The 49,480-nt window shown below is 75.3% G+C and carries 44 protein-coding genes and 1 pseudogene (1 of these 45 running past the window's edge); 22 read left to right on the top strand and 23 right to left on the bottom strand.

Going from position 1 to position 49,480, the window contains the following annotated elements:
- The first annotated feature begins 177 nt into the window (after positions 1-177).
- The 6 genes from ssb (at position 178) to HOP40_RS34630 (ending at position 12,644) form a co-directional block, all read left to right on the top strand.
- Positions 178-714, top strand: a complete 537-nt coding sequence (gene ssb / locus HOP40_RS34655) for a single-stranded DNA-binding protein (protein WP_172167573.1) — start codon at positions 178-180, stop codon at positions 712-714.
- Positions 715-739: 25 nt separating this feature from the next.
- Positions 740-2,416: an energy-dependent translational throttle protein EttA gene (ettA, locus tag HOP40_RS34650; RefSeq protein WP_172167571.1), complete on the top strand. Its 1,677-nt coding sequence runs from the start codon at positions 740-742 to the stop codon at positions 2,414-2,416.
- 100 nt (positions 2,417-2,516) lie between these two features.
- Positions 2,517-6,701 carry a hypothetical protein gene (locus tag HOP40_RS34645; RefSeq protein WP_172167569.1) on the top strand — a complete coding sequence of 1,395 codons (4,185 nt, stop codon included), beginning with the start codon at positions 2,517-2,519 and terminating at the stop codon, positions 6,699-6,701.
- Positions 6,702-6,781: 80 nt separating this feature from the next.
- A complete protein-coding gene (locus HOP40_RS34640; protein WP_172167567.1) occupies positions 6,782-11,500 on the top strand; it encodes an NAD-glutamate dehydrogenase in 4,719 nt (1,572 codons plus the stop codon).
- Positions 11,501-11,530: 30 nt separating this feature from the next.
- A complete protein-coding gene (locus HOP40_RS34635; protein WP_172167565.1) occupies positions 11,531-11,944 on the top strand; it encodes an acyl-CoA thioesterase in 414 nt (137 codons plus the stop codon).
- Positions 11,945-12,017: 73 nt separating this feature from the next.
- The gene (locus HOP40_RS34630; RefSeq protein ID WP_172167562.1) at positions 12,018-12,644 is read left to right on the top strand and encodes a DUF8185 domain-containing protein; all 627 of its coding nucleotides are present in this window, start codon (positions 12,018-12,020) and stop codon (positions 12,642-12,644) included.
- A 51-nt stretch (positions 12,645-12,695) separates the two neighbouring features.
- Here the strand turns inward: HOP40_RS34630 and HOP40_RS34625 are convergent, their stop codons facing one another.
- On the bottom strand, positions 12,696-14,204 hold the full coding sequence (locus HOP40_RS34625) for a glycoside hydrolase family 13 protein (RefSeq protein WP_172167560.1): 1,509 nt from the start codon (positions 14,202-14,204) through the stop codon (positions 12,696-12,698).
- A 143-nt stretch (positions 14,205-14,347) separates the two neighbouring features.
- On the opposite strand from HOP40_RS34625, the gene HOP40_RS34620 reads away from it, so the two are divergent.
- Positions 14,348-15,325 carry a DUF6925 family protein gene (locus HOP40_RS34620; protein ID WP_172167558.1) on the top strand — a complete coding sequence of 326 codons (978 nt, stop codon included), beginning with the start codon at positions 14,348-14,350 and terminating at the stop codon, positions 15,323-15,325.
- 4 nt (positions 15,326-15,329) lie between these two features.
- On the opposite strand, the gene HOP40_RS34615 is transcribed toward HOP40_RS34620, so the two are convergent.
- Genes HOP40_RS34615 through HOP40_RS34600 form a run of 4 tightly spaced genes read right to left on the bottom strand, consistent with a single transcriptional unit; the run spans position 15,330 to position 19,487 of the window.
- Positions 15,330-15,713 carry a globin gene (locus HOP40_RS34615; protein ID WP_172167556.1) on the bottom strand — a complete coding sequence of 128 codons (384 nt, stop codon included), beginning with the start codon at positions 15,711-15,713 and terminating at the stop codon, positions 15,330-15,332.
- 22 nt (positions 15,714-15,735) lie between these two features.
- Positions 15,736-16,698 (bottom strand): mechanosensitive ion channel family protein, encoded by a 963-nt coding sequence (locus HOP40_RS34610; protein ID WP_172167552.1) that lies wholly within the window; start codon positions 16,696-16,698, stop codon positions 15,736-15,738.
- Positions 16,695-18,767: a prolyl oligopeptidase family serine peptidase gene (locus tag HOP40_RS34605; protein WP_172167550.1), complete on the bottom strand. Its 2,073-nt coding sequence runs from the start codon at positions 18,765-18,767 to the stop codon at positions 16,695-16,697. The genes HOP40_RS34610 and HOP40_RS34605 overlap by 4 nt, the downstream gene beginning before the upstream one ends.
- A gap of 57 nt (positions 18,768-18,824) precedes the next feature.
- The gene (locus tag HOP40_RS34600; protein ID WP_172167548.1) at positions 18,825-19,487 is read right to left on the bottom strand and encodes a pyridoxamine 5'-phosphate oxidase family protein; all 663 of its coding nucleotides are present in this window, start codon (positions 19,485-19,487) and stop codon (positions 18,825-18,827) included.
- Positions 19,488-19,555: 68 nt separating this feature from the next.
- Between HOP40_RS34600 and pdxR the strand changes: the two genes are divergently transcribed.
- The 3 genes from pdxR to HOP40_RS34585 are packed head-to-tail and all read left to right on the top strand — an operon-like array spanning position 19,556 to position 22,072.
- Positions 19,556-20,998, top strand: a complete 1,443-nt coding sequence (gene pdxR, locus HOP40_RS34595; protein ID WP_172167546.1) for a MocR-like pyridoxine biosynthesis transcription factor PdxR — start codon at positions 19,556-19,558, stop codon at positions 20,996-20,998.
- Positions 20,985-21,575: a YdeI/OmpD-associated family protein gene (locus tag HOP40_RS34590; RefSeq protein WP_172167544.1), complete on the top strand. Its 591-nt coding sequence runs from the start codon at positions 20,985-20,987 to the stop codon at positions 21,573-21,575. Before pdxR ends, HOP40_RS34590 begins: the two co-directional genes overlap by 14 nt.
- Positions 21,572-22,072 carry a macro domain-containing protein gene (locus HOP40_RS34585; protein ID WP_172167542.1) on the top strand — a complete coding sequence of 167 codons (501 nt, stop codon included), beginning with the start codon at positions 21,572-21,574 and terminating at the stop codon, positions 22,070-22,072. Before HOP40_RS34590 ends, HOP40_RS34585 begins: the two co-directional genes overlap by 4 nt.
- A gap of 1 nt (position 22,073) precedes the next feature.
- Here the strand turns inward: HOP40_RS34585 and pruA are convergent, their stop codons facing one another.
- Positions 22,074-23,693, bottom strand: a complete 1,620-nt coding sequence (pruA, locus tag HOP40_RS34580; protein WP_172167540.1) for an L-glutamate gamma-semialdehyde dehydrogenase — start codon at positions 23,691-23,693, stop codon at positions 22,074-22,076.
- A gap of 131 nt (positions 23,694-23,824) precedes the next feature.
- Here pruA and HOP40_RS34575 point away from each other — a divergent pair, with 131 nt between their 5' ends.
- The 3 genes from HOP40_RS34575 to HOP40_RS34565 all read left to right on the top strand — a co-directional run bounded on the left by HOP40_RS34575 (position 23,825) and on the right by HOP40_RS34565 (position 27,236).
- Positions 23,825-25,084, top strand: coding sequence for a cation:proton antiporter domain-containing protein (locus HOP40_RS34575; RefSeq protein WP_240157432.1), 1,260 nt, complete (start codon positions 23,825-23,827; stop codon positions 25,082-25,084).
- Between the two features lie 61 nt (positions 25,085-25,145).
- The gene (locus HOP40_RS34570; protein ID WP_172167538.1) at positions 25,146-25,532 is read left to right on the top strand and encodes a DUF6394 family protein; all 387 of its coding nucleotides are present in this window, start codon (positions 25,146-25,148) and stop codon (positions 25,530-25,532) included.
- 3 nt (positions 25,533-25,535) lie between these two features.
- Complete coding sequence (locus tag HOP40_RS34565) at positions 25,536-27,236, top strand: potassium channel family protein (RefSeq protein ID WP_205347031.1); 1,701 nt, start codon at positions 25,536-25,538, stop codon at positions 27,234-27,236.
- A 95-nt stretch (positions 27,237-27,331) separates the two neighbouring features.
- Here the strand turns inward: HOP40_RS34565 and HOP40_RS34560 are convergent, their stop codons facing one another.
- Positions 27,332-28,927 carry a PucR family transcriptional regulator gene (locus tag HOP40_RS34560; protein ID WP_172167536.1) on the bottom strand — a complete coding sequence of 532 codons (1,596 nt, stop codon included), beginning with the start codon at positions 28,925-28,927 and terminating at the stop codon, positions 27,332-27,334.
- A gap of 83 nt (positions 28,928-29,010) precedes the next feature.
- On the opposite strand from HOP40_RS34560, the gene HOP40_RS34555 reads away from it, so the two are divergent.
- Positions 29,011-29,937 carry a proline dehydrogenase family protein gene (locus tag HOP40_RS34555; RefSeq protein WP_172167534.1) on the top strand — a complete coding sequence of 309 codons (927 nt, stop codon included), beginning with the start codon at positions 29,011-29,013 and terminating at the stop codon, positions 29,935-29,937.
- Between the two features lie 21 nt (positions 29,938-29,958).
- Here the strand turns inward: HOP40_RS34555 and HOP40_RS34550 are convergent, their stop codons facing one another.
- Positions 29,959-30,414, bottom strand: a complete 456-nt coding sequence (locus HOP40_RS34550; RefSeq protein ID WP_172167531.1) for a nitroreductase/quinone reductase family protein — start codon at positions 30,412-30,414, stop codon at positions 29,959-29,961.
- 23 nt (positions 30,415-30,437) lie between these two features.
- On the opposite strand from HOP40_RS34550, the gene HOP40_RS34545 reads away from it, so the two are divergent.
- Entirely contained in the window at positions 30,438-30,908 is a 471-nt protein-coding gene (locus HOP40_RS34545; protein ID WP_172167522.1) for a MarR family winged helix-turn-helix transcriptional regulator, read from the top strand.
- Here the strand turns inward: HOP40_RS34545 and HOP40_RS34540 are convergent.
- Complete coding sequence (locus tag HOP40_RS34540; protein WP_172167520.1) at positions 30,893-31,330, bottom strand: TIGR03618 family F420-dependent PPOX class oxidoreductase; 438 nt, start codon at positions 31,328-31,330, stop codon at positions 30,893-30,895. The genes HOP40_RS34545 and HOP40_RS34540 overlap by 16 nt on opposite strands.
- Before the next feature lie 229 nt (positions 31,331-31,559).
- On the opposite strand from HOP40_RS34540, the gene HOP40_RS34535 reads away from it, so the two are divergent.
- Positions 31,560-31,730: a hypothetical protein gene (locus HOP40_RS34535; RefSeq protein WP_172167518.1), complete on the top strand. Its 171-nt coding sequence runs from the start codon at positions 31,560-31,562 to the stop codon at positions 31,728-31,730.
- A 31-nt stretch (positions 31,731-31,761) separates the two neighbouring features.
- Positions 31,762-31,941 carry a hypothetical protein gene (locus HOP40_RS34530; RefSeq protein ID WP_172167516.1) on the top strand — a complete coding sequence of 60 codons (180 nt, stop codon included), beginning with the start codon at positions 31,762-31,764 and terminating at the stop codon, positions 31,939-31,941.
- Between the two features lie 22 nt (positions 31,942-31,963).
- On the opposite strand, the gene HOP40_RS34525 is transcribed toward HOP40_RS34530, so the two are convergent.
- The 5 genes from HOP40_RS34525 to HOP40_RS34505 all read right to left on the bottom strand — a co-directional run bounded on the left by HOP40_RS34525 (position 31,964) and on the right by HOP40_RS34505 (position 37,606).
- Positions 31,964-32,371, bottom strand: coding sequence for a four-helix bundle copper-binding protein (locus HOP40_RS34525; protein ID WP_172167514.1), 408 nt, complete (start codon positions 32,369-32,371; stop codon positions 31,964-31,966).
- Positions 32,368-32,994 (bottom strand): isochorismatase family protein, encoded by a 627-nt coding sequence (locus HOP40_RS34520; RefSeq protein WP_172167511.1) that lies wholly within the window; start codon positions 32,992-32,994, stop codon positions 32,368-32,370. Before HOP40_RS34520 ends, HOP40_RS34525 begins: the two co-directional genes overlap by 4 nt.
- 61 nt (positions 32,995-33,055) lie before the next feature.
- On the bottom strand, positions 33,056-34,912 hold the full coding sequence (locus HOP40_RS34515; protein WP_172167509.1) for a hydantoinase B/oxoprolinase family protein: 1,857 nt from the start codon (positions 34,910-34,912) through the stop codon (positions 33,056-33,058).
- Between the two features lies 1 nt (position 34,913).
- The gene (locus HOP40_RS34510; protein WP_172167507.1) at positions 34,914-36,947 is read right to left on the bottom strand and encodes a hydantoinase/oxoprolinase family protein; all 2,034 of its coding nucleotides are present in this window, start codon (positions 36,945-36,947) and stop codon (positions 34,914-34,916) included.
- Positions 36,944-37,606 (bottom strand): GntR family transcriptional regulator, encoded by a 663-nt coding sequence (locus tag HOP40_RS34505; protein WP_172167504.1) that lies wholly within the window; start codon positions 37,604-37,606, stop codon positions 36,944-36,946. The genes HOP40_RS34510 and HOP40_RS34505 overlap by 4 nt, the downstream gene beginning before the upstream one ends.
- A gap of 79 nt (positions 37,607-37,685) precedes the next feature.
- Between HOP40_RS34505 and HOP40_RS34500 the strand changes: the two genes are divergently transcribed.
- Entirely contained in the window at positions 37,686-38,579 is an 894-nt protein-coding gene (locus tag HOP40_RS34500) for an isocitrate lyase/PEP mutase family protein (RefSeq protein ID WP_172167502.1), read from the top strand.
- On the opposite strand, the gene HOP40_RS34495 is transcribed toward HOP40_RS34500, so the two are convergent.
- Together HOP40_RS34495 and HOP40_RS34490 are read right to left on the bottom strand one after the other, a co-directional pair.
- Entirely contained in the window at positions 38,530-38,823 is a 294-nt protein-coding gene (locus HOP40_RS34495) for a hypothetical protein (protein ID WP_172167500.1), read from the bottom strand. The genes HOP40_RS34500 and HOP40_RS34495 overlap by 50 nt on opposite strands.
- A 1-nt stretch (position 38,824) precedes the next feature.
- Positions 38,825-39,259 (bottom strand): DUF2269 family protein, encoded by a 435-nt coding sequence (locus HOP40_RS34490; protein ID WP_172167498.1) that lies wholly within the window; start codon positions 39,257-39,259, stop codon positions 38,825-38,827.
- Positions 39,260-39,319: 60 nt separating this feature from the next.
- Between HOP40_RS34490 and HOP40_RS34485 the strand changes: the two genes are divergently transcribed.
- Complete coding sequence (locus HOP40_RS34485; RefSeq protein WP_205347030.1) at positions 39,320-39,775, top strand: MarR family winged helix-turn-helix transcriptional regulator; 456 nt, start codon at positions 39,320-39,322, stop codon at positions 39,773-39,775.
- The gene (locus tag HOP40_RS34480) at positions 39,772-40,863 is read left to right on the top strand and encodes a D-alanine--D-alanine ligase family protein (protein ID WP_172167496.1); all 1,092 of its coding nucleotides are present in this window, start codon (positions 39,772-39,774) and stop codon (positions 40,861-40,863) included. Before HOP40_RS34485 ends, HOP40_RS34480 begins: the two co-directional genes overlap by 4 nt.
- On the opposite strand, the gene HOP40_RS34475 is transcribed toward HOP40_RS34480, so the two are convergent.
- From HOP40_RS34475 to HOP40_RS34465, 3 genes are read right to left on the bottom strand one after another with little or no spacing between them, the layout of a single operon-like run.
- Positions 40,860-41,522, bottom strand: coding sequence for a metal-dependent transcriptional regulator (locus HOP40_RS34475; RefSeq protein ID WP_172167494.1), 663 nt, complete (start codon positions 41,520-41,522; stop codon positions 40,860-40,862). The genes HOP40_RS34480 and HOP40_RS34475 overlap by 4 nt on opposite strands.
- Positions 41,523-41,542: 20 nt before the next feature.
- Entirely contained in the window at positions 41,543-42,103 is a 561-nt protein-coding gene (locus tag HOP40_RS34470) for a DUF3515 domain-containing protein (RefSeq protein ID WP_172167492.1), read from the bottom strand.
- 13 nt (positions 42,104-42,116) lie between these two features.
- Complete coding sequence (locus HOP40_RS34465; RefSeq protein ID WP_172167490.1) at positions 42,117-42,356, bottom strand: Lrp/AsnC ligand binding domain-containing protein; 240 nt, start codon at positions 42,354-42,356, stop codon at positions 42,117-42,119.
- Between the two features lie 94 nt (positions 42,357-42,450).
- Between HOP40_RS34465 and HOP40_RS34460 the strand changes: the two are divergent.
- Positions 42,451-43,427 (top strand): annotated as a pseudogene (locus HOP40_RS34460) (thiamine-phosphate kinase).
- A gap of 25 nt (positions 43,428-43,452) precedes the next feature.
- On the opposite strand, the gene HOP40_RS34455 reads toward HOP40_RS34460, so the two are convergent.
- Both HOP40_RS34455 and HOP40_RS34450 read right to left on the bottom strand, forming a co-directional pair.
- A complete protein-coding gene (locus HOP40_RS34455) occupies positions 43,453-45,126 on the bottom strand; it encodes an L-lactate permease (protein WP_172167488.1) in 1,674 nt (557 codons plus the stop codon).
- Between the two features lie 48 nt (positions 45,127-45,174).
- Positions 45,175-46,512: a thiamine pyrophosphate-binding protein gene (locus HOP40_RS34450; RefSeq protein ID WP_172167486.1), complete on the bottom strand. Its 1,338-nt coding sequence runs from the start codon at positions 46,510-46,512 to the stop codon at positions 45,175-45,177.
- Between the two features lie 126 nt (positions 46,513-46,638).
- Here HOP40_RS34450 and HOP40_RS34445 point away from each other — a divergent pair, with 126 nt between their 5' ends.
- Positions 46,639-47,319 (top strand): DUF3105 domain-containing protein, encoded by a 681-nt coding sequence (locus HOP40_RS34445; RefSeq protein ID WP_172167484.1) that lies wholly within the window; start codon positions 46,639-46,641, stop codon positions 47,317-47,319.
- Positions 47,320-47,435: 116 nt separating this feature from the next.
- On the opposite strand, the gene HOP40_RS34440 is transcribed toward HOP40_RS34445, so the two are convergent.
- Entirely contained in the window at positions 47,436-48,773 is a 1,338-nt protein-coding gene (locus HOP40_RS34440) for a (Fe-S)-binding protein (protein ID WP_172167482.1), read from the bottom strand.
- Between the two features lie 4 nt (positions 48,774-48,777).
- Positions 48,778-49,480: the 3' portion of an FAD-binding oxidoreductase gene (locus HOP40_RS34435; protein ID WP_240157431.1), read on the bottom strand. 482 nt of this gene lie beyond the right edge of the window; 703 of the gene's 1,185 nt are visible here — the last part of the coding sequence; its start codon lies beyond the right edge, outside the window — the gene reads right to left on this strand; its stop codon occupies positions 48,778-48,780.

Raw genomic sequence — 49,480 nt, 5'->3', positions numbered from 1 at the left:
TTTGCGTGCAGACAACCGCTCATCGTGGCACGGCCGGCCGACAGTTCCCGAGTCCGGCGACGCACTTGTCCACATCGTGCGCTCCCGATCCACAGAAACCGCGTGGGTCTGGTGCCGCCTCCGCCGCCGGCGGCAGTCTCGATCTCGTCAGCAGGACCACCGGACGAGGAGAGACCCATGAACCAGACCAGCGTCACCGCCGTCGGCACCGTCATCACGCCGATCCAGCTGCGGCACCTGCCCAACGGCACCCCCGTCCTGAACTTCCGCATCGCGTGCAACGAGCGGCGCTTCGACCGCGACGCCGGCACCTGGATCGACCGGGACTCCTTCTTCGTGGCGGTGAGCTGCTGGCGCCGCCTGGCCGAGAACACCGCGCAGTCCCTGCACAGCGGCGACCCGGTCGTCGTCCGCGGTCGGCTCGTGACGAGGAGCTACGACACCGCCGACGGGCGTCGCAACTCGGTCACCGACCTCGAGGCCGACGTCGTCGCCCCCGATCTGACGCGCTGCACGGCCGTCGTCACGCGGATCCGGCGCGCCGAGGCGGCCGCCCCGTTCGGCGTCGCGGTGGTGCCGGTCGACGGGGAGGGCTCGGGCGAGGGGACCGGTTCGTCGGAGCACCCGTCGGACGACCCGTGGAACGACCAGCAGGCCCCGGCCGCGGAGGGCGAGCGCGAGCTCGTCGACGCCGTACCGGCCGCAGGGCACTGACCGGCCGCGAACTACCATCGTGCGCGTGGCGGAGTTCATCTACAGCATGCAGAAGGTCCGGAAGGCTCACGGCGACAAGGTCATCCTCGATGACGTGTCGCTCAACTTCCTCCCGGGCGCCAAGATCGGCGTCGTCGGCCCGAACGGAGCCGGCAAGTCCACCGTGCTGAAGATCATGGCCGGGCTGGAGCACCCCAACAACGGTGAGGCGCTCCTGGCTCCGGGGGCCACGGTCGGCATCCTCCAGCAGGAGCCGCCCCTCAACGAGGAGAAGACCGTCCTCGGCAACGTCGAGGAGGGGCTCGGGGAGATCAAGCAGCAGCTCGACCGGTACAACGCGATCGCCGAGCAGATGGCGACCGACTACACCGACGAGCTGATGGAGGAGATGGGCCAGCTCCAGGAGGTCCTCGACCACGCCGACGCGTGGGAGCTCGACTCCCAGCTCGAGCAGGCGATGGACGCGCTGCGCTGCCCCCCGCCGGACTCGCCGGTCACCCTGCTGTCCGGCGGTGAGCGCCGTCGGGTCGCGCTGTGCAAGCTCCTGCTGAGCAAGCCCGACCTCCTGCTCCTCGACGAGCCCACCAACCACCTCGACGCGGAGAGCGTCCTGTGGCTGGAGCAGCACCTGGCGAGCTACGCCGGTGCCGTCCTCGCCGTCACGCACGACCGGTACTTCCTCGACAACGTCGCTGAGTGGATCATGGAGCTCGACCGGGGCCGCGCGATCGGCTACCAGGGCAACTACTCCACGTACCTGGAGAAGAAGGCGGAGCGCGTCGCCGTCCAGGGGCGCAAGGACGCCAAGCTCGCGAAGCGGCTCACCGACGAGCTCGCCTGGGTCCGCTCCGGTGCGAAGGCGCGGCAGGCGAAGAGCCGCGCCCGCCTCCAGCGGTACGAGGAGATGGCGGCCGAGGCCGACAAGCACCGCAAGCTCGACTTCGAGGAGATCCAGATCCCGCCGGGCCCGCGCCTGGGCAACGTCGTCGTCGAGGTCGACCACCTCGACAAGGGCTTCGACGGCCGGGTCCTCATCAAGGACCTGTCGTTCTCCCTGCCGCGCAACGGCATCGTCGGCGTGATCGGCCCCAACGGCGTCGGCAAGACGACGCTGTTCAAGACGATCGTCGGGCTCGAGCACGCCGACTCCGGCACCGTGCGCGTCGGCGACACCGTGAAGCTGTCGTACGTCGACCAGAACCGCGGCGGCATCGACCCCAAGAAGAACGTCTGGGAGGTCGTGTCCGACGGCCTCGACCACATCCAGGTCGGTCAGACCGAGATGCCCTCTCGCGCCTACGTCGCGGCGTTCGGCTTCAAGGGGCCCGACCAGCAGAAGCCGGCCGGAGTGCTCTCCGGTGGCGAGCGCAACCGCCTCAACCTGGCGCTCACGCTCAAGGAGGGGGGCAACCTCATCCTGCTCGACGAGCCGACCAACGACCTGGACGTCGAGACGCTCGGATCGCTGGAGAACGCGCTGGAGCAGTTTCCCGGCTGCGCGGTCGTGATCTCCCACGACCGGTGGTTCCTCGACCGCGTCTGCACCCACATCCTGTCGTGGGAGGGCACCGACGAGAACCCGGCGTCGTGGTTCTGGTTCGAGGGCAACTTCGAGGCCTACGAGGCCAACAAGCAGCAGCGGCTCGGAGCGGAGGCCGCGCGCCCGCACCGCGTGACCCACCGTAAGCTCACGCGCGACTGAGCGCGGGCGCTACCCCGGCCGGTGGAGTCCGGTGGCTCATCCGGGGGTGCCCGGCACTTCGGGAGGTCACGTGGAGTCGGCGAGCACCCAGGGATCGGCCTTGTCGCCGCCGTCGGTGTCGGCGGCGGTCGGGTCGCTGCGCTGGACCCGGCCCGATCTCGCGGGGGCGCTCGCGGAGCACCTGATGGAGTCGGCGTCGGCGGTCTCCGACCGCGACGCCTGGCTCCTGGCCACCGGATGGCGGGTGCACGCCGCGTCGGCGGTCGGTGACGGCCGGGAGATCGCGGCCGACGCCCTCGAAGCGCTGCCGCGGTGGGGGGCCGACGCCCTGTCGGCACCGGCCGCCGCACGGCTGCGGTTGGAGCTGGCGGTCCTCGCCCACGGCGTGGGGGAGAACCTGGCGTCACGGGCGCTGCTCGACACCCTGCCCGGCGACGGTGCCGACGCGGAGCTCGTGGCCGACACCGCCGTGGCGCGCCTGCGCTGCCGCGACGACGGTCCGCTCGACCCGGCCGACGCGCTGGCTGCCTGGGCCCTGGTCGGCGGGGCCCCGGCGGAGATCGGATCGGCCACGGCGCTGCTCGTGGCGGCGTCGGCCGACCGGCGGCTCGGGCGTTCCGGAAGTGCCGTCACGCGGTCGGTGGACGGGCTCGGTCGGCTGGACCGCGCGCGCACCTCGCCGCAGGCGCTGAGCCCGTCACCGCACCTGGCGGCGGCGCTGGCCGCGGAGTGGATCTCGTCGCTCATCGCGGCGGGTCGCTCGGACCAGGCGAGCGAGGGCAGCCGCCCCCTGCGGGCGCGGCTCGTCGAGCACGCGCGTCCGACGCGCCAGCTCGCACTGCTGCGCCTCACCCTGACCAGGGTCGTCGTGGAGGAGGGGCGGGGCTCCGGCGCCGATGTGGCCCGTGAGCTGGAGCGCGCGGCGCACGACGCCGCGGCGAGTGACGCTCCCGAGCTGGAGTTCATCTGCCGGACGGCGCTCGGGGAGGTGCACGAGAAGGCGGGACGGCCCGAGGCGTCGGCGGAGTCGGTGCGCCTCGCCGTCGTCGCCGAGCGCCGCCACCGGGCCCGGGTCGCGCGCTTCCGCACCGCGCTCGTGTCGCTGCCCGGGATCCTGTCGCTGGGCACGGGCACGGGCGCACCGGCCGGGCGCACCGCGCAGCCGGCACCGGGCGTGCCGACGGGTGATCCGCACGGTGTGGCGCCCGGGGCGGGTTCCTCCACGAGCCGCAGCGTCGAGCCCGAGCGCGGACGTGGTGAGGCCGTCGGGCGGCGTCGGGCGGCGGAGTCCGACGCGGCCGGTGATCCCGGGTGGCTGCCGGGCTCGGTGGAGCGCACGGCGAAGCTGCGCGCCGTGCAGGCGGCGTCGATGGCGGACGACGGATCGGCGCGGGACGGTGGCGATGCGGCCGGTGTGAGCGATGCGGCCGGTGCGGGCGGCGGGCCTGATGGCGCTGGTTCCGTTGCCGCCGCCGGTGAAGCGGGTGCCGGTGAAGCGGGTGCCGGTGATGTAGGTGCCGGTGGTGCGGCGGGTCCCGCCCGGACCGCCGGTGCGGGCGGGGTCGGGCGGCGCCGCCGTCGGGCGGAGGACGACGCCGCCGCGACGGCGAACGGATCCTCGGCCGCGTCGCGGTCGGACTCCGAGGGCGCGTCCCGGCACGACCCGGACGGCAGGTCCGGTGCTGCGGCGGGGTGGCCGGGCACCCTGTGGGCGGCCACTGACTTGTCGGCCGTGGGCGGAGGGGTCCCGGGGGCCCGTCGGAACGGAGCGGACCCCGGGGAGACCGAACGCACCGGCGAACCCCGGACCTCGACCGGCTCGGGCTCGCGCGGCGCGGACGGTTCGGGAGCCGGCGGCCCGGGTGCGAACGGTGCCCGCGACGGCGGATCGGCCGACGGCGGGCGGAACGGCTCGGCGGGGGCGCGTGCTCCGAGGTCCGGCGGAACGGGACGCAGCGACGTCTGGCCCGCCGACCCCTGGGCCACCGGTGTGTGGTCGGCGGGATCGACGCTGGACCCGACCCGCGACGGCGCGTCGGAAGCGCCCACGCAGGCGATCCGGGCGCACCGGCCCGCAGGTTCTCCCGCGGCGGGGAGCGGGGCTGCTCGCGGTGGGGGCGGTGAGGTGATCGCCGGGTCCGAGACCGAAGCGGTGTCCCAGGCCGCGGTGCCCTCCATCGCGGTACCCCCGGTGGCCGAGCCGGTGAGCGCCGCTCCGGATCCTGCCGTCGTCTCGGCGCTGGCCGACCCGGAGGCCTGGCTGGCGTCGGCGCTCGCGGACCTCGACCGGATCTGGGGCAAGGCGCCCGCGGGCGGCGGCGGTGACGCAGAGCCGTCGGGGGACGTCCCGGACACGGGGACGGGCGAGTGCGTCGTCGTGCTCGACCTGGCCCGCGAGGGGCAGCGGCTGCCGGCGGACGAGTCGGCCCCGACCGTGCGACGCGTGGCGCGACGGCTGGCGCAGCGGCTCCCCGAGTCGGGACGGTTGCGGCGGGACACCCCCGACGCGGTGTCGGTGGTGCTCGCCGACGGCGACCGTGCCGCGGCCGCCGAGTGGATGCGCCGGGTCGTGCCCGCGCTCGTCGACGGACTGGCGGTCGACGCCGCGGTGCAGGGCGCGCTGCTGCGTGCGGCCGTGCACGACGGGCACGGCGTGGTCGGGGCGCAGGTCCTGCAGCGCCTCGACGGCCGGGCGCGGTCGGCCGGACCGTCGGGGCGGTCGCGCCACGCCACGTCCCGGTCCGACGCCGACGTCGCGCCCGATCCGGATCCCCTGGGTCTGTCGGGACACCGCAGCGGTGGGGATGCCGGGAGCTCCGACCTGGATGAGGGTCCGGGTCGCCGGGCCCGGACGGACGCCGACGGACGGCGGGGCGCGAAGGCAGTGGGCGCCGAGGCGACGGGCGACCGGCACCGGGCGGGCGAGCAGTCCGGATCGGCTCGAGGGGATGTACGCCGCCCCGGCTCCGGGGAGGCGCGGCAGGAACAGGACCGCGGGACACCCGCGCGCGCCTCCGGGCCGCCGGCGGATGACGCCGGCCTGCCGGGCAGCCGGGGCTACGACCCCTCGCGCGACGACGAGCGCGACGTGCGGGACCGGCGTGCGGCAGACCCGGGTCCTGCTTCCGGCCGGAGCCGTGCCGGCGGGATGGATCGTGCCGACGCGTACGGGCGGACCGGGGGAGCAGACCAGGACGGCGGTGCGAACCGGATCGGCGACACGGACCGCCATAGCGGTGCAGTCCGCGACGGCGGTACCGATCGGAACCCGGACCTCGACCCGGGCGCAGACCGCGACGTAAGGGCGGCGCGGAGCGGCGCTGGGAACCGCACCAGCGGCACCAACCGCAACGCGGACGCGGACTCGCACCTGGACTCGCTCTCGCCCCCGCACCTGGGCGCGGACCCGAAGGCGAGGGCGGCGCGGAACGGTGGTGCGGACCGCACCGGCGGCACCAACCGGAACACGGACGCGGACTCGCACGTGAGTGCAGACCCGAAGGGGAGGGCGGCCCGGCACGATGGTGCGGGCCGCAACGGTGGTGCCGACCGGCACGTGGGTGCGGACCGGGACGGCGGTGCGGACCGGAACGGCGGTGGGGACAGGGACGAGGGTGCGGACCGCATCGGTGGTGTGAACCGGAACGGCGTTCCGGACCGGGACGGCGGTGCCGACCGGAACGCGGGTGCGGACCGGAACGCGGGTGCGGACCGGGACGTGAGAGTCGACCGCAGCGGTGGTGCTGATCGCAACCGAGGCGCGGACCGCAACGGCGGGGCGGGCAGGGCGGCGGAGAGGGCGGACGGGGTGGATCGTCCGACCGACGTCGCCGCCGATGAGGCCGACGGCCGGGGCCGCAGCGGCGCGGCCGGCGGCGCGGCACGACCGCACCCCGCCGCCGCGAGTGCGCACGACCCGGACGGGGCCGAGGGGTCCGGGGAGCGGCGGCCGTACCTGCCCGACGGGGTGGTCGTGCGGCCGGGCACCGGGGGGCGCCGGCACCGGCGCGGCGACGGGCCCGCGCCGGCCGAGCGGAACGAGCGCACCGAGCCGGACGCGACAGCGAGGTCGGCGGTGACGTCGGCAGCCGAGCCGGCGCCCGAGTCGGCGAGGTCGGCAGGGTCGGCAGGGTCGGCGGGGTCGGTCGAGTCGGCGGGGTCGGCCGAGACGGCCGAGGGTTCGCCGCCGGGGCGCGGGACGACGTCGACGGGCCCCACCTCGACCGACGGGCTGGGCCTGGCCGACCTCCTCGCGGGGGCGCTCGCGGCCTACCGGGGCATCTGACCGTTCACTCGACCGGGGGGCCCGCGTTCGCCCGGTGGGCATAGGGTGGGCGGTCCGATGACGAGACCCCGGAGCCGCATGTGACCACCGGCGAGAGGGCGACGAAGCCCGGCCCCGAACTGACGGCCCTGCGATCGCTGTACGCGCGGCACGCCCCTGACCTGGACGGACTCGCGGGCGAGCACCTCCCGCTGCTGCTCGCGGCGGCCCGCTCGCACGTCGAGCTGGCCGGTCGGCGCGCGGCGGGGCAGGAGCTGATCCGGGTGCGCGACGCGCAGCCCGAGGGATCGACGGACGGACCGGTCGTCGAGATCGTCACCGACGACATGCCGTTCCTGGTGCAGTCGCTGCTCGCGGCGGTCGCCCGGGCGGGTGGCGAGGTCACGCGCGTGATCCACCCGATCGTCGTGGTCCGGCGCGACGCCGAGGGGCGCCTCGAGGACGTGCTCACCGACGCCGACCCGGCCGGGCCGCCCGCCGACAGCATCGTCGAGTCGTGGATCCACCTGGACCTGGAGACGTCGCACCTCACCCACGACGAGCTGGCCGAGCGCCTCGGCGAGGTGCTGCGGGAGGTCCGCGAGATCGTCGGCGACGCCGAGCCCATGCTCGCGACCGCCCTGCGCATCGCCGACGGCCTGCCCTCGCGCGCCCCGGCCGGCGCCACCGCCGAGCCCCGCGACGTCGCCGAGCTGCTGCGCTGGCTCGCCGACGGCCACGTCACCTTCCTCGGCTACCGCCACTACACGGCCACCGCGGACGGCGAGCTCGTCGCCGAGCCCGGCACGGGTCTCGGGGTCCTGCGCCGCGACGACGCCGAGCGCGCGTTCGTGCCGCGCGTCGACAGCGTTGCCGGCCGTCCGGACCTGCTGGTGATCACCCGCGCCAACGACCCGGGCCCGCTGCGCCCGGAGCACCCCTATTACCTGGCCGTGGCCACCGTCGACGGCGAGGGCCGGCTCACCGGCGAGCACCGCTTCCTCGGGATGCTCACGGTGCCCGCGCTCTACGAGAGCGTCCTGGACATCCCGGTGGTGGCCCGCCGCGTCCGCGACGCCATCCACCGCGCCGGCTTCCCGCTGGAGTCCTACTCCGGCCAGCAGATGCTCGAGGTGCTCTCGGACCTGCCGCGCGAGGAGCTGTTCAGCGCGGGCGTGCAGCGGCTGCACGACACCGCCGTCGGCGTGCTCGCCGTGGCCGGGCGCCGCGCGGTGCGGGTGTTCCTGCGCCCCGACCCGTACCGCCGGTTCGTCTCGGCCCTGGTGTACCTCCCGCGTGACCGCTACACGACGTCGTCGCGCCTCGCGATGGCCCAGGTGCTGCAGCAGCGCCTGGGCGGCACGACCGTCGACCACACCGCGCGGGTGTCGGAGTCGGCGCTCGCGCTCGTGCAGTTCACCGTGCACGCCCCCACCGACGCCGCCGGCTTCGGCGACGTCGACGTGGCGGCGCTGCAGGACGAGCTGACGGAGGCCGTCCGCACCTGGGACGACCGGCTTCTCCAGACCCCGGAGGGGGCCGGGGTCGGCGTCCTGCTGGCCGGGGTGCCGGAGACGTACAAGGCCGCGGTCGACCCGCAGCACGCGGTGGCCGACCTGCGCCGCATCGCCGCGCTCGCCGGGCCCGGCGACTTCTCGGTGCGGCTGCACGACGCCGGGGAGAACGGCGTCCGCCGCTTCGCGCTCTACCTCGCGGGAGCCCCCGCCACCCTGACGGCCGTGCTGCCGCTGCTGCAGCAGCTCGGCGTCGAGGTCCTCGACGAGCGCCCCTCGGAGTTCCTGCGGCCCGACGGGTTGCGCTGCTACCTCTACGACTTCGGCCTGCAGGTCGACGAGGCCACGCGCACGGCGCTCGACGGGCGCACCGAGGCCGAGGTCGAGGCCGGGTTCTGCTCGGCGTTCAGCGCCGCCTGGCGCGGGGACGCCGAGACCGACCGGTTCTCCGCGCTGGTGCTGCGCGCCGGGCTGCCGTGGCGCGAGGTCGCGGTGCTGCGCGCCTACGCCCGCTACGCGCGCCAGCTCGGCAGCCCGTACGGCGTGCAGTACATGGCCGACACGCTGCTCACCCAGCCCGCCGTGGCGCGGGCGCTGCTCGGGGTGTTCCGGGCGCGGTTCGACCCGGCCGTCGGCTCCGTCGAGGACCGCGAGCGCGCGGAGACCGCCGCGCTGTCCGAGGCCCGTGCGCTGATCGACTCCGTCACCGGGCTCGACGCCGACCGCATCCTGCGCGGCTACCTGGCGATGATCACCGCGACCCTGCGCACCAACTGGTTCCGCGAGCGCGACTTCTTCTCCTTCAAGATCGACCCGGCGCTGGTGCCGGACATGCCGGCGCCGCGCCCGCGGTTCGAGATCTGGGTGTACTCGCCGCGCGTGGAGGGCGTCCACCTGCGTTTCGGCGCCGTGGCGCGCGGTGGTCTGCGCTGGTCGGACCGCCCGCAGGACTTCCGCACCGAGATCCTCGGGCTGGTCAAGGCGCAGGCCGTGAAGAACGCGGTCATCGTGCCGGTCGGGGCGAAGGGCGGGTTCTTCGTCCGCGCGGCGCAGCCCGACCCGGCCGAGGTCGAGGCCTGCTACCGCATGTTCATCTCCGGGCTGCTCGACGTCACCGACAACCTGGTCGACGGCCGGACGGTCCCGCCGCCGGACGTCGTCCGCCACGACGGCGACGACTCCTACCTCGTGGTCGCCGCCGACAAGGGCACCGCGCGCTTCTCCGACACGGCCAACGAGGTCGCGGCCTCCTACGGCTTCTGGCTGGGCGACGCGTTCGCGTCCGGCGGGTCGGTCGGCTACGACCACAAGGCCATGGGCATCACGGCGAAGGGCGCGTGGGAGAGCGTCAAGCGCCACTTCCGCGAGCTCGGCGTCGACACGCAGGCGCAGGAGTTCACGGTCGTGGGCGTGGGCGACATGTCCGGCGACGTGTTCGGCAACGGCATGCTGCTCTCCCCGCACATCCGGCTGCTCGCGGCGTTCGACCACCGGCACGTCTTCGTCGACCCGACGCCGGACGCGGCCGCGAGCTTCGCCGAGCGCGAGCGCATGTTCGCGCTGCCGCGCTCGTCGTGGGACGACTACGACCGGTCGTTGATCAGCGCGGGCGGCGGGGTGTGGCCGCGCACGGCGAAGTCGGTGCCGGTCGGGCCGGAGATGCGCGCCGCCCTGGGCCTGCCCGACGGCACCGAGCGGCTCAGCCCGCCCGAGCTCATCGCCGCGATCCTGCGCGCGCCGGCCGACCTGCTGTGGAACGGCGGCATCGGCACCTACGTCAAGGCCACCGACGAGACGCACGAGGCGGCGGGCGACAAGGCCAACGACGCCGTGCGCGCCAACGGGGCGGAGCTGCGGGTCAAGGTCGTCGGCGAGGGCGGCAACCTGGGGCTGACGCAGAAGGGGCGGATCGAGTTCGCCCGCGCCGGCGGGAAGATCAACACCGACGCCATCGACAACTCGGCGGGCGTCGACTGCTCCGACCACGAGGTCAACATCAAGATCCTGCTCGACCGGCTCGTCGTCGCCGGGGAGCTCGACCGCACCGCCCGCAACGCGGTGCTCGTCGAGATGACCGACGAGGTGTCGGCGCTGGTGCTGTCCGACAACCGCGACCAGAACGCCGTGCTGGGCATCGCGCGGGCGCACGCCGCCGACATGACCGGCGTGCACGGGCGGCTCACCGCCGACCTCGAGGAGCGGCACGGGCTCGTCCGGCGCCTCGAGGTGCTGCCCGACGAGGCCGGCTTCGCCGCGCTCGAGGCGGCGGGACTGGGCCTGAGCAGCCCGGAGCTGTCGACGCTGCTCGCGCACAGCAAGCTCGACCTCACCGCGCAGGTGCTTTCCACCGACCTGCCCGACGCGGCGGCGTTCGCGTCGCGGCTGCCGGAGTACTTCCCGCGCGCGATCCGCGAGCGCTTCCCGAAGGCGATCGCCGGGCACCCGCTGCGGCGCGAGATCGTGACGACGCAGCTGGTCAACGAGATGGTCGACGGCGCCGGCATGACCTACGCGTTCCGCCTCGGCGAGGAGCTCTCCGCGACCGCGACCGACGCGGTGCGGGCCTTCGCGGTCACGACGGCCGTGTTCGACCTGCCCGCGCTGTGGGCCGAGCTGCGCGATCCCGCGATCGCGACCGAGGTGTCGGACACGATCGTGCTCGACTCCCGGCGCCTGCTCGACCGCGCGTCGCGCTGGTTCCTCACCAACCGCCCGCAGCCGCTCGCCGTCGGCGCCGAGGTGTCCCGGTTCGCCGAGCCGGTGCGGGCGCTGCGCGGCGAGCTGTCCGGGCTGCTGCGCGGGCGCGAGCTCGAGGCGGTGCGGGAACGGGAGCGCCTGCTCACCGCAGCCGGCGTCGGCACGGAGTGCGCCGCGCGGGCGGCCGCGCTGATGTACGGCTACGGCCTGCTCGACGTCGTCGAGCTCGTCGAGCTGGCCGAGCGCGACCGGGAGCCGCGCGAGCCCCGTGAGGTGGCGGAGCTGTACTACGCGCTGTCCGAGCACCTGGGCGTCGACATGGCGCTGACGTCGGTGAGCGCGCTGGAACGCGGCGACCGCTGGCACGCGCTGGCCCGCCTCGCCCTGCGCGACGACCTCTACGGCTCCCTGCGCGCCATCACCCTCGACGCGCTGCGCGAGGCGGCGCCCGGGACGCCGGTGGAGGACGCCATCGCGCAGTGGGAGCAGGCGAACGCGTCGAGGCTGGTGCGGGCGCGGGCGGCGCTGCACGAGGTCGGGACGTCGGCGCGGCTGGACCTGGCCACGCTGTCGGTGGTGTCGCGGCAGCTGCGGGGCCTGGCGCGCTGACCCGCGGACCTCGGGTGAGAGGGTGGGGGCGTGGCGCACTTCGTCGCGCAGGTGCCCCTGCGCTGGACCGACCAGGACTCCTACCGGCACCTCAACCACGCGCGCGCGGTGACGCTGCTCGAGGAGGCGCGCATCGCGCTGTTCTTCGAGCGGGCCGAGGCCGACGGCGTCGGCGGGTTCTCCTCCGGGCTCCTCGTCGCCGAGCTCGGCGTGCGGTACGCGAAGCAGGTGGCGTACCGCTCGCACACGCTGCGCATCGTGATGACGGTGGAGGAGGTGCGGGCGGCGTCGTTCGTCATCCGCTACGTCCTGCACGACGGGCCCGGCGAGGACGCGCCGGTCGCGATCACCGCGCACACCCGCATGGCGACCTTCGACCTGGCGGCGCAGCGCCCGCGGCGGCTGACGGCGGAGGAGAAGGCGTGGCTGGGGGAGTGGACGTGAGCGAGCCTGCGAGCTCACCATCGGACACAGCAGTGCCGCGAACGCGGCCGACGAGCGTCAGCGAGGAGGGTGCGTGAGTGCGCTGGCGATCCCCGACGCCGACGAGCGCGGCGACCTCGGCGCGTTCATCGGCCGGGTCGTGCGCCTGGACGCCGTGGCGACCGTGCGGCTGCGCGCGGCGGGCGGGATCGTGACGGCATGGGCGTCGACGCCGTTCGACGTGCTCGCGACGCGCTCGGTGCACGGCACGCTCGACCCCGCCGACGTCACGACGCCGGCGTCGTCGCTGCTCACGGCGCTGTCGGTGGAGCGGGCGGGCGTCGTCGACCCGGGCGCGGGCGGGCTGTGGCAGGGCGAGCTGCCGCCCGTCGACGGGTGGGCGGCGGTCGACGTCGTGCCCGCCGCGGAGATCGAGCAGCTCACCGAGCGCGGGCTGACCGTGGCCCGGGAGAACGCCGGGCCGATGGGGCCGCCGGCGTCGCTGCTGGACCAGACGGTGCTGACCGTGAGCGCGGGGGACGCGCCGGCGGTGAAGGTGCCCATGCGCTGCCTGTTCGCGCTGTCGGGGATGGGGTTCGTCGCCGGGGGCCCCGACGACGCCGTGCGCGTGTCGTCGACGGGCAGCTGGCTGCGCCTGGACGCCCGCTACGGCGCCGTCGTCCGCCGCCGGCTCACCGCGCTGCCGCTGCTGCTGGCCTGAGGTCGTGAGTGGAAAGGAGTGCCCTGGCACTCTTTTCCACTCACGGGGCCGTCAGGCCAGCCACACCGCCGTGTCGGGGGGGAGCAGTCCGCCGCGCAGGGGGCCCGAGGACAGCAGGACGTCGCCCGGGGGCAGGGGCACCGCGACGGTCCCGGTGTTCAGCGCGCACACGAGCGTCGACCCGGAGCGGCGGAACGCGAGGCAGTCCTGCGGGGCGCCGAACCACTCGACGTCGGTGCCGGTGAAGCCGGGGTGGCAGCGGCGCAGCTCGAGCGCGCGCCGGTACACCGACAGCGTGGACGCGGTGTCCTCCAGCTGGTCGGCGACGAGCCGGTCGGCCCACTGCGCGGGGATCGGCAGCCACGGCTCGCCGGAGGTGAACCCGAACCCGGGCGCCGTGCCCTCCCACGGGATCGGGACGCGGCAGCCGTCGCGGCCGCGGTCGGTGCCGCCCGACTGCGTCCAGCGCGGGTCCTGCAGCGCCTCGTCGGGCAGCTCGACGTCGGGCAGCCCGAGCTCCTCGCCGTTGTAGAGGAACACCGTGCCCGGCAGCGCGAGCGTCACCAGCGCCATCGCGCGCGCCCGCGCCTCGCCGCCCCAGCGGGTGACCGGGCGCACGGTGTCGTGGTCGGCCAGCGCCCACGACGGGCGCGAGCGCGTCGGGGCGACGGCCTCGAACGAGTCCTCGATCGCGTCGCGCACGGCGTCGGCGGCGAAGGGGCACTCCAGCAGCCGGTAGGTGAGCCCGACGTGCAGCTCGTCGGGGCGGACGTAGCGGGCGAACGCGTCGTCGTCGCGGACGTCGACCTGCCCGACCAGCACGGTGCCCGGGAAGTGGTCGACGACGGCGCGGACCATCCGGTGCACGTCGTGGACGCCCTCGTGGTCGAAGCGGGGGTCGTCGCGGCACCCGCCGGCGTCGGGCAGGCCCTCGGGCTTGCTCATGCCGTGGGCGACGTCGACCCGGAAGCCGTCGACGCCGCGGTCGAGCCAGAACCGGACCGTCTTGTCGAGGTCGGCCCACACCTCCGGGTTGGTCCAGTCGAGGTCGGGCTGCGCGGGGGAGAACAGGTGCAGGTACCACTCCGGGTCGTCGGGCAGCCGCGTCCACGCGGGTCCGCCGAACACGCTCTGCCAGTCGTTGGGCGGCTCCTGGCCGCCCGGGCCGCGGCCGGGGCGGAAGTGGAAGCGCTCGCGCTCGGGACTGCCCGGCTTCGACGTGCGGGCGGCGCGGAACCACTCGTGCTCGACCGAGGTGTGGTTGGGCACCAGGTCGACGATGATCTTCAGACCGTGCTCGTGGGCGTCGGTGACGAGGGCGTCGAAGACGGCGAGGTCGCCGTACACGGGGTCGACGTCACGGGGGTCGGCGACGTCGTAGCCGTGGTCGGCCATCGGCGACGGGTAGAACGGCGCCAGCGACAGCGCGTCGACGCCCAGCAGCTCCAGGTAGCCGAGGCGGGCGCGGATCCCCTCCAGGTCGCCGATGCCGTCACCGTCGCTGTCGGTGAAGCTGCGCACGTAGACCCGGTAGACCACCGCCTCGCGCCACCACTGCACGGGCAGATCCTGCCAGGCTTCGTTCCCGGATGGCGGGGGGAGTTGGTCACCGCGCGTAGTACGCGTCCCCCGATGGGCCGCACCGGGCGTCGCACATCGAGACCCACCTCGACGGAGCGTGTGAGGCGTGACACGCTCTGCCGATGGACCGGTCGACGGACCCCGCACTCGGCCCCGTCCGGGTCCTGGTCGAGGAGCACCTCGCGCTTGAGACGTCGTCGTGGTCGGCGGGGGCGCCCGGCGCGCTGGCCCGGCTGGCGCGGCTGCCCGGGGAGGCCGCGCAGCGCGGCCCCAACAGCGTGGTCACCCCGCGCGGCGGGCTGCGGATCGTGCTGCCCGACGACGCCGTGGCGATCGCCTACGAGACGCCCTCGGCGCGCGACCCCCTGCGCTGGCACCACGCCGTCGCGTTCTGCGTGCCGGAGGAGACCGCCCGGCGCGAGGCCCGCCGCGTCGTCACCGAGCTCGGGCCCGACGACGGCGCCCTGCGCCCGGCCGACCTCTCCGGCGTCCTGTTCGACCTCGGCCTCGGCGCGCCCGCCGCGGACGTGCTGGTGCGCACCGCCGACCCGGACGCCCTCGCGGTGCTCCGCGGTGCCGTCGGGCGCGACGCCGTCACCGGCGGCCTGCTCGGGCAGTTGACCGGCGTGGCACCCGACGTCCTGGTCGTGACGGCGGCGGGACGCATGGAGATCACCGCGCCCGGCGGCGGCACCGGGCTGCGGCTGCGCCCGTCGCAGGTGCGGCAGGAGCGGGGGCCGGCCACGCACGTGCCGGTGCCCGACGGCTGGGTCCCGGTGCTGCGGCTGCACCCGGCCCACCCGGCGGCGGAGCCCGACGGCGCGCCCCTGCCCTTCGACGCCGAGCGCGACGCCGCGTTCCGCCGGCTCCTCGACGAGCACGGCGACCCGGTGCTGGGCGTGGTCGTGGCCGACGTCGTCGACGCGGTGCGGGAGATGCGCGGGCCCGAGACGATCGACCTGCCCGGTGACCCGGCCAGCCGCGCCGCCGTGGCCGTGACGCTGCGCCGGCTCGCCTTCACCGACGGCACGTCCGGCACGCTGGCCGCGTGGCGCGGGCACTACGGGCCGACGGTGGAGCTCGCCGACCCCGACGAGTAGGGCGTCAGAAGTCGGAGTTCTGCATGCTCGCCGCGGCGTAGGTCATGTACTGCCAGATCTGCTCGCGGTGGGCGTCGTCGAACCCGGCCTCGTCGACGGCGATGCGCATGCAGCGCAGCCACGCGTCGCGCTCGATCGGGCCGACCTTGAACGGGTTGTGCCGCATGCGCAGGCGGGGGTGCCCGCGCTGGTCGGAGTAGGTGCGCGGACCGCCCCAGTACTGCTCCAGGAACATCCGCAGCCGCACCTCGGCCGGGCCGAGGTCCTCCTCCGGGTACAGCGGCCGCAGCACCTCGTCGGCGGCCACCTCCTCGTAGAACCGGGAGACGAGCTTGTCGAAGACGGGCGCGCCGCCCACCTCGGCGTAGAAGTTCTGCGGATCGCTCACGGCTCCATCATCCCCTGCGGCGTCACTTGGCGAGGGGCGGGCCCGCGGGCGGGAGGGCGGGGAGCAGGCCCGGGCGCGGGACGTGGGCGTCGTCGAAGGCGTCGGTGAGGGCGGCGTTGAGCGCGCGCTGCACCAGCCACTGCTTGCCGGGGGCGACCTTGACGGTGAGCCGCAGCGTGACGCCCTCCGGGCCGACGCGCTCCACGCCCAGCACCTCGACGGGCTCCAGGACGTGCGGGGCGACGTCCTCCTGCGCGACGCGCTCGGAGGCGACGGTGCCGATCAGCGCGGTCGCGTCGACGATGTCGGCGCTGTGCGCCACCGGGATGTCGACGACGGCGACGGCGAAGCCCTGGCTCTTGTTGCCCACGCGCAGGATCTCGCCGTTGCGGACGTACCAGACGGTGCCGTTGACGTCGCGCAGCGTCGTGATCCGCAGGCCGACCGCCTCGACGGTGCCGCTGGCCTCGCCGAGGTCGACGATGTCGCCCACGCCGTACTGGTCCTCCATGAGCATGAACATGCCGGACAGGAAGTCCCGGACGAGGTTCTGCGCACCGAAGCCGACCGCCACGCCGACGATGCCGGCCGAGGCGAGGATCGGGCCGAGGTTCACGCCGAACTCGGACAGCACCATGATCGCGGCGATCGTCAGGACGATCACCGAGATGATCGAGCGCAGCACCGAGCCGATGGTGCGGGCGCGCTGGGCGCGCCGCACCGGCGCGGCCGCGGCGGCCGCCGCGGAGGCGCGGCGGGGGAGCCGGGCGTTGGCCGCGCCGTCGACGACGCGCGAGACCAGCCGGTGCAGCAGGTACCGGGCGAGGATCGCCAGCACGAGGATCAGGGCGATCTTCATGGTGGTGCCGACGATCGCGTCGGCCGAGCGCGCCAGGAAGTCGTTGTTGGTCCACTGGTAGAAGCGGGCGCACCAGGTGCCGGCCTCCGAGGCGCAGGCGGGCTGTTCGGGGAGCAGGTCGTTCACGATGAGATCTCCAAACCGGTGTGCGCGGCCAGGAACGCGAGCTGGTCGGCGGCGAGGCCGACGGTGCGGGAGACCGAGCGGGCGCCGTGGCCCACGTCGGTCTCGCGGCGCAGCAGGATCGGGGCCCCGCCGACCGTGGCGTGCTGCAGGGCCGCGCACATCTTGCGGGCGTGCAGGGGGTCGACACGCGTGTCGGACTCGAACACGGTGAACAGCGTCGCCGGGTAGTCGACGCCGTCGGTGACGTGGTGGTAGGGCGAGTAGGACAGCAGCCAGCCCAGCTCCGTCGGGTCGTCGGCCGTGCCGTACTCCTCGTTCCAGGTGCGCCCGAGCGAGAACTCCTCGTAGCGCACCATGTCCAGCAGCGGGGCGGAGCAGACGACCGCGGCGTAGAGGTCGGGGCGCTGGACGAGCGCGGCGCCCACGAGCAGGCCGCCGTTGGACCCGCCCATGATCGACAGCTGGGCGGGCGTGGTGTCGCCGGCGGCGACCAGCGCCCCGGCGGCGGCGTGCAGGTCGTCGAAGACGTTCTGCTTGTGGCCGCGGTTGCCGGCGCGGTGCCAGTCCTCGCCCTCCTCGCCGCCGCCGCGCAGCGACACCAGCGCGTACCCGCCGCCCGCCGCGACCCAGGCCAGCGCCGACGCGGTGTAGGCGGGCTCGCGGCTGATGCCGAAGCCGCCGTAGCCGGTGACGAGGGTGGGGCGCGGGCCGTCGCCGGTGGCCGGGGTGACGACGAACATCCGGACGGTCGTGCCGTCGGCGGAGGTGAACTCCCGCTGCTCGGTGCGGACATCCGGCACCTCGACCGCACCGGGCGCGGTGGCCTCGAGCACGAGCGCGCCGGCCTCGTAGCGGTGCACCTGCGGGGGCGTCACGAGGTCGGTCCAGCCGATCCACAGCTTCCCGTGCTCGGCCGGGGTGTCGCGGTCGGCGACGGTGAGGCCGTGGACCGATCCCGTGCCCGGCAGCGCCACGGTCTCCGCGGGCGTGCCGTCGGGGTGGTGCAGCGCGAGCTCGGCGACGGCGTGGCGGGAGCGCAGGACGGCCAGGCGCGGGGCGTCGCCGTCGAGCAGGACGACGGCGTCGAGCACCGACCCCGGGTCCTCGTCGACGAGCGGGCGCCAGTGCTCGCGCCCGGGCGTCGACGGGTCGGTGACGGCGAGGCGCCAGCGCGGGGCGCCGTCGGTCGTCAGCAGGTAGAGGCGGCCGTCGCGGTCGACCCAGGCGCTGCACTGGACGTCGTCGTCCTGGGCCAGCACGCGGACGAGGTCGCCGCCGACCGGCCCGACCCACAGGCTGTCGCGCCGGGCCGTGCCGACGTTGGCGGTGACGACCGTCCAGGCGCCGTCGCGGGAGGTGCGGACGCCGTAGTAGTTGTGGCCGTCGTAGAGGCCGGGGGCCTCGACCAGCACGTCGTCGCTGGTGGGGGTGCCGAGGCGGTGGCGCCAGATGCGGCGGTGGAACGCCTGCTGCCCCTCGGGCACCTCGGCGGCGTCGACCATCCGCACGAACAGGAACTCCTCGCCGCCGGGCAGCCACGCGACGGCGGAGTAGCGGCAGCGGTCGATCGGCGGCTCGACGTCCTCGCCGGTGGCGACGTCGAGCACGTGCAGCACCGACTGCTCGTCGCCGCCCGCGGAGAGCTGGTAGGCCAGGCGGCGCCCCTCGAGGTCGGGGACCCAGCCGTCGACGGTGGTGAGGCCGGTCGGGTCGATCGCGATCGGGTCGAGCAGCACGCGCTCGGTGCCGTCGGGCTCGCGCACCAGAACGACGGCGTGCTCCTGGCCGGGCTCACGGCGCACCGAGAACCGGCGCCCGGCCCGCCACAGCGGCACCGACACCGAGCCGGACGACAGCAGCGTGCGCAGGTGCCCGGCCAGCGCCTCGCGGCCGGGGAGGGCGTCGAGGTGGGCGGAGGCCAGCTCGTCCTGGGCGTCCGACCAGGCCTTCGTCCGCGGGTCGGCCGCGTCCTCGAGCCAGCGGTAGGGGTCGGCGACGCGGTGCCCGTGCAGGGTCTCGACGAGGTCGAGCCGCTCGGCGGCGGGGTAGGACGTGCTCTGGTCGCTCACGCGGCCCGAGGTTAGTTCACCCGGCCGGGTGTCCCGCCGCCCGTGCTGACCAGCGGTTCAGTCCCGGCGGTCGCCCACGTGCCCGGCCACCGGGGTGCTGGCGGGGAGCAGCGGGCACGGCACGGGCTCGCCGAACACCGTGCGCACCGGCAGCACGCCCGACCAGCGGCCGGTGGGGACGTCGTCGGCGACGTCCTCGTCGTCGTCCAGCGGCGGGCCGGTGCGCACCTTGAGGCTGGCCTCGGTGAGGTCGAGGGCGAGCACGGCGGTGGCGGCGAGCTCCTTGCGGTTCGGCCCGCGGGCGTGCTCCCAGGAGCCGGGCGACATGTTCTCGACGATCGCGCGCAGCCCGGCCAGGCGCTCCGCGTCGTCGGTGACGAGGCGGGGCACGCCGTGCACGACCGCGCTGCGGTAGTTCATCGAGTGGTGGAACACCGAGCGCGCGTAGACGACGCCGTCGACGTGGGTGACCGTGACGCACACCGGCTCGTTCCGCGCGGCGGCGCGCAGGGAGGCCGCCCCGGTGGAGCCGTGCAGGTAGAGGACGTCATCGATGCGGCCGTAGCCGGTGGGCAGCACGACGGGGGCGCCGTCCATCACCAGCCCGAGGTGGCACACCATCCCGGCGTCGAGGACGGCGTGGAGCTCGGACCGGTCGGTGCGGGCGCGGTGCGGGAGGCGCCGGACGGTGCTGCGCGGGGTGGGGGAGAGCGTCGTCATGCGACCATCCTGACCGTCCTGGTGGCATTCTCGAAGGGCCACTGCGTCGCTACTACGGAAGGCCACTCGTGCCGCTGCCCCCGATCGTGCTGGACCGCGCCGGTGAGCACCCGCTGTCGGTGCAGCTCGCCGACGCGCTGCGGGCGGCGACCGCCGACGGGGTGCTGCGCACGGGCGACCGGCTGCCCTCGACGCGGGAGCTGGCCGCCACGCTGGGGGTGAGCCGGACGGTGACGGCGGCGGCGTACGACCAGCTGCTGGCCGAGGGGTGGGTGGGGGCGCGGCGGGGGAGCGGGACGTACGTGGAGCAGGTGCCGCCGGGGGGTGCTCGTGCCGGTGCGGGGGGCGCGCCGAGTTGCAGGAAAGCCACGTTCCCGCCACCAGAGGGCAGGAACGTGGCTTTCCTGCAACAAGGGGACGGGGCGGGCGCGCTCGTCGACCTCTCCGCCGGCACCCCCTGCCTCGACGCCCTCGACCCCGCCGCCTGGCGCCGGGCCTGGCGGGCCGCCGCCGACGGCCCCGCCGACGCCGGGCCCGACCCCGTCGGCATGCCCGCGTTCCGGGCCGCGGTCGTCGAGCACCTGCTGCGCCACCGCGGCCTGCCCGCCGACCCCGCCACGGTGCTCGTCACGCCGGGCAGCTCGGCGGCGGTGGCGGAGCTCGCGCGCACGTTCCCGCCGGGGTCGCGGGTGGCCGTCGAGGAGCCGGGCTACCGGCGGGCGGTGTCGGCGCTGCGGGCGGCCGGGCTCGTCGTCGTGCCGGTGCCGGTGGACGCCGCCGGGCTCGTCGTCGACGCCGTGCCGGCCGGCGTCGCCGCGGTCTACTGCACGCCCGCCCACCAGTACCCGCTCGGCGTGCGGCTGTCCGCGGCGCGGCGGGTCGCGCTGGTGGAGCGGGCCCGCGCCGAGGGGTTCCTCGTCGTCGAGGACGACTACGACGGCGAGCTCCGCTACGACGTCGCCCCGCTCCCGCTGCTGGCCGCGCTCGGCCCGGACGTCGTCGCGCACCTGGGCACGGTGAGCAAGCTGCTCACCCCGACCCTGGGCGTCGGGTGGCTGGTGGCGCCGCCCGCCGTCGTCGACGCCGTGCTGACCGCTCGCGAGGCCACCGGGATGCGGCCCGCCCGCGCCGGGCAGCGCGTGTTCGTCTCGCTCGCCGCGCACGGCGACCTCGCCCGGCACCTGCGACGGCTGCGGCGCGAGCTGGCCGGGCGGCGCGCGGACGTCGTGGCGGCGCTGGCGGGTGCGGGCGTCGCGGTCACCGGGGACGAGGCCGGTGCGCACGTCGTCGCCCTGCTCCCCGGCCCGGACGCCGAGCGCCGGGCGATCACCGACGCCGCCGCCGGGGGCGTGCACCTCGACGGGCTGGGCCGCCACCACGTCGGCGAGCCCGCGACCGCCGGGATCGTGCTCGGCTACGCCGGGCCGCCGGGTGCCGAGCTGCGCCGCGCGCTCCCGGTCGCGGCATCGGCCTTGCGGGCGGCGCTAGGTTGCGGGGATGGCCGAGGATGAGCGCTTCGAGCCGCGGTCGCTCGACGAGTGGCGCGCCTGGCTGTCCGAGCACCACACCCGCCCGCGCGGGGTCTGGCTCGTCACCTGGCGCACCGGCACGAGCGGGCCGCAGATCGGCTACGAGCTGACCGTCGAGCAGGCGCTGTGCTTCGGCTGGATCGACAGCACCGCCCGCAGGCTCGACGACGAGCGCCGCATGCTGTGGTTCGCCCCCCGCAAGAAGGGCAGCGGCTGGGCGCGCACGAACAAGGCGCGCATCGAGCGGCTCACCGCCGCCGGCCTGATGACGCCCGCGGGCACGGCGCTGATCGACGCGGCCAAGGCCGACGGCTCGTGGACGCTGCTCGACGACGTCGAGGACCTCGTGGTGCCCGACGACCTCACGGCCGCCCTCGCCGCGCACCCGCCCGCCGCGGAGCACTGGGCCGCGTTCCCGCCCTCGGCGCGCCGCGCCCTGCTCGGCTGGATCGTGCAGGCCAAGCGTCCGGAGACCCGCGCGAAGCGGATCGCCGAGACCGCGGCGCAGGCCGCGCAGAACCGGCGCGCCAACGAGTGGACCCCGAAGGAGAAGGCGTGACCCTCACCCTGCACCGCGGCGACATCACCACCGACACCGAGGTCGACGCGCTCGTCACCGCGGCCAACAGCGGCCTGCGCGGGGGAGGGGGCGTCGACGGCGCGATCCACCGGGCCGCCGGGCCCGCGCTGCTGGCCGAGTGCCGCCGGATCGGCGGCTGCGCCGTCGGCGACGCCGTGATCACCGGGGCGGGGGACCTGCCCGTGCGCCACGTCATCCACACCGTCGGGCCGGTGTGGTCGGGCGGCGGGCACGGCGAGCCCGCGCTGCTCGCGTCGGCCCACCGGCGGACCGTGGAGGTCGCCGCCGCGCACGGCTGCGCCCGGATCGCGCTGCCCGCGATCAGCTGCGGCGTCTACGGCTACCCCGTCGAGCAGGCCGCCGCGATCGCCGTCGCGAGCACGCGGGAGGCGATGGTCGCGCACCCGGAGGTCGTCGAGGCCCGGTTCTGGCTGTTCGACGAGCGCACGTACGCGGCCTTCTCCGCGGTCCTGTAGCTCAGCCCTGGTGCGGGTACCGGACGGCCGTCGGGGCCACCGAGGTCTCCTTGACCGTCCGCGGGCTGGTCCAGCGCAGCAGGTTGTAGACCGAGCCCGCCTTGTCGTTGGTGCCGCTCGCGCGCCCGCCGCCGAAGGGCTGCTGGCCGACGACGGCGCCGGTGGGCTTGTCGTTGACGTAGAAGTTGCCGGCGGCGAACCGCAGCGACTCCGACGCCCGCGCGACGGCGGCGCGGTCGCGCGCGATCACGGCACCCGTGAGGCCGTAGGGAGCGCCCACGTCGACCTGCTTCAGCACGGTCTCGAAGTCGCCGTCGTCGTAGACGTGGACGGCGAGCAGCGGCCCGAAGTACTCGGTGCGGAACACCTCGTGCGTGGGGTCGGAGCCGACGACGACCGTCGGGCGGACGAAGTACCCGACGCGGTCGTCGGAGGTACCGCCGGCGAGCACGTGCAGCTCGGTCTGCGCCCGCTGCTGCGCGGCGGAGATCTTCTCGAAGCTGCGACGGTCGATCACCGCGCCCATGAAGTGCGAGAAGTCGGTGACGTCGCCCATCGTCAGGGCGTTCACCTCGTCGGCCAGGTCGTCGCGCAGCCGGGACCAGACGCTGCTGGGCACGAACGCCCGCGAGGCCGCGGAGCACTTCTGGCCCTGGTACTCGAAGGCGCCGCGGACCAGCGCGGTGCGCAGGACGTCGACGTCGGCGCTCGCGTGGGCCAGCACGAAATCCTTGCCGCCGGTCTCGCCGACCAGGCGCGGGTAGCTGCGGTAGCCCGCGATGTTGGCCCCGACCTGCCCCCACAGGTGCTGGAACGTGGCCGAGCTGCCGGTGAAGTGGATGCCGGCCAGGTGCGGGTCGGCGAGCAGCACCTCGGAGACGTCCCGGCCGTCGCCGGTGAGCAGGTTGACGACGCCGGGCGGCATCCCGGCCTCCTCCAGCAGCCGCATCGTCAGGTGCGCGGCGAGGCCCTGCGTCGGCGAGGGCTTCCAGATCACCGTGTTGCCCATCAGCGCGGGCGCGGTGGGGAGGTTGCCGGCGATCGCGGTGAAGTTGAACGGCGTGATCGCGTAGACGAAGCCCTCGAGCGGGCGGTAGTCCATGCGGTTCCAGACGCCCGGCGAGCTCTGCGGCTGGTTGTCGTGGATCTCGCGGGCGAAGGCGACGTTGAAGCGCCAGAAGTCGGCCAGCTCGCACGCGGCGTCGATCTCGGCCTGGTAGCAGGTCTTGGACTGGCCGAGCATCGTCGCGGCGTTGAGGCGGTCGCGCCACGGCCCGGACAGCAGGTCGGCGGCGCGGAGCAGGACGGCGGCCCGGTCGTCGAAGGGGAGGTCCCGCCACGCCGGGGCCGCGCGCAGGGCCGCCTCGACGGCCCCCTTCGCGTCCTCGCGGGTGGCGTTCCCGCCCGTGCCGAGCACGTGGGCGTGGTCGTGCGGCGCGACCACGTCGAACGGCGCACCGCCGGCCAGGTGCTGCTCGCCGCCGATGGTGACGGTCAGCTCGTGGTGGCGGCCGCCGACGTCGGCCAGCGCGGCCTGCAGCGACGCCCGCTCCGGGCTGCCGGGGGCGTAGTCGCGGACCGGCTCGTTGCGCGGCGCCGGGGTGCGGGTCAGGGCGTCCATGGACCGAGCGTAGGAAGCCGGGCCGATCGGAGTCTCATCCGATCGGACAGGGTCGACCGCCTACTGTCGTCGGATCGCACCAGGGTGTGGCGGGTTTGCCCGCGGGCACTCCTACGCGTCACCACCCACTCGTGAACGGACTCGCCGTGGACCTGCTCGACCTGTCGTTCGCGCTCGTGGGCGTCGGCGCCCTCTCGGCCGGGCTCCTGCCCCGGCTGCTGGCCGGCCGGCCGCTGTCGCTGCCGATCGTGTTCCTCGGGCTCGGGGCGCTGGTCTTCGCCGCCGTGCCCGCCCTGCCCGATCCCGACCCGCTCGCGCACCCGGAGATCGCCGAGCACCTGACCGAGGTCGGCGTGATCGTGGCGCTGATGGGGGCGGGGCTGAAGCTGGACCGCAAGATCGGCTGGCGCTCGTGGTCCTCGACGTGGCGCCTGCTCGGCATCGGGATGCCGCTGATGATCGTCGCCACCTCGCTGCTGGGGTGGTGGGCGCTGGGACTGGCCCCGGCCGCGGCGCTGCTGTTCGGCTCCGCGCTCGCGCCCACCGACCCGGTGCTGGCCTCGGACGTGCAGGTGGGGGAGCCGAACACCGAGACCGAGGACGGCGAGGACGAGGTCCGCTTCGCGCTCACCTCGGAAGCCGGTCTCAACGACGCGCTCGCGTTCCCCTTCGTCTACGCCGCGATCGCGATCGCGCTGGCCGGGGCGGGCACGGTCGGCTGGGTCGGCGGCTGGGTGCTGCACGACGTCGTCATCAAGATCACCGTCGGGGTCGTGGGCGGGGTGCTGGTCGGGCGCGGGCTGGGGGCGCTGTTCTTCCGGCCGCAGTCCGAGCGGCTGCACCTGGCGTCGCACGCCGAGGGGTTCGTCGCGCTCGCCGCGACGTTCCTCGCCTACGGGCTCACCGAGGTCGCGGGCGGCTACGGGTTCCTCGCGGTGTTCGTCTGCGCCCGTTCCATCCGCGCCACCGAGCGCTCGCACGAGTACCACCAGGTGCTGCACGACTTCGTCGAGCAGATCGAGCGCCTGCTCACCGTCCTGTTGCTCGTGCTGTTCGGCGGGGCGATCGTGCGGGGGCTGCTCGGGCCGCTCACCTGGCAGATGGTCGCCGTCGGGCTGGTGCTCGTGCTGCTGGTCCGGCCGGTGACGTCCTGGATCGCGCTGCGCGGAGGGCCGGGGACGCCCCAGGAGCGCACGGCGATCGCGGTGTTCGGCATCCGCGGGATCGGGTCGTTCTACTACCTCGCCTACGCGACGGCGAAGGCGCCGTTCGAGGGGGCGGAGCAGGTCTGGGCGGCGGTCGGCTTCGTGGTGGTGGTGTCGGTGGTCGTGCACGGGATCGTCGCGACGCCGGTGATGGCGCGCCTGGACCGCAGGCGGGAGGCCGCGTGATCGGGCGCAGCGGCGGCTGCCGGGATACGGTCCGCGCGTCGGACGGGGGACGGGGAGCGCGATGAACCTCGAGAAGGTGGTCTTCGGCTTCTTCGTGCTGCTCGCGGCCACCCTGAACTTCGGCTTCGTCCTCGGCGACATCGACGACCCGGCCCAGCACAACGTCTACGAGCTGTTCGCCGCGATCGTCGTCAGCCTCGTCGCCACCGTGCTGAAGTTCGGCGACCGGACCCAGATGGGCGCGGTGCACCTGGCCACGAGCCTCGTCGCCGACCTGCAGCTCGTCGCGGCGGCCGTGCTGTGGGGCGTCACGGTGAACGTCACCGGCGGTGTGCTCGACGCGTCCAGCACGACCGGCGTCGTCTCGCTGGCGGCGGGCGCGCTCCTGGCCAACGCGGTGTCGGTGGTCCTGCTCGTGGCCGAGACGGTCTCCTTCCGCGGGCCCTGAGCCGTGAGCGCGCCGCCGTCCGCCACGTTCTTCCTGGCCATGCGCCGGATGCGGGTCCCGCTGATCACGCTCGTCGTGATCTTCGCGATCGCGGTGCTGGGGCTGACGCTGATCCCCGGGCAGGACGACCAGGGACGGCCCTACCAGCTCGGCTTCCTCGACGCGTTCTACTTCATGAGCTACACCGCCTCGACGATCGGCTTCGGCGAGCTGCCCTACCCGTTCACCTACGGCCAGCGGCTGTGGGTCACGGCGATGATCTTCCTGACCGTCATCGGGTGGGCGTACGCGATCGGCTCGCTGCTCGCGCTGCTGCGCGACCGCACCTTCCGCGCGGCGATCGCGCGGGCGCACGTCAGCCGCAAGGTCGCCCGGCTGCGCGAGCCGTTCCTGCTGATCGCGGGCTACGGGCGGACGGGGGAGCTGCTCGGCCGCTCGTTCGACGCCCTGGGCAGGCGGTTCGTCGTGCTCGACATCGACCGCGACCGGATCGAAGGGCTCGACCTGGCCCCGTTCCGCGCCGACGTGCCCGGGTTCGTCGCCGACGCCCGCGACGCGGTCGCCCTCACCCTCGCCGGCATCGACAACCCGCGCTGCACGGGCGTCCTCGCGCTCACCAACGACGACGAGGCCAACCTGACCGTCGTCATGGCCGCGGCGCTGCTGCGGCCCGGGCTGCCGGTCGTCGCGCGGACGGCGGCGCCGCTGATCGCGGAGCGGATGCGGGCGTTCGGCGAGCCGACCGTCGTCAACGCCTTCGCGGCGTTCGGCCGGCACCTGTGCATCGCGCTGCGCGCCCCCGCGACCTACCAGCTGATGACGTGGCTGGAGAGCGGCCCGGGCGCGGAACTCCCGCCGCGGGGCGCGCCGCCGCGCCAGGGCCGCTGGGTCGTCTGCGGGTACGGCCGGTTCGGCCGGCGCCTGACCGAGGACCTGTCCGCCGAGGGGCTGGAGGTGACGACCGTCGAGCCGTCGCCCGACCCCGACGAGGACGCGCCGGCGATCGTCGGCGACGGCTCGGACCCGCGGGTGCTGGCCCGCGCCGACCTGCCCGGCGCCGTCGGCCTGGTGGCCGCCACCGACAACGACGCCGCCAACCTCTCGCTCGTGGCCGCGGCGCGCAGGGCCAACCCGGACCTGTTCGTCGCGGCCCGGCAGAACCGGGCCGACGGGGCGCCGCTGTTCGCCGCGATGGGCGTGGACGCGCTGCTGGTGCCGACGGAGATGGTGGCCCACGAGGTGTACGCGCAGCTCAGCACGCCGCTGCTGTACCGGTTCCTGGGCGTCGCTGCGGAGCACGACGACGCCTGGGCCGCCGAGCTCGTCGACCGGCTCACCGACCTGTGCGGGCGGCGGCTGCAGTCGATCTGGAAGTTCCGGCTCGACGGCGAGCGCGCCCCGGGCCTGCGGGCGCCGCTGGCCGCCGGCGGGGTCCTGCTCGGTGACCTGCTGCGCGACCCCGACGCCCGCGAGCGCCCGCTGCGCGCCGTCGTGCTGCTGGTGCTGCGGGACGGCGAGGCGATCCCGGCGCCCGGCGCGGACCTGGTCCTGCGCCCCGACGACGAGCTGCTCGTCGTCGGGCGGGCGGCGGCCCGGCGGTCGCTGGACGCCACGCTCCTCGACGAGGCCGCGGCGACCTACGCGCTGACCGGGAACCGGGTGCCCTCGGGCTGGTTGTGGCGGCGCCTGAGCCGGACCGGCTAGATCATCAGGCCCGGCGTACCGAAGTCGGGCGGTCCGGACCGCCACCTCGCACACGGAGTGGTGACCTCGCACGGCGTCGGCGGTGTGCGAGGTGCTCAGCGGGTGTGCGAGGTCGGCTGGGAGCGGAACGCGCGCAGCAGGTGCAGGTGGTGCACGACCCGGGCGGCCGGGTCGTCCAGGCGCAGCCCCGCCACCTCCGACGCCCGCCGCAGCCGGTAGCGCAGCGTGTTGGGGTGCACCGTGAGGCGGGCGGCGGCCGCGCGGACGTCGCCGAGGGCGTCGAGCAGGGCCAGCACCGAGGCGGCGAGGTCGCTGCCGTGCGCGGCGTCGTGGGCGAGCAGGGCGGCCGCGGCGGGGTCGTGCAGGTCGCCGAGGCGGGCGAGGGTCTCGTCGAGCAGGATCTCCGCGCGCAGGTCGCCGATGGCGGCGACGTCGGCCTCGGGGGGCATGGCGTCGAGCACCCGGTCGGCGTCGGCGCGGGAGGCGGGCACCCCGGCGAGCCCGGCGACGCCCGACCCGATCCCGGCCCGGACCCGGCCGCCCGCGCGCCGGCCGGTGATCGCGACGACCTCCGCGCACATCGCGTGCAGCGCGGGCGGCACGCGGTCGGCGTCGACGGCGGGCAGCACGGCGTACACGCGCGCCCCCACCGGCGCGGTCAGCGCGCCCCGGCGGAACGTCGCGGCGTGCACCGACACGACCTCGGCCAGCTCCGCCGCGCCGAGCTCGGCGACGCCGGGCTCCGCCGCCCCGGTGCCCGCCGCGAACCCGACCACCACCGCGGGCTCGGCGGCGTCGAGCCCGAAGGTCGCGGCCACCAGGTCGGCGCCGACCCGCCCCTCCAGCAGCCCGGCGACGACGTCGCGGCTCCAGCGCGCGCCGGGGGACTGCTGCGACCGCCGCCGGATCAGGTGCCCCGCCGCCACCCGCGCCGCGCCGACCAGCACCGACTCGGCGCGGTCCGCGAACGGCGTCGCCCCCTCCTGCACCCAGATCGTGCCGAGCTGGCGCTGCCCCGCGTGGACGCCGACGGCGAGGCGGCGGCGGATGCCCAGCTCGGCGTGCTCGTCGATGCGGACGACCTCCTCGCCCGCGCGCAGGCGGTCGAACACGCCCCAGCCGCGCAGCGTGGCGAGGTAGTCGGCGGGACCCTGCCAGCCCAGGATCGAGCGGCGGCGCAGCTCGTCGGGCGAGGTCGAGTCCGACCGGGAGTAGGCCAGCACGCGGCTCGCGGTGTCCTCGATGCTGACCAGGCCGCCGGTGAGCCGCCCGACGGTCTGCGCGAGGGAGTAGAGGTCGCCCGCGTCGTCCCCGTCGGCGGGGGTGCCGTCGTCGAGGACGCCGTGGACGAGCGCCTCGAGGTGGTCCCAGCGGACGTCGGCGCGCACGGCGAGGAGCGCGACGCCGGCGTCGGCGGCGGCCGCGCGCAGCTCCTCGTCGGTCCCCGTGCCGGCGGGCTTCACGGCCACCGCGACGGCCCCGCGCCGGGCCGCGGCGCGCAGCGGACGGATCGCGTCGCGGCCGCGGGCGCCGATGACCAGCACCAGGCGGCCGGGGTGGTCGGCCGGATCGTCGTCGGGGTCGAGGATGGCGGTGCCGGAGACGGGAACGCCGAGCCCGGCCGGTGCGACCCGGACCTCCGCCAGCGGCTCCCCGATCGCGGCGAGCACCTGGGCCAGCGTCGTCTCCATCGTCGGATCGTACGGGCGGAGTCCGGTTTCGTTGTCCGTCCGGACGAACCGGGCGTGGTGCGACCCGCTTAACGTTCCGGCCCATGCTGAGGTCCGCCCAGAGAACGGCACTGCTGGCGGCGTCCCGGTCCGGGGCGCTGCGCACGCTCGCCGAGAACACCGCACTGCTGCGCCCGGTCGTCGACCGGTTCGTCGCGGGGACGACCGTCGACGAGGTGGTGGCGGTGGCCCGCGACCTCACCGCCGACCGGTGCGTCACCGTCGACCACCTCGGCGAGGACACCACCGACCGCGCCCGCGCGGCGGCGAACGTCGACGCCTACCGGACGCTGCTGCGCCGCCTGGGCGATGACGGGCTCGCCCCCCGCGTCGAGGTGTCGGTGAAGCTCTCGGCGCTCGGGCAGGCCCTGCCGGGCGTCGATGCGGAGAAGATCGCGCTCGACCACGCGCGGCAGGTCTGCGAGGCCGCGCACGCCGTCGGCACGACCGTCACCGTCGACATGGAGGACCACACGACGACCGACTCCACCCTGGGGATCGTGCGCGACCTGCGCGTCGACCACCCGTGGGTCGGCGCCGTCGTGCAGGCCGGGCTGCGCCGCACCGAGGGCGACTGCCGCGACCTCGCGGGGCCGGGGTCGCGGGTGCGCCTGTGCAAGGGCGCCTACGACGAGCCGGCGTCGGTGGCCTTCCGCCACCGGCACGAGGTCGACCTCTCCTACGTCCGCTGCCTGAGGATCCTCATGGACGGCGACGGGCTGCCGATGGTGGCCACGCACGACCCGGTGTTGATCGACATCGCCCGGCACCTCGGGCGCGACCGGCCCCACGAGATCCAGATGCTGCACGGCGTCCGCCCCCGCGAGCAGCAGGCGCTCGCGGCGGCGGGGGAGACCGTCCGGGTCTACCTCCCGTACGGCACCGAGTGGTACGGCTACTTCGTCCGGCGCCTGGCCGAGCGCCCCGCCAACCTGGCGTTCTTCGCCCGGTCCCTGCTCACGAGAGGCTGATGGCCTGAGACCGTCCGCCCCTCACGGGCGGGGGCGGATCTCGAGCACCCCGACGCGGTCGGCGATCGCCTCGAACTCGTCGGCGTCACCCCGCTCGACGAGGCCGAGCCGCACGAAGAACGGGACGCCGCCGCCCGCCTGGCCGGGAAAGGCGCGCAGGACACGCCGCCGCAGGGCGGGGTCGGCGACCTCCTCCAGCGCGACGGGCGTGCGGCGGCGGCCCCGCGCGAGCTCGCCGTGCCCGGCCGCGCGGGCGTTCTGCGCCCAGTCGGCCCGGGGCAGCGCGGCCACGGCGAAGCGCCGACCGTCGACCTCGATCGGGGTGACGGGGGTGGTGCGCGGCTCGCCGGTCGTGCGGCCGGGCACCGTCAGCACCTGCACCGGGCCGGTGCTCAGGCCGAGCCTGCCCAGCGCCACCACCACGCGGTTCATCGGACGCAGCCACCCGGGCAGCGAACGCTTCGGTTGCCGAATCATTCGGCTACGGTAGCTTCCTTCGGGTGTCGAAGCAATCGTCGGTGGTGCAGGTGGCGCGGGCCGCGGCCGACTTCGGGGACGCCGCCGACGCCGTCGACCGCGCCGCGGCCGAGCACCTGGGCGTCAACCGCACCGACCTGCGGATCCTCGCGGCCGTGCGGCTCGGCGGGCCGGTCTCGGCGGGCGCGCTGGCCGGCGCCGTCGACCTCTCGCCGCCCGCCACCACCGAGGCCGTGCAGCGCCTCGTCGCGCGCGGGCTGCTCACGCGCGACGTCGACCCCGACGACCGCCGCCGCGCCCTCATCGCGCTCGTGCCCGCCACCCGCAACGCGCTCGATCGGCTCTACGGCCCGGTGCGGGCCGAGGGGCACGCGCTGCTGGGCCGCTACAGCGAGGACGAGCTCGCGCTGCTGGCCGACTTCCTCGACCGCGGGCGGCGCCTGCAGCTCGACGCGGCGGAGCGGATCCGGCGGGAGGGTCAGGCGTTGCCGTAGACCCGGGTCGGTGTCACGAGGACCGCGACCCGGCCCTCCTCGCGCATCGTCCGGTCGTAGGCGTCCCAGTCGTCGTGGGTGCCGCCGGCGGCGGTGAAGACCGCGCGCAGCAGCAGGCGCAGCTCCTCGGCGTCGATGTCGCCGTCCTCGGGGCCGAGCAGCTCGCAGTCGCCGTCGACGGCGGCCCAGCGCCAGCCCGCCCGCCAGCACAGCGACGTGGCCGGGCGGGCGCGCAGGGCGCGCAGCTTCACCGGCCCGTAGGTCACGTACGCGACGACCGGCTCCCCGGTGCGCGGGTGGTCGAGCACCCCGGCGTTGACGAGCGAGCTGTGCGGGGTGCCGTCGGCGCGGACCACGGCGACGGTGGCCAGCCCGCTCTCCTGCGCGACGATGCGGCGGACGGCGGCGAGGTCGGTGGGCACGGGCGCGAGGCTACAACAGCCGCGGCTGTCCGGACCCGGCTCGCGGGAGGCTGTCGAGCCGGGCGGGATGCGCCATCAAGGGGTGTCGTCGTGGGCGTTCGGAGCAGCCCGGGGGCGGGTCCTGGGCCGAACGGTGCACGCCGCGTCACGGTTCGGCCGCGACGCCAGCGGGGCGGGCGCGCTGCCCCGATCCTGGCGCGCACCAGCCCCTCACCCCCGGAGGTTCCCCGTGGTCGCCATCGCCGCCGCGGTCCTGTTCGGACTCGCGCTCCTGTTCCAGCTCGCCGGCATCTCCGTGCCGGTGCTCACCGCCGACGTCCTCATCACGGCGGGTCTGCTCTGCGTGGCCCTGCACCTCGCGGGCATCGGCACGAGCCGCCGCGCCCGCTCGCGTCGCTGACCCCCACCGCTCCCCTACCGGAAGGACCACCATGGTCGCCGTCGTCGCCGCCGTGCTCTTCGGGCTCGCCCTGCTCTTCCAGCTCATCGGCTTCGCCCTGTCCGTGATCACCGCGGAGGTGCTCGTCACCGCCGGGCTGCTGTGCGTCGCGCTGCACCTGGCCGGCGTGGGCAACACGGTGCAGGTGCGCAGCTACCGGCGGCGCCGCTGAGCACAGATCCCGACGAGCGCGGCTAGGACGCGGCGTCGAGCAGCGCGCGGCACGCCCGCTCGCAGCGGCGGCACGCCTCGGCGCACACCCGGCAGTGCTCCATCCCGGCGTCGCCGTGGGTGGAGCACTCGTCGCCGCAGCGGCGGCAGGCCGTGGCGCAGGCCTCCAGCACGGCCCGCGTCACCTGCGCGTCGTAGGCGGTCTGGCGGCTGAGCACGCGCGAGGTGGCCGTGCAGACGTCGGCGCAGTCGAGGTCCAGGCGGATGCAGGCCACCATCGCGGCGACGTCGGACTCGGACAGGCAGGCGTCGGCGCAGGCCGTGCAGGTCTGGGCGCACTCGACGCAGGCCGCGATGGCTTCGGCGAGGGCGTCGCGGTCGAGGTCGAAGTGGGCGGGGGTCGTGTCGAGCATCTCGGCGGCACGTGTCATGCCCCCGGGCTACCCGCTCCCAGCCGGTCCAGTGCGGCGTCGAGGTCCTCGACGTCGGCGTACTTGGCGTCGAGGTCGGCGAGGTTGTGCGCGTGCAGGTCCGGCGTCCGGTCGGCGCAGGCCTGGCGCACGACGTGCGGGCGGAAGCCGTGGTGCAGCGCGTCGGTCGCCGTGGCGCGCACGCACCCCGACGTCGACACCCCGGTGATCACCAGGGTGTCGACGCCGAGCGCGTGCAGCGTCGGCGCGAGCGACGTGCCGGCGAACCCGCTCGCGTACTGCTTGACGACGACCGGCTCGCCCGGGGCGGGGTCGAGCACGAGCGCACCCCAGTCGCCGTCGGCGCCCTCGGCGAACGCGGCCAGCGCCGGGACCTTGCGCACGAACAGCCCGCCGTCGGCCAGGTCGCGGTCGTAGCGCACGACCGTCCAGACGACCGGGAGCCCCGCGGCCCGGGCGGCGTCGACCAGGGCGGCGGTGGCCGCGACGGCCGGGCCTGCGTCGGGCAGCAGGAACGGCCCACCCGGCTCGGTGTAGGCGCGGACCAGGTCGATGACCAGGACGGCGGGGCGCACGCCCCACCCGACGCGCCCGGAGAACGCCGTCCCGTGCGGCCCGGTCATGCGGCTGCGCCGCTCGTGAGTGGCAACCAGGGCTCTGGCCCTGGTCGCCACTCACGGGCTTTCACGACCACACCGGCTGCTTCGGCGCGGGGAGGCCCGTCTCGGCCTCGCAGTTCGCCAGGATCTCCGCCATCGGCGGCCCCATGTCGAACACCGGCAGGTCCGCGGGCCGCGACCCCCGCATCTCCGCCCGCAGCGACGCGGTCGCGTCCGCGTCGCCGACGACCACGCCGTAGCGCCGCGCCCCCTCCTCGGTGACCAGCCCGCGCCGCACCTCGAGCTCGACGAGTGCGGGGTCGCGCTCCAGGGGGTCGCCCCAGCCGCCCCCGCCCCACGTCACGAAGTGCAGGACGTCGCCGGGGGAGACCGGCACGTCGTGGCACTTGCTCGGCAGCACCTCGCGCGACCCGTCGGGCCGCTCCAGCCACTTCGTCCCGCGCGCGCCCGGCGCCCCGCCGTTGACGCCCCACGGGTAGGTCAGCCAGCGGTCGTCGTGGATCGCGATGGTGCCCGGCTCCTCGAACACGTACGCCACGTCGACGCCGTTGCCGCCGCGGTGCAGGCCCGCGCCGCCGGTGTCGGAGACCGTCTCCCACTTCTCGATCCGCAGCGGGTAGTAGGACTCCAGGTACTCGCACGGGATGTTGACGAAGCTCGGCCACAGCGAGTGCCCGTCCGGCCCGTCGCCCAGCGGACGCCCGGGGATCCCGCCGAAGCCGATCGAGTACAGCTGGAACCACTCGCCCTTGCGCTCGCCGGTGGAGTAGTTGCCCGAGTACATGAAGTGCGGCGACGACGAGAAGCCGGCCGCGTTGAGCAGCGCCGGGTTGGTCTGCCCGAGCAGGCCGCCGAACAGGTCGAACACGCGCCCGATGCCGTGGTTGCGCCCGTTGAGCGACGCCGGGTGCTTGGGCTTCCAGTACGAGCCGTCGGGGATCGTGACGTCGACGAGCGGGTAGAAGCCGTCGTTCCAGAGGATCTGCGGGTCGGCCACGGTGATCATGTAGATCCCGAAGAACATCCGCGTCAGGTTCTCGTTGATGTAGTAGTTGATCGGCCCCGCCGCCTGGGGCGAGCTCCCCGTGAAGTCCAGGTGCACCTTCTCGCCGGTGCGGGTGAGCGAGAGCTTCAGCTCGTAGGGGCCGTTGCCGACGCCGTCGTCGCAGATGTAGTCGGTGAAGGACAGCGTGCGGCCCTCCTCGAACACCATCGACAGCAGCGCCTTCATGGCGTCGTAGTTGCGCTGCAGCAGGGCGTCGAGCGCGGAGAGGTAGACGTCGGTGCCGAAGCGGTCGCACATCTCCACGACCCGGCGCGACGCCGTGCGGCAGGCCGCGACCAGCCCGTTGAGGTCGGCGCGGTTCCAGTCGGGCATCCGCACCTGGTTGAGGATGATCCGCAGCGCGTCCTCGTTGAGCACGCCCTTCGAGTACAGCTTGAAGGGCGGGATGACCACGCCCTCCTCGTAGATCGTGCGGGCGTCGGTCGGCATCGAGCACGGCGTCTTGCCGCCGACGTCGGACATGTGCCCGAACATCGACGCCCACCCGACGACCCGCCCGTCCTGGAAGATCGGCACGACGATCAGCCAGTCGTTGGCGTGGCTGATCGCGGCGCCGCAGGCGTACGGGTCGGACGTGAGCAGGACGTCGCCCTCCTCGACGGTGTCGTCGAAGCCCTCGAGGAAGTCGGGGATCGACAGGCCGAACTGCCCGACGACCATCTTCCCGGACGGGTCGCCGATCAGCGGGAACTCGTCGTGCTGCTCGCGGATGCCGGGGGACAGGGCGGTGCGGAAGAGCACCTCGTCCATCTCGTAGCGGGCGTTGCGCAGGCCGTTCTCGATGAGGTCGAGGACGACGGGGTCGACCTCGGTCCTCTCGACGGTGCCGGTCGCGGTCTCGACGATGCGCGCCATCTCAGGCTCCAACCGGGTTGATGAGAAGACTTCCGGACGGGTGCACGGTCGCGGCGTGCGCCGGCAGGACGAGCGTCGTGGAGTCCATCTCCACGACGATCGCCGGACCGGTGACCACGTCGCCCGCGCGGAGCGTCGTGCGGTCGTACACGGCGGCGTCGACGGATCTGCCCAGCACGTGCACGGGATGGGTGTCGATCGGTGTCGGTGGCCCCTCCGACGCCGGCAGGGTCACCGCGGCCACCGACGGGCGCGGGCCCGAGACGGTCGCGCGGGCGTTGACGAGCTCGTGGTCGGTGCCGAGCAGGAAGGAGAACAGCCGCTCGTGCTCGCGGTCGAAGTCGGCGGCCAGCGCGGCGAGCGGGTCGCCGTCGAGCGAGGGCACCTCGATCGGGATCTCGAAGCCCTGGCCGTGGTAGCGGACGTCGACCTGGTAGGTGACGCTCGGGTCGTCGACGCCCTGCTGCGCGAGCCGGGCCCCGGCCTCCTCCGCCAGCTCGGTGAGCACCGTCGCGAGCTCGCCGCCGGTGAGGTCGGCGAACCGGCGCAGGACGGTCCGCGCCGACTCCGCCCGCTTCGACGTCGTCGCGTCGCCCAGCGCGCACAGCACGCCCGGCGAGGGCGGCACGATCACCGGCCAGGCGCCGGTGAGGACGCCGAGTGCGTTGGCGTGCAGCGGGCCGGCGCCGCCGAAGGCGACGAGGGCGAAGTCGCGCGGGTCGAAGCCCTGCTGCACGGAGACGAGCCGCAGGCCGCCGAGCATGTTCTCGTTGACGATGTCGACGATCCCGGCCGCCGCGGCCTCGGGGGACTTGAGCCCCATCGCGTCGGCGACGCTCGCCACCGCGGTGCGGGCGGCGTCGACGTCGAGGGTGATCTCGCCCCCGGCCAGCGACGACGGCAGGTAGCCGAGCACGACGTTGGCGTCGGTGACCGTCGGCTCGGTGCCGCCCTTGCCGTACGCGGCCGGGCCCGGGTCGGCGCCCGCGGACTGCGGGCCGACGCGCAGGGCCTTCGTCAGCTCGGGGACGTGCGCGATCGAGCCGCCGCCCGCGCCCACCGTGCGGACGTCGACGCTCGACGCCCGGACCGTCAGGTCGCCGACCTTCGTCTCGCGGCCGATCCGCGGGGTCAGGCCCTGGACCAGCGCGACGTCGGTGGACGTGCCGCCCATGTCGAAGGTGATGAGGTCGGTGAAGCCGCACTGCTCGGCCACCCACACCGCGCCGGTGACGCCGCCCGCCGGGCCCGAGAGCAGCATCGTGACCGGCGCGTCGATCGCCGCGTCGGCCGAGGAGAGCCCGCCGTCGCTGCGCAGGATGGCCAGCTCACCGGCGACGCCGCCCTCGGCGAGCTGCGTGGCCAGCGTGCGGACGTAGCGCTCGACCTGGGGCTGCACGTACCCGTTCGCGACGGTCGTGACGGTGCGCTCGTACTCGCGCAGCTCGGGCAGCACGTCGCTGGACAGGCTCACCGGCACCCCGGGCAGCACCTCGGCCGCGATCTCGGCGATCCGCCGCTCGTGCGCGGGGTCGGCGAAGGAGTTGATGAGCGAGACGGCCAGCGCCTCGATCCCCGTGAGCTTGGCCAGCTGGGCGCGCACGTCGTCGTCGTCGAGCGGGCGGATCACGGCGCCGTCGCTGGCCAGGCGCTCGGACACCTCCACGGTGTTCTCCAGCGCCGCGAGCGGCTCCGGCTTGGGCCAGATGATCCAGCCCGCGAGCCCGCCCGGGACGTAGGAGCGCGCGATCTGCAGCACCTGCCGGAACCCCTGCGTCGTCACCAGCCCGACGGTGGCGCCCTTGCCCTCCAGGATCGCGTTGGTCGCGACCGTCGTGCCGTGCAGCACCTGGGAGACGTCCGAGAGCGAGATCCCGGCCTCGGCGCACACCTTGCCGATGCCGTTCAGCACGCCCACGGACTGGTCGGACGGCGTGGACGCGGTCTTCGCCCGCCACGTCGCCCCGCTGGTCTCCTCGACCAGCAGCACGTCGGTGAACGTGCCCCCGACATCGACACCGAGCCGATACGTCATGCGTCCTCCTGGGCCTTCGCCGAGCGGACCATCACGGCCCGGGCGTTGTGGATGTGTGCGGTCATGACGGCGCCCGCCCACGCCGGGTCGCCCGCCCGCACCGCGGCGACGATCTCGACGTGGTGGGCGAGGCTCCGGCGCAGCGACGCGTCGTCGTAGGCGTGGAAGTTGCGGAGCACGATCGGGGCCTTGACCGCGCCGGCCAGCGCCGCGGCCAGTGCGGGGTGCTCGGCCAGCGCGACGAGCCGGTCGTGGAAGGCGCGGTTGAGCGGGACGAGCGCGTCGAGGTCGTGGGCGGCGACGTCGACCATCTGCTGCGCCAGGTCGTCGAGCGCCTCGACGTCGGCGGGGCCCGCGTTCGGCACGGCGAGCGCGGTGAGCTGCGGCTCCAGCAGGGCGCGCAGCTCGAACACGCCCTCGAGCTCGGCGACCGACCAGCTCGCGACGCGGGCGCCGCGGTTGGGCACCAGCTCGACCAGTCCCTCCGCGGCGAGCCGGCCCAGCGCCTCGCGGACGGGCGTGCGGCTCACGCCGAGCCGGTCGGCTAGCTCCGCCTCGCCCAGCCGGGTGCCCGCGGAGAGCTCGCCGCCCAGGATCAGCTCGCGCACGGCCGCATGGGCCCGCACCGCCGACGTGCCCGGCGTCGATGTCGCCGTCATGTGACCTCCCGCACCGAGATTGTGTGCAATCTAGGGACAAGTGGTGTCCAGGACAAGACGATGCGGTTACTTTGCATGCATGGGGAACCTGTTGTCGGGGCCGAGCGCCCCCCGTGCCCGTCTCCGCGAGCTGCTGGCCGGCCCCGGCCCGCTCGTCGCCCCGGGTGCCTACGACGCGCTGTCGGCCCGGCTCGTCGAGCAGGCGGGGTTCGACGTCGTCTACATGACGGGGTTCGGCACCACGGCCTCGCTGGTCGGGCGGCCGGACGTCGGGCTGCTCAGCGGCACCGAGATGGTCGACAACGCGCGACGCATCGCCGCCGCCGTCGACGTCCCGGTGATCGCCGACGCCGACACCGGCTACGGCAACGCGATCAACGTCGTGCGCACGGTGCAGCTCTACGAGCAGGCGGGCGTCGCGGGGATCCACCTGGAGGACCAGGTGATGCCCAAGAAGTGCGGGCACATGAGCGGCAAGGCCGTGATCGGCGCCGAGGAGATGGCGGGCAAGATCCGCGCCGCCGTCGCCGCCCGCCGCGACCCCGACTTCCTGCTCATCGCGCGCACGGACTCCGCGGCCGTCGAGGGGCTGGACGCCGCGATCGCCCGCGCCCGCTCGTACGCCGAGGCGGGCGCCGACGTGCTGTTCGTCGAGGCCCCGACCAGCGAGGACGACATCGCCCGCGTGGCCGACGAGCTGAAGGGCGTCGCCCCGCTGGTGTTCAACTGGGCCGAGGGCGGGCGGACGCCGCCGATCACGCTCGACCGCATCGGCGAGCTGGGCTTCTCGCTCGTGCTCTACCCGATCGGCACGCTGCTCGCGGCCACGGCCGGCATCCGGTCGTTCCTGGAGACGCTGCGCGCCGAGGGCACGCCGGCGTCGACCCTGCCGGACCTGCCGACGTTCGAGGGCTTCACCGACCTCATCGGCCTGCCCGAGATCCACGACCTGGAGTCGCGCTTCCGGCCGTAGCGGCGTCGCCGCGCAGACGGCGCAGCGCCAGCGCCCCGCCGACGCCCGGGACGAGCGCGAGCAGCCGGGCGGTGCGGGAGGCTCCGGGCACGAGCAGCACCGCGCCGATCACCACGAGGTAGGCCGTGCCGTGCACCGGCCCGGTGACCGAGGTGACCGGGTCGAGGTGGACGGTCAGCCGGTTCGCCAGCAGCACGACCAGCGACACCGCCTCCACGACGGCCGCGACGGCCAGCAGGCGCACCTCAGACGCCCGTCGTGGAGCCGGGGCGCACGATCATCAGCACCACGACGACGGCCCACGTGAGCGCGAAGACGCCGGACGCCGTCGCCAGGCGCGGGGACGCCGCCGTCGTGCCGTCCGCGTGCAGCGCGGCGACGGCGCGGCTCTGGCCGGGGAGCACGACGAGCGCGAGCAGCGCCGCGGCGCCCGCCGTCAGCAGGATCGACACGATCAGCCAGGCGTCGCCGAGTACCCCCATCGCCGCGCCGGTGGCCAGCCCGAACGCGGGCACCGACACGCCCAGCACGGCGTACACCCGGCTGATCCGGTGCAGCGCGTCGACGACGGCGGTGTTCCCCTCCCGCGCGTAGCGGGGGAACAGGCTGGTGGCGACGGTGACGGGGCCGATGAGCACGATCGCGGCGATCACGTGGACGGAGAGCAGGAAAGCGGTCACAGGCCGACTTTAAGCCAGGCTGATGGCGCGCGGAAGCGCGGCCCGGGGGAGGATCGTGCGATGGAGTCCGAGCGGGTGCCGCTGATGGCGTCGTCGTCGGTGCTGATGCTCGTCGGCGCGGGGCGGATCCTGGGGCGGCGGGTGGAGTCGGAGCTGGCCGGGCTGGGGCTCACGCTGCGGCACCTGGGCGCGCTCGGGCACCTCGTGCACCGGCCCGAGCTGTCCTACAGCGACCTGGCCCGGCGCGCCGGCGTCACGGCGCAGAGCATGCACGCCACCGTCCGCGGGCTGGAGGAGCTCGGCGCCGTGCGGCGCGCGCTGCCCGGCCAGGGGCACCGGGCGCGCCTGGAGGTGACCGACCGCGGCCACGAGCTGCTCGACCGGGTCCGCGCCTCCGCGCAGCGGCTGGACGACGAACTCCTCGCCGACCTCACCGACGAGCAGCGCGCCGCACTGCGGGCCGCGCTGCGGTCCCTGGTCGTCCCGCCGGGCCCGGGGCCTAGTCTCGCGCCATGACGGGACGCACCAGGGTGGCCGTGGTCTTCGGCGGGCGCAGCAGCGAGCACGCGATCTCCTGCGTGTCGGCGGGCAGCGTGCTGGGCCACGTCGACCGCGAGCGGTTCGAGATCGTCCCGGTCGGGATCACCCCGGCCGGGGCCTGGGTCCTGGGCAGCGACGACCCCCGCGAGCTGGCGATCTCCGGCCGCGAGCTCCCCTCGGTCGACGGCTCCCGCACCGCCCTCGCCCTGCCCGGCGACCCCACCCGCGGCGGCATCGTCGTCCTCGACGCCGACCGCGCCGGTGAGGTGTTCTCCGGCGTCGACGTCGTGTTCCCGGTGCTGCACGGCCCCTACGGCGAGGACGGCACGATCCAGGGGCTGCTGGAGATGGCGGGCGTGCCCTACGTCGGCGCGGGCGTGCTGGCCAGCGCCGCGGGCATGGACAAGGAGTTCACCAAGAAGCTGCTCGCCGCCGAGGGGCTGCCGGTCGGCACCGTCGTCGTGCTCCGTCCGCACGTCCCGACGCTCACGGCCGACGAGCGCGAGCGCGTCGGGCTGCCGGCGTTCGTCAAGCCCGCCCGGGCCGGATCGTCGGTCGGGATCACCCGCGTCACCGACTGGGCCGACCTCGACGCCGCGATCGCCACCGCCCGCGAGCACGACCCGAAGGTGCTGGTCGAGGCCGCGGTCGTCGGGCGGGAGATCGAGGTCGGGGTGCTGGAGTTCCCCGACGGCTCGGTCCGCGCGAGCGTGGCGGCCGAGATCCGCCTCGTCGGTGACGTCGAGTGGTACGACTTCGACGCCAAGTACCTCGACGACGTCTGCGAGTTCGACATCCCCGCCAAGCTCGACGACGAGGTGTCCGACCGCGTCCGCGAGATGGCCGTGGCCGCGTTCCGCGCGCTCGACGGCCAGGGCCTCGCCCGCGTCGACTTCTTCGTGGGCGCCGACGGCGAGCTCACCGTGAACGAGGTCAACACGATGCCCGGCTTCACGCCGATCTCGATGTTCCCGCGGGTCTGGGCCGTGACCGGCCTCGACTACCCGACGCTGCTCACGACCCTGATCGACACGGCCCTCGCGCGCGGGACGGGCCTCCGCTAGACGACCACGTGCCCGTGCACGAGCCCGGTCAGGGCGGCGCCCAGCGCGTGCCGGTCGTCGCCCACGCGCACCCAGCGCGGCCCGCCGAACGGGGCCTGCTCCTCCACCGACAGCTCCGCGCCCGGCACGACGCCCAGGTCGCCGAGGTAGCGCAGGGCGGCGCTGTCGCGGTCGGACACGCGGTCGACGCAGAAGCGCGCGCCGGCCGGCACGTCGTCGAGCGGGGTGCCCCGGACCTCGACGTGCGGGCCGTCGCGGGGCGGGATCGGGTCGCCGTGGGGGTCGTGCGTGGGGTGGCCGAGCGCGGCGTCGATGCGCTCCTCGAGCCGGTCGGACAGCGCGTGCTCCAGGAGCTCGGCCTCCTCGTGCACCTCGTCCCAGGGCACGTCGAGAACGCGGGCGAGGAAGGTCTCCAGCAGCCGGTGGCGGCGCACGACCCGCAGCGCGGCGCGCTCGCCCTCGGGGGTGAGGGCGACGGTGCGGTGGTCGGGCCGGTCGAGCAGCGCGCCGTCCTCGAGCCGCTTGAGCATCGCCGACACCGACGGCGAGGACACCCCCAGCTCGGTGGCCAGGGTGCTGGTGGTGACGGGTCCCCCGAGATGGGCGAGGTTGTAGATCGCCTTGAGGTAGTCCTCGGTGGCCCGGGACATCGTCACCATGCACCGAGGGTAGAACGCCCTTACCTGACCGCCACGGGGGTGGCGGGCAGTGTGTCGCGCACCACGCCGGAGACGGCCTGCAGCGGGCCGCTCCCGGCGTCGACCGGCGTGGTCAGGACGACGTAGACGGGCCGGTCGACGGCGACGTAGGTGACGACGACGGGCTCGGGCACGCCGTCGTCGAGCTCCAGCCACTGCACGCCGTCGATCTCCAGCAGCGCGGACGTGGGTGTGAGCTCCTGCGGGCGGGGGAGCCCGCAGCGCAGCACGACCGGGCGGGGGACGGCGGCCCAGGCGCGGACGCCGGCGGGCGCGGGATCGGCCAGCGGGCGGACGGGGAGGGTGGCGTCGCCCGCGGGGAGGTCGCCGTCGAGGCGGGCGAGCAGCGCGGTGCACTCCGGGCCGGAGGCGGCGGGCGCCTCGACGGGGGGAGTGGCCAGCGGCGAGGTGTCCGGGCCGGGCGCGGCGGGCTCGGAGAACCGGGCGGTGAGCCCGATGCCCGCCACCACCACGGCGAGCAGCAGCGGCAGCGCGATCGCGATGAGGACCGGCAGCGGCGGGCGTCGGGTGGGGGCGGGCACGTCGGTGACCCCCTCAGGAGGGGAGGTGGACCACCGGGCAGGTCAGCGTGCGGGTGATCCCGTTGACGCCCTGCACCTGCGCGACGACGAGCTGCCCGAGGAGGTCGACATCGTCGGCCTCCGCGCGCACGATGACGTCGTAGGGCCCGGTGACGTCCTCCGCCGAGATCACCCCGGTGATCCCGGCGATCGCGGAGGCCACGGCCGCGGCCTTCCCGACCTCGGTCTGGACCAAGATGTACGCCTGCACCACGTCGTGCCCCTTCCACTGCGTTGTTCGTTCTGGCTGATCACGCCCGGACCGCCCGTGGGGAGGTCGGACGCCGAACGTACCGGAGGGAACCCCCTTGCCCACACCGTCGACCCCTGCGGAGAAGAAGATCACCCTCGCCTCGCTCGGCGAGTTCGGCCTGATCTCCAGCGTGACGGCCGGGCGGGCGCAGCCGGCGTCGACGCTGCTGGGGCCCGGCGACGACGCCGCGGTCGTCGCAGCACCGGACGGGCGGGTCGTGGCGTGCACCGACGTGCTGGTCGAGGGCGTGCACTTCCGGTTCGACTGGTCCTCGCCCGAGCAGATCGGGCGCAAGGCGGCGGCGGCGAACCTGGCGGACGTCGCGGCGATGGGGGCGGTGTCGACGGCGCTGCTGGTCGGGCTGGCCTGCCCGGCCGACACCGACGTGCCGGTCCTGCAGGGCATCACCGACGGGCTGTGGGCCGAGGCCGCCTCCGCGGGGGCGGGGGGGTGGTGGGCGGGGACGTGGCGGCGTCGTCGCAGCTCGTGCTGTCGGTCACCGCGCTGGGGTCGCTGGAGGGCCGGCCGCCGGTGACGCGGGGCGGCGCGCGCCCGGGCGACGTCGTCGCGGTGGCCGGGCGCCTGGGCTGGGCGGCGGCCGGGTGGGCGGTGCTGGCGCGGGGGTTCCGGTCGCCGGTGGCGGTCGTCGGGGCGCACCGGGTGCCCGAGCCGCCCTACGCGGCCGGTCCGCAGGCCGCCCGGGCCGGGGCCACCGCGATGATCGACGTGTCCGACGGGCTGCTCGCCGACCTCGGGCACGTCGCGGCGGCGTCCGGGGTCGTCGTCGACGTGCGGTCGTCGGCGTTCACGGTGGCCGGCCGGCTCGCCGACGTCGGAAAGGCGCTGGGCGTCGACCCGGTGCACTGGATCCTGACCGGCGGGGAGGACCACGCCCTCGTCGCCACCTTCCCCTCCGGCGCCCCGGAGGGCTGGACGGTGATCGGCTCGGTGTCGGCGGGGGAGCCCGCCGTGCTGGTGGACGGGCGGCCCTACGAGGGCGGGCCGGGCGGCTGGGAGCACTTCTCCCGGTGACCGCCGGCCCGCCGCGGAGCAGCGGTCAGGGCAGCATCCAGCTGAGCACCGGCGTGGCCTGCAGCGCGATGAGCGTGGACAGGATCACGAGCATGCCCAGGCTCCAGCCGATGACCTTGCGCAGCAGCGTGCCTTCCTGGCCCTCGAGCCGGACGGCCGCCGCGGCGATCGTCAGGTTCTGCGGGCTCAGCATCTTGCCCAGCACGCCGCCCGAGGAGTTGGCGCTGGCCAGGAGCTCCGGCGGCAGCCCGGCGCCCTGGGCCGCGGTGACCTGCAGGGAGCCGAACAGCGCGTTGGCCGAGGTGTCGGAGCCGGTCACGGCCACCGCGAACCAGCCCAGCACCGGCGACAGGAACGCGAGCGCCGCGCCCGCCCCGGCGACGAACAGGCCGATCGAGGTGGTCTGGCCCGAGGCGTTCATGACGTAGGCCAGCGCGAGCACCGAGGCGACGGTGAGGATCGCCCACTTGAGCTCGGCGACGGTCGTGGCCCAGGTGGTGAGCGTCCGGCGGAGCCCGACGCCGAGCACGACCGCCACGATGACGCCGGCGAGCACCATCAGCGTGCCGGCCGTCGACAGGACCGAGAACGAGAAGTCGTTGACCTTGTCGCGGGCGCCGTCGGGGGTGAGGACGTCGAGGCCCGGCCACGGGAAGGCGATCTTGACCGACGCCAGGGCCTGCTTGATGCCGGGCAGCTGGGCCAGCGCGAAGACGACGATGATGATCGCGTAGGGCGCGTAGGCCTTGCGGATCTCGGTCCGCGAGTCGGGGGCCTGGGCGGTGCCCGGGCCGCCCGGGGAGGCGACGGCGGGCTGGCGCGCCGCCCACACCGCGTTCGGCTGGACGCGGGCGAGCGCGAAGACCGCGACCGCGCCCAGCAGCGAGGCGACGATGTCGGTGAGCTCCACGGAGAGGAAGTTCGACGTCAGGAACTGCCCGAGCGCGAACACCACGCCGCATCCGACCGCCGGCACCCACGCCTCGCGCAGGCCGCGGCGCCCGTCGACGATGAACACCAGCACGAGCGGGACGAACAGCGCGAGCAGCGGGGTCTGGCGGCCGACCGTCGACGAGACGACGTCCAGCGGCAGCCCGGTGACCTGGGCCAGGGTGATGACCGGGACGCCCATCGCGCCGAACGCGACCGGGGCGGTGTTGGCGACCAGCGCGACGACGGCGGCCTTGAGGGGCGCGAAGCCCAGCGCCACCAGCATCACCGAGGTGATCGCGACGGGCGCCCCGAAGCCGGCGAGGGCCTCCAGCAGCCCGCCGAAGCAGAACGCGACGAGGATGGCCTGCGTCCGCGTGTCGATCGACAGCGTCCCGAAGCTGCGGCGCAGGACGTCGAAGTGGCCGGTGGCGACGGTCATGTTGAACACCCACAGGGCGTTCACCACGATCCACAGGATCGGGAAGAGCCCGAACACGGCACCGTGCGCGGCCGCCGACAGCGACATCCCGAACGGCATCCCGAACCCGACGACGGCGACCAGGAGCGCCGCGGCGAGCCCGGCCAGCGCCGCCCACTGCGCCCGCACCCGCAGCACGCCCAGCAGGACGAGCACCACGGCGAGCGGCACCACCGAGACGAGCGCGGACAGCCCGAGCCCGCCCACCGCCTCGGGGTCCTGCTGGTACTGCGCCAGCGATGTCTGGAGGATCTGCACCGGTTCGGACGACACTGCCCTGGACCACATGGGTTCCGAGTGTGCGTCAGCTCACGCGATCCGGCAGGACGAGAGGCGTCAGCCCAGCCGGATCACCGTGGGCCGGTCTGCCTCCCACGCGTCGAGGAGCAGGTCGGGGAGGTCGTCGGGCTCGTCGGCGCGCACCTCGAGCGCGCGGACGTCGTGGGGCGTCCGGCCGTCGGTGCGGCCGTCGTCGCTGCCGTCGCGCACCACGACGACGGGCAGCGCGAGCCCCAGCTCGACGGCGGCCGCGAGCTCCGCGGAGGCGCAGGCCAGCGCGCCCGTGCCGAGCAGCGCGACCACCGGGCGCGCGGGCCGCACCATCGACGCCCCGACGGCCGCGGGCAGCCCGCCGTCGCAGAACAGGCGCGGGGCCGGGACCGGGAAGAAGTGCACCGAGCCCAGCCGCGAGACCGGGGTGGCGCCGCCGACGAGCACCCCGTGGGCGGGCAGGGCCTCGCGCAGGACGTCGTTGACGAGCTCGAACGCGCGGCCGTCGGCGCGGGCCTGCTCGCGGCACTCCGCGCGCAGCGCCGCCGCGCGGACGACGCCGATCCCCGATGCCCACCGGGGCAGGGCCGCGCGCAGGGCGGCGACGGTGGCGGCCGCGTCGCCGAGGAGGCCGACCCCGCCGGGCGGCAGGCGGTCCGCGTCGACGTCGATCCCGATCACCGGCACGCCGTCGGGGCAGGCGAACCCGCTACCCACCACGAGGACGACGTCGCTGTCGGCGGCCGCGCCGGCCACCGCGGGCAGGCGGACCGAGGCGCCCGCCGACAGCGGGTGCCCGTCGTCGACGACGCCCTTGCCGCTCGTCGTGGTGACGACGGGCGCGCCGAGGGCCTGCACCAGCTCGGTCAGCTCGCCGCCGGCGCCGACCGCCCCGGCCCCGACGACGACCAGCGGCTTCTCCGCGGCGCGCAGCAGGTCGGCGGCCCGCGCGACGGCGTCGGGGTCGGCGACGGGCGGGCTCGCGTCGGCGGCGGCGGGCGGGCGGCCGTCCCACGCGCCGTCGAGGACGTCCGGTGCCACGTCGACCGACACGGTCCGCAGCCGCCCCCGGCGCATCGCCGTGAGCGCATCGGCGACCGCGGCGGCGGTGTCGTCGGCGCCGCGGGCCGGGCCGTCGCCGCGCGCGGTGAGGACGAGCAGCGTCCCGGTGCCGCCCAGCCGGTCCGGCCTCGCGGACAGCAGCACGCCGGGTCGCCCGCCGACGCGCGCGTAGGCCGCGGCGGCCCGTCGGGCGGCGTCGTCGTCGGGGAGGGCGACCACGGCCACCCCGGCGTCGACGAGCGGGCGGTGGAGCGGGTGGCCGGGGGCGCCGAAGGCGGTGTCGACGCCGTGCGCGGCGAGCGTCTCGGCGACCGCAGTGGCTCCCGTGCGCAGCGCGTCCATGGGAAGACCTTGCCCGGCCGGGGCGCCGGCCGCCTGCGGTCGGGCGCGGGTTGCTTCGATCGGCGTAACGCGGTCACGCTCGGCACCCGGGTGAGGGCGATCGGCCGGATGTCGTAGCGTCACGCCGTGCGCCGGACCACTCACGCCCTGTCGCTCGCGGCCCCGCTCGCCACCGCGGCCCTGCTGCTTTCCGGGTGCGGCGTGCTGCCGGGGCAGGCGGCGCAGGTCGACCTCGCCGCGTTCACCCCGACCGCCGAGGTCCGGGACCCGTCGACGCAGATCGACGGCGTCGTGGGGGAGGTGTTCGAGAACCCGCAGCACGTCGGCCCCGACCAGCGCGTGGCGTACACGTCCACGCCGCCGATCGGCGGCGCGCACGACCAGGCGTGGGCCGCGTGCAGCGGCGTGGTCTACCCGCGTCCGCTGCGCAGCGAGAACGCCGTCCACTCCCTGGAGCACGGCGCCGTGTGGATCACCTACGACCCCGACGAGGTCGACGGCGCCGCGCTCGACGCGCTCATCGCCCGCGTCGAGGGACAGCCGTACATGCTGCTCTCGCCCTACCCCGGGCAGGGGTCGCCGGTGTCGCTGCAGTCGTGGGGCCACCAGCTCGCCCTCGACGACGCCGACGACCCGCGCATCGACCAGTTCGTCGCCGCGCTGCGCCAGAACCGCTACACCCACCCCGAGCCCGGTGCCTCGTGCGACGAGATCGGCCAGGGCTACTTCGACCGCGACGCCCCGCCCCCCTTCGCCCCCACCCCGGGGGCGTCGGAGGTCGACGGGGACGCGGTCGTCGCGCAGTAGCGGCGGGCCGCCCCGGCGAACTCGCCGGGCGGATCCGGCACACTCGCCGGTGGGGATCGGCGAACTCGCGCCAGGTCTCCGGTGAGTTCGCCGATCGAGCCCGGCGAGTCGGCCGGTCAGGTCCGCGGCACCGGCACCCCGCGGATCGAGGCGTCCAGCAGCTGGACCGGGTGCAGGATCGGCACCCCGTCGTCGGCCATGTACTTGCCGATCTGCAGCAGGCAGCCCGGGTTGGCCGTGACGATCACGTCCGGCGACACCGACCGCACGTTCGCGGCCTTGCGCTCGCCCAGCTCGGCCGCCGCGTCGGGCATCACCATGTTGTAGATCCCGGCGCTGCCGCAGCACAGCTCGGCCTCGGGGAGGTCGACGAGCTCGACCTCGGGGATCGTGCGGATCACCGCGCGCGGCTGGGCCCGCACCTTCTGCGCGTGCCCCAGGTGGCAGGCGTCGTGGTAGGCGACGCGGCCGCGGACGGGGTGGCGCACGGCGACCGGTTCGAGCGCGGCCAGCACCTCGTGGACGTCGCGGACCCGGGCGCTGAAGGCCGTGGCCCGCTCGGCCCAGGCCTCGTCGTCGGAGAGCAGGTGGCCGTACTCCTTCATCGACGACCCGCAGCCGGCGACGTTGGTGATCACGCTGTCGACGTCGAGGGTCTCGAACCGCGCGATCGTGCGCCGCGCCCGGCCCAGCGCCGACTCCTCCCGCCCGGCGTGCAGCTCCAGCGCGCCGCAGCACTGCTGGTCGCGGGGCACCAGCACGTCGTAGCCCTCGGCGGCGAGCACCCGCACCGTCGCCTCGTTGACCCGGTGGAAGAACACGTCCTGCACGCAGCCCGACAGCAGCGCGACCCGCCCGCGCCGCGTCCCGACGGCGGGGGTGAAGACGGGCAGCCGCGCGAACGCCTCGCGCACCGACACCGGCGGCAGCAGCGACTCCATGGCCGCGAGCCGTCCCGGCAGCGCCGACGCCAGCTTCGCGACGCCCGGGATCTTGCGCAGCTGCTGGTAGAGCGCCCCGGGCAGCGCGGCCGCGCGCAGCCGCCGCGTGTAGGGGAACAGGGCGAAGATCGCGTCGCGGAACAGGGCGTCGCCGCGGTCGCGCTCGACGTTGCGCTCGATCTGCGGGCGCACCGACTCCAGCAGCCGGTCGTACTGCACGCCCGACGGGCACGCCGTCACGCACGCCATGCAGCCCAGGCACGCGTCGATGTGCTCGCGGAACGTGCCCTCCAGGGAGATCTCGCCCTTCTCGGCGAGGTCCATGAGGTAGATGCGCCCGCGCGGGGAGTCCATCTCCTCGCCCCACAGCTGGTAGGTCGGGCAGGTCGGCAGGCAGAAGCCGCAGTGCACGCAGTCGTCGAGCAGGTCGCGGTCGGGCGGGCGGTGGCCGTCGAAGGCGCTGGGCCCGGTCTGCGGCAGGTTGGTGTCGGCGGAGCCGGCGGGGGTCGTCATCTACTCACATCCAGGGGGAGAAGCGGCCCGGACCGAAGCGGCCGTCCGGGTCGAGCGCGTGCTTGAGGGCCTGCAGCACCGGCAGGGCCGACGGCGGCGGGCCCCAGGCGGGGGCGTCGGCGCCCGGCGGGCGGGCGCGCAGCTGGGACGTGCCCCCGACGGCGTGCACGCGGCGGTGCGCGTCGGCCACGGCGTCGGGCGCCAGCGAGAGCGTGGCGACGCCGGTGCCCAGCCCGACCGTCGCGGCGGCGGGCGCGAGCTCGGACACCAGCCCGGGCAGCACCGACGGCTTCGCCCCGATCCGCAGCACGGCGGCGTCCGGGGTGCCGCGGGTGAGCTCGGCGTGGCGCAGCCAGGGATCCTCGGAGCGAACGGCACTCTCGCCCGACGTGGTCGGGTGAGAGTGCCGTTCGCCCGAGACGATGTCGGTGGCCGAGGCCCCGCCCAGCACCTCCCGCAGCCGCGACACCCGCGCCGGGAGCGCCTCGTCGGTGCCCTCGACGCGCACGAGCAGCCGCCCGCTGCCGTCGCTGACCCACTCCAGCGCGGCCGGCTCGAACGGGCCCTCCAGCACGCGGGCGGCGATCTCCGCGGCGCGCGCCAGCGGGGCGTCGACGACGAGCGTCGCGGTGCGCTGCGGCACCGGGTGCAGCCGCAGCACGACCTCGGCGATCACCCCGAGCGTGCCGTGCGAGCCGTGCAGCAGC

It is taken from the genome of Pseudonocardia broussonetiae (genome assembly GCF_013155125.1).
In the GTDB taxonomy this organism is placed as follows: Bacteria; Actinomycetota; Actinomycetes; order Mycobacteriales; family Pseudonocardiaceae; genus Pseudonocardia; species Pseudonocardia broussonetiae.
The sequence above is the reverse complement of the archived record's forward strand: the minus strand, read 5'-3'. Positions and strand labels throughout refer to the sequence as shown.

Bases quoted from the DNA above. Each gene is read 5' to 3' on its own strand.
- HOP40_RS34510 (WP_172167507.1), bottom strand. From the start codon at position 36,947: ATGACGTATCGGCTCGGTGTCGATGTCGGGGGCACGTTCACCGACGTG.
- HOP40_RS34550 (WP_172167531.1), bottom strand. From the start codon at position 30,414: ATGATTCGGCAACCGAAGCGTTCGCTGCCCGGGTGGCTGCGTCCGATG.
- HOP40_RS34500 (WP_172167502.1), top strand. From the start codon at position 37,686: ATGGGGAACCTGTTGTCGGGGCCGAGCGCCCCCCGTGCCCGTCTCCGC.
- HOP40_RS34560 (WP_172167536.1), bottom strand. From the start codon at position 28,927: ATGGAGACGACGCTGGCCCAGGTGCTCGCCGCGATCGGGGAGCCGCTG.
- HOP40_RS34570 (WP_172167538.1), top strand. From the start codon at position 25,146: ATGAACCTCGAGAAGGTGGTCTTCGGCTTCTTCGTGCTGCTCGCGGCC.
- HOP40_RS34485 (WP_205347030.1), top strand. From the start codon at position 39,320: ATGGAGTCCGAGCGGGTGCCGCTGATGGCGTCGTCGTCGGTGCTGATG.
- HOP40_RS34555 (WP_172167534.1), top strand. From the start codon at position 29,011: ATGCTGAGGTCCGCCCAGAGAACGGCACTGCTGGCGGCGTCCCGGTCC.
- HOP40_RS34440 (WP_172167482.1), bottom strand. From the start codon at position 48,773: ATGACGACCCCCGCCGGCTCCGCCGACACCAACCTGCCGCAGACCGGG.
- HOP40_RS34600 (WP_172167548.1), bottom strand. From the start codon at position 19,487: ATGACGACGCTCTCCCCCACCCCGCGCAGCACCGTCCGGCGCCTCCCG.
- HOP40_RS34475 (WP_172167494.1), bottom strand. From the start codon at position 41,522: ATGGTGACGATGTCCCGGGCCACCGAGGACTACCTCAAGGCGATCTAC.
- HOP40_RS34515 (WP_172167509.1), bottom strand. From the start codon at position 34,912: ATGGCGCGCATCGTCGAGACCGCGACCGGCACCGTCGAGAGGACCGAG.
- HOP40_RS34525 (WP_172167514.1), bottom strand. From the start codon at position 32,371: ATGACACGTGCCGCCGAGATGCTCGACACGACCCCCGCCCACTTCGAC.
- HOP40_RS34455 (WP_172167488.1), bottom strand. From the start codon at position 45,126: ATGTGGTCCAGGGCAGTGTCGTCCGAACCGGTGCAGATCCTCCAGACA.
- pruA (WP_172167540.1), bottom strand. From the start codon at position 23,693: ATGGACGCCCTGACCCGCACCCCGGCGCCGCGCAACGAGCCGGTCCGC.
- HOP40_RS34590 (WP_172167544.1), top strand. From the start codon at position 20,985: ATGGCCGAGGATGAGCGCTTCGAGCCGCGGTCGCTCGACGAGTGGCGC.
- HOP40_RS34450 (WP_172167486.1), bottom strand. From the start codon at position 46,512: ATGGACGCGCTGCGCACGGGAGCCACTGCGGTCGCCGAGACGCTCGCC.
- HOP40_RS34520 (WP_172167511.1), bottom strand. From the start codon at position 32,994: ATGACCGGGCCGCACGGGACGGCGTTCTCCGGGCGCGTCGGGTGGGGC.
- HOP40_RS34530 (WP_172167516.1), top strand. From the start codon at position 31,762: ATGGTCGCCGTCGTCGCCGCCGTGCTCTTCGGGCTCGCCCTGCTCTTC.
- HOP40_RS34620 (WP_172167558.1), top strand. From the start codon at position 14,348: ATGGACCGGTCGACGGACCCCGCACTCGGCCCCGTCCGGGTCCTGGTC.
- HOP40_RS34505 (WP_172167504.1), bottom strand. From the start codon at position 37,606: ATGACGGCGACATCGACGCCGGGCACGTCGGCGGTGCGGGCCCATGCG.
- HOP40_RS34480 (WP_172167496.1), top strand. From the start codon at position 39,772: ATGACGGGACGCACCAGGGTGGCCGTGGTCTTCGGCGGGCGCAGCAGC.
- ssb (WP_172167573.1), top strand. From the start codon at position 178: ATGAACCAGACCAGCGTCACCGCCGTCGGCACCGTCATCACGCCGATC.